The 56,801-nt window shown below is 60.2% G+C and carries 54 protein-coding genes and 2 tRNA genes (1 of these 56 running past the window's edge); 40 read left to right on the top strand and 16 right to left on the bottom strand.

The genetic code is table 11. The annotated features are described in order from the left end of the window. From rplR to prfA, 15 genes are all read left to right on the top strand, one after another. A protein-coding gene (gene rplR, locus FZZ90_RS10540) for a 50S ribosomal protein L18 (RefSeq protein WP_114987264.1) crosses the window boundary here: on the top strand, positions 1-72 show its end. 297 nt of this gene lie to the left of the window's left edge; 72 of the gene's 369 nt are visible here — the last part of the coding sequence; its start codon lies off the left edge, out of view; it ends in the stop codon at positions 70-72. 14 nt (positions 73-86) lie between these two features. Next, positions 87-734 carry a 30S ribosomal protein S5 gene (gene rpsE / locus FZZ90_RS10535; protein ID WP_226425757.1) on the top strand — a complete coding sequence of 216 codons (648 nt, stop codon included), beginning with the start codon at positions 87-89 and terminating at the stop codon, positions 732-734. Between the two features lie 6 nt (positions 735-740). Then, a complete protein-coding gene (gene rplO, locus FZZ90_RS10530; RefSeq protein WP_226425756.1) occupies positions 741-1,196 on the top strand; it encodes a 50S ribosomal protein L15 in 456 nt (151 codons plus the stop codon). A 104-nt stretch (positions 1,197-1,300) separates the two neighbouring features. Continuing rightward, positions 1,301-2,620: a preprotein translocase subunit SecY gene (secY, locus tag FZZ90_RS10525; protein ID WP_226425755.1), complete on the top strand. Its 1,320-nt coding sequence runs from the start codon at positions 1,301-1,303 to the stop codon at positions 2,618-2,620. A 52-nt stretch (positions 2,621-2,672) separates the two neighbouring features. Then, positions 2,673-3,224, top strand: a complete 552-nt coding sequence (locus tag FZZ90_RS10520) for an adenylate kinase (RefSeq protein WP_226425754.1) — start codon at positions 2,673-2,675, stop codon at positions 3,222-3,224. A gap of 47 nt (positions 3,225-3,271) precedes the next feature. Beyond that, positions 3,272-3,385: a 50S ribosomal protein L36 gene (gene rpmJ / locus FZZ90_RS10515; RefSeq protein ID WP_071840122.1), complete on the top strand. Its 114-nt coding sequence runs from the start codon at positions 3,272-3,274 to the stop codon at positions 3,383-3,385. A gap of 71 nt (positions 3,386-3,456) precedes the next feature. Further along, entirely contained in the window at positions 3,457-3,822 is a 366-nt protein-coding gene (rpsM, locus tag FZZ90_RS10510; protein WP_226425752.1) for a 30S ribosomal protein S13, read from the top strand. A 35-nt stretch (positions 3,823-3,857) separates the two neighbouring features. Continuing rightward, on the top strand, positions 3,858-4,250 hold the full coding sequence (gene rpsK / locus FZZ90_RS10505; protein WP_226425751.1) for a 30S ribosomal protein S11: 393 nt from the start codon (positions 3,858-3,860) through the stop codon (positions 4,248-4,250). A gap of 46 nt (positions 4,251-4,296) precedes the next feature. Beyond that, positions 4,297-5,235: a DNA-directed RNA polymerase subunit alpha gene (locus FZZ90_RS10500; protein ID WP_226402223.1), complete on the top strand. Its 939-nt coding sequence runs from the start codon at positions 4,297-4,299 to the stop codon at positions 5,233-5,235. A gap of 49 nt (positions 5,236-5,284) precedes the next feature. Further along, positions 5,285-5,635: a 50S ribosomal protein L17 gene (gene rplQ, locus FZZ90_RS10495; protein ID WP_006851925.1), complete on the top strand. Its 351-nt coding sequence runs from the start codon at positions 5,285-5,287 to the stop codon at positions 5,633-5,635. A 25-nt stretch (positions 5,636-5,660) separates the two neighbouring features. Beyond that, complete coding sequence (gene truA / locus FZZ90_RS10490; protein WP_226425750.1) at positions 5,661-6,542, top strand: tRNA pseudouridine(38-40) synthase TruA; 882 nt, start codon at positions 5,661-5,663, stop codon at positions 6,540-6,542. 156 nt (positions 6,543-6,698) lie between these two features. Beyond that, entirely contained in the window at positions 6,699-7,151 is a 453-nt protein-coding gene (gene rplM / locus FZZ90_RS10485; protein ID WP_038551234.1) for a 50S ribosomal protein L13, read from the top strand. Next, on the top strand, positions 7,148-7,549 hold the full coding sequence (gene rpsI / locus FZZ90_RS10480) for a 30S ribosomal protein S9 (RefSeq protein WP_226425749.1): 402 nt from the start codon (positions 7,148-7,150) through the stop codon (positions 7,547-7,549). The genes rplM and rpsI overlap by 4 nt, the downstream gene beginning before the upstream one ends. Positions 7,550-7,560: 11 nt before the next feature. Continuing rightward, positions 7,561-7,812 (top strand): 50S ribosomal protein L31, encoded by a 252-nt coding sequence (gene rpmE, locus FZZ90_RS10475; RefSeq protein ID WP_006851595.1) that lies wholly within the window; start codon positions 7,561-7,563, stop codon positions 7,810-7,812. Between the two features lie 15 nt (positions 7,813-7,827). Continuing rightward, complete coding sequence (gene prfA, locus FZZ90_RS10470; RefSeq protein WP_226425747.1) at positions 7,828-8,925, top strand: peptide chain release factor 1; 1,098 nt, start codon at positions 7,828-7,830, stop codon at positions 8,923-8,925. Between the two features lie 3 nt (positions 8,926-8,928). Here the strand turns inward: prfA and FZZ90_RS10465 are convergent, their stop codons facing one another. Then, positions 8,929-9,429 (bottom strand): HNH endonuclease, encoded by a 501-nt coding sequence (locus FZZ90_RS10465; RefSeq protein ID WP_226425746.1) that lies wholly within the window; start codon positions 9,427-9,429, stop codon positions 8,929-8,931. A gap of 69 nt (positions 9,430-9,498) precedes the next feature. On the opposite strand from FZZ90_RS10465, the gene alr reads away from it, so the two are divergent. Both alr and FZZ90_RS10455 read left to right on the top strand, forming a co-directional pair. Next, a complete protein-coding gene (gene alr / locus FZZ90_RS10460) occupies positions 9,499-10,629 on the top strand; it encodes an alanine racemase (protein ID WP_226425745.1) in 1,131 nt (376 codons plus the stop codon). A 37-nt stretch (positions 10,630-10,666) separates the two neighbouring features. Then, positions 10,667-10,755 (top strand) — tRNA-Ser (locus tag FZZ90_RS10455). 16 nt (positions 10,756-10,771) lie between these two features. Here FZZ90_RS10455 and FZZ90_RS10450 read toward each other — a convergent pair. Continuing rightward, positions 10,772-11,686: a serine hydrolase gene (locus tag FZZ90_RS10450; RefSeq protein WP_226425744.1), complete on the bottom strand. Its 915-nt coding sequence runs from the start codon at positions 11,684-11,686 to the stop codon at positions 10,772-10,774. A 17-nt stretch (positions 11,687-11,703) separates the two neighbouring features. Here FZZ90_RS10450 and FZZ90_RS10445 point away from each other — a divergent pair, with 17 nt between their 5' ends. Together FZZ90_RS10445 and FZZ90_RS10440 are read left to right on the top strand one after the other, a co-directional pair. Next, positions 11,704-12,432 (top strand): C40 family peptidase, encoded by a 729-nt coding sequence (locus FZZ90_RS10445; RefSeq protein WP_226425743.1) that lies wholly within the window; start codon positions 11,704-11,706, stop codon positions 12,430-12,432. A gap of 60 nt (positions 12,433-12,492) precedes the next feature. Further along, complete coding sequence (locus FZZ90_RS10440) at positions 12,493-13,455, top strand: glycosyltransferase family 2 protein (protein ID WP_226425742.1); 963 nt, start codon at positions 12,493-12,495, stop codon at positions 13,453-13,455. On the opposite strand, the gene FZZ90_RS10435 is transcribed toward FZZ90_RS10440, so the two are convergent. Further along, entirely contained in the window at positions 13,413-13,880 is a 468-nt protein-coding gene (locus tag FZZ90_RS10435; protein WP_226425740.1) for a HEAT repeat domain-containing protein, read from the bottom strand. The two genes, FZZ90_RS10440 and FZZ90_RS10435, sit on opposite strands and share 43 nt — an antisense overlap. 90 nt (positions 13,881-13,970) lie before the next feature. On the opposite strand from FZZ90_RS10435, the gene FZZ90_RS10430 reads away from it, so the two are divergent. The 4 genes from FZZ90_RS10430 (at position 13,971) to FZZ90_RS10415 (ending at position 18,846) form a co-directional block, all read left to right on the top strand. Next, positions 13,971-14,087 carry a photosystem I reaction center subunit VIII gene (locus FZZ90_RS10430; protein ID WP_006851672.1) on the top strand — a complete coding sequence of 39 codons (117 nt, stop codon included), beginning with the start codon at positions 13,971-13,973 and terminating at the stop codon, positions 14,085-14,087. A gap of 43 nt (positions 14,088-14,130) precedes the next feature. Further along, on the top strand, positions 14,131-14,622 hold the full coding sequence (locus FZZ90_RS10425; protein ID WP_186514617.1) for a photosystem I reaction center protein subunit XI: 492 nt from the start codon (positions 14,131-14,133) through the stop codon (positions 14,620-14,622). A gap of 109 nt (positions 14,623-14,731) precedes the next feature. Continuing rightward, complete coding sequence (locus FZZ90_RS10420) at positions 14,732-17,848, top strand: efflux RND transporter permease subunit (protein WP_226425739.1); 3,117 nt, start codon at positions 14,732-14,734, stop codon at positions 17,846-17,848. Between the two features lie 41 nt (positions 17,849-17,889). Then, the gene (locus tag FZZ90_RS10415; RefSeq protein WP_226425737.1) at positions 17,890-18,846 is read left to right on the top strand and encodes a cupin; all 957 of its coding nucleotides are present in this window, start codon (positions 17,890-17,892) and stop codon (positions 18,844-18,846) included. A gap of 11 nt (positions 18,847-18,857) precedes the next feature. Here FZZ90_RS10415 and FZZ90_RS10410 read toward each other — a convergent pair whose 3' ends face one another. From FZZ90_RS10410 to psaA, 4 genes are all read right to left on the bottom strand, one after another. Then, positions 18,858-19,592, bottom strand: a complete 735-nt coding sequence (locus tag FZZ90_RS10410; protein WP_226425736.1) for a DUF3598 family protein — start codon at positions 19,590-19,592, stop codon at positions 18,858-18,860. A gap of 72 nt (positions 19,593-19,664) precedes the next feature. Next, the gene (locus FZZ90_RS10405; protein WP_226425734.1) at positions 19,665-20,477 is read right to left on the bottom strand and encodes an AraC family transcriptional regulator; all 813 of its coding nucleotides are present in this window, start codon (positions 20,475-20,477) and stop codon (positions 19,665-19,667) included. Positions 20,478-20,819: 342 nt separating this feature from the next. Beyond that, positions 20,820-23,033: a photosystem I core protein PsaB gene (psaB, locus tag FZZ90_RS10400; RefSeq protein WP_226425733.1), complete on the bottom strand. Its 2,214-nt coding sequence runs from the start codon at positions 23,031-23,033 to the stop codon at positions 20,820-20,822. A gap of 22 nt (positions 23,034-23,055) precedes the next feature. Continuing rightward, a complete protein-coding gene (gene psaA / locus FZZ90_RS10395; protein ID WP_226425732.1) occupies positions 23,056-25,359 on the bottom strand; it encodes a photosystem I core protein PsaA in 2,304 nt (767 codons plus the stop codon). Positions 25,360-25,763: 404 nt separating this feature from the next. Here psaA and FZZ90_RS10390 point away from each other — a divergent pair, with 404 nt between their 5' ends. Together FZZ90_RS10390 and cobJ are read left to right on the top strand one after the other, a co-directional pair. Further along, positions 25,764-27,077: a hypothetical protein gene (locus tag FZZ90_RS10390; RefSeq protein WP_226425731.1), complete on the top strand. Its 1,314-nt coding sequence runs from the start codon at positions 25,764-25,766 to the stop codon at positions 27,075-27,077. 69 nt (positions 27,078-27,146) lie between these two features. Then, on the top strand, positions 27,147-28,886 hold the full coding sequence (gene cobJ / locus FZZ90_RS10385; RefSeq protein WP_226425730.1) for a precorrin-3B C(17)-methyltransferase: 1,740 nt from the start codon (positions 27,147-27,149) through the stop codon (positions 28,884-28,886). 66 nt (positions 28,887-28,952) lie between these two features. Here the strand turns inward: cobJ and FZZ90_RS10380 are convergent. Next, positions 28,953-29,026, bottom strand: a tRNA-Pro gene (locus FZZ90_RS10380). 89 nt (positions 29,027-29,115) lie between these two features. On the opposite strand from FZZ90_RS10380, the gene lipA reads away from it, so the two are divergent. Next, positions 29,116-29,985 (top strand): lipoyl synthase, encoded by an 870-nt coding sequence (lipA, locus tag FZZ90_RS10375; protein ID WP_226425729.1) that lies wholly within the window; start codon positions 29,116-29,118, stop codon positions 29,983-29,985. On the opposite strand, the gene FZZ90_RS10370 is transcribed toward lipA, so the two are convergent. Together FZZ90_RS10370 and gltB are read right to left on the bottom strand one after the other, a co-directional pair. Continuing rightward, a complete protein-coding gene (locus FZZ90_RS10370; RefSeq protein ID WP_226425728.1) occupies positions 29,963-30,271 on the bottom strand; it encodes a YciI family protein in 309 nt (102 codons plus the stop codon). The genes lipA and FZZ90_RS10370 overlap by 23 nt on opposite strands. A 15-nt stretch (positions 30,272-30,286) precedes the next feature. Continuing rightward, on the bottom strand, positions 30,287-34,888 hold the full coding sequence (gene gltB, locus FZZ90_RS10365; protein WP_226425727.1) for a glutamate synthase large subunit: 4,602 nt from the start codon (positions 34,886-34,888) through the stop codon (positions 30,287-30,289). Positions 34,889-34,990: 102 nt separating this feature from the next. Between gltB and FZZ90_RS10360 the strand changes: the two genes are divergently transcribed. From FZZ90_RS10360 to FZZ90_RS10320, 9 genes are all read left to right on the top strand, one after another. Beyond that, complete coding sequence (locus tag FZZ90_RS10360; RefSeq protein WP_226425726.1) at positions 34,991-36,676, top strand: phosphodiester glycosidase family protein; 1,686 nt, start codon at positions 34,991-34,993, stop codon at positions 36,674-36,676. Between the two features lie 34 nt (positions 36,677-36,710). Further along, complete coding sequence (locus FZZ90_RS10355; RefSeq protein ID WP_226425724.1) at positions 36,711-37,037, top strand: AIR synthase; 327 nt, start codon at positions 36,711-36,713, stop codon at positions 37,035-37,037. Between the two features lie 72 nt (positions 37,038-37,109). Beyond that, positions 37,110-37,484 (top strand): 30S ribosomal protein S12, encoded by a 375-nt coding sequence (rpsL, locus tag FZZ90_RS10350; protein ID WP_006850614.1) that lies wholly within the window; start codon positions 37,110-37,112, stop codon positions 37,482-37,484. A 41-nt stretch (positions 37,485-37,525) separates the two neighbouring features. Then, complete coding sequence (gene rpsG / locus FZZ90_RS10345) at positions 37,526-37,996, top strand: 30S ribosomal protein S7 (protein WP_226402173.1); 471 nt, start codon at positions 37,526-37,528, stop codon at positions 37,994-37,996. 89 nt (positions 37,997-38,085) lie between these two features. Then, positions 38,086-40,161, top strand: a complete 2,076-nt coding sequence (gene fusA / locus FZZ90_RS10340) for an elongation factor G (protein WP_226425723.1) — start codon at positions 38,086-38,088, stop codon at positions 40,159-40,161. A gap of 44 nt (positions 40,162-40,205) precedes the next feature. After that, complete coding sequence (tuf, locus tag FZZ90_RS10335; protein WP_226415366.1) at positions 40,206-41,405, top strand: elongation factor Tu; 1,200 nt, start codon at positions 40,206-40,208, stop codon at positions 41,403-41,405. A gap of 121 nt (positions 41,406-41,526) precedes the next feature. After that, positions 41,527-41,847 carry a 30S ribosomal protein S10 gene (gene rpsJ, locus FZZ90_RS10330; protein ID WP_011363346.1) on the top strand — a complete coding sequence of 107 codons (321 nt, stop codon included), beginning with the start codon at positions 41,527-41,529 and terminating at the stop codon, positions 41,845-41,847. Positions 41,848-41,903: 56 nt separating this feature from the next. Further along, the gene (locus FZZ90_RS10325) at positions 41,904-42,539 is read left to right on the top strand and encodes an LON peptidase substrate-binding domain-containing protein (protein WP_226425722.1); all 636 of its coding nucleotides are present in this window, start codon (positions 41,904-41,906) and stop codon (positions 42,537-42,539) included. Further along, positions 42,539-43,471 carry a methyltransferase domain-containing protein gene (locus FZZ90_RS10320; RefSeq protein WP_226425721.1) on the top strand — a complete coding sequence of 311 codons (933 nt, stop codon included), beginning with the start codon at positions 42,539-42,541 and terminating at the stop codon, positions 43,469-43,471. The genes FZZ90_RS10325 and FZZ90_RS10320 overlap by 1 nt, the downstream gene beginning before the upstream one ends. A 20-nt stretch (positions 43,472-43,491) precedes the next feature. On the opposite strand, the gene pheA is transcribed toward FZZ90_RS10320, so the two are convergent. Further along, entirely contained in the window at positions 43,492-44,334 is an 843-nt protein-coding gene (gene pheA / locus FZZ90_RS10315) for a prephenate dehydratase (RefSeq protein ID WP_226425720.1), read from the bottom strand. Positions 44,335-44,386: 52 nt separating this feature from the next. On the opposite strand from pheA, the gene FZZ90_RS10310 reads away from it, so the two are divergent. Then, entirely contained in the window at positions 44,387-44,962 is a 576-nt protein-coding gene (locus FZZ90_RS10310; RefSeq protein ID WP_226425719.1) for a DUF1997 domain-containing protein, read from the top strand. On the opposite strand, the gene FZZ90_RS10305 is transcribed toward FZZ90_RS10310, so the two are convergent. The 3 genes from FZZ90_RS10305 to FZZ90_RS10295 form a co-directional block, all read right to left on the bottom strand. Next, complete coding sequence (locus FZZ90_RS10305) at positions 44,909-45,508, bottom strand: ribonuclease HII (RefSeq protein ID WP_226425718.1); 600 nt, start codon at positions 45,506-45,508, stop codon at positions 44,909-44,911. The genes FZZ90_RS10310 and FZZ90_RS10305 overlap by 54 nt on opposite strands. Before the next feature lie 5 nt (positions 45,509-45,513). Further along, positions 45,514-47,454 (bottom strand): Rne/Rng family ribonuclease, encoded by a 1,941-nt coding sequence (locus tag FZZ90_RS10300; RefSeq protein ID WP_226425716.1) that lies wholly within the window; start codon positions 47,452-47,454, stop codon positions 45,514-45,516. 258 nt (positions 47,455-47,712) lie between these two features. Beyond that, on the bottom strand, positions 47,713-50,376 hold the full coding sequence (locus FZZ90_RS10295) for a TIGR03960 family B12-binding radical SAM protein (protein WP_226425715.1): 2,664 nt from the start codon (positions 50,374-50,376) through the stop codon (positions 47,713-47,715). A 53-nt stretch (positions 50,377-50,429) separates the two neighbouring features. On the opposite strand from FZZ90_RS10295, the gene FZZ90_RS10290 reads away from it, so the two are divergent. The 4 genes from FZZ90_RS10290 to FZZ90_RS10275 are packed head-to-tail and all read left to right on the top strand — an operon-like array spanning position 50,430 to position 54,346. Further along, complete coding sequence (locus tag FZZ90_RS10290; protein ID WP_226425713.1) at positions 50,430-51,656, top strand: LL-diaminopimelate aminotransferase; 1,227 nt, start codon at positions 50,430-50,432, stop codon at positions 51,654-51,656. 47 nt (positions 51,657-51,703) lie between these two features. Further along, a complete protein-coding gene (gene clpS, locus FZZ90_RS10285; RefSeq protein ID WP_186510477.1) occupies positions 51,704-52,024 on the top strand; it encodes an ATP-dependent Clp protease adapter ClpS in 321 nt (106 codons plus the stop codon). Positions 52,025-52,028: 4 nt separating this feature from the next. Then, positions 52,029-52,913 (top strand): CPBP family intramembrane glutamic endopeptidase, encoded by an 885-nt coding sequence (locus FZZ90_RS10280; RefSeq protein WP_226425712.1) that lies wholly within the window; start codon positions 52,029-52,031, stop codon positions 52,911-52,913. Then, a complete protein-coding gene (locus FZZ90_RS10275; RefSeq protein WP_226425710.1) occupies positions 52,907-54,346 on the top strand; it encodes a sulfatase in 1,440 nt (479 codons plus the stop codon). Before FZZ90_RS10280 ends, FZZ90_RS10275 begins: the two co-directional genes overlap by 7 nt. Here FZZ90_RS10275 and FZZ90_RS10270 read toward each other — a convergent pair. After that, on the bottom strand, positions 54,343-54,990 hold the full coding sequence (locus tag FZZ90_RS10270) for a sulfotransferase family 2 domain-containing protein (protein WP_226425708.1): 648 nt from the start codon (positions 54,988-54,990) through the stop codon (positions 54,343-54,345). The two genes, FZZ90_RS10275 and FZZ90_RS10270, sit on opposite strands and share 4 nt — an antisense overlap. A gap of 18 nt (positions 54,991-55,008) precedes the next feature. Further along, positions 55,009-56,598 (bottom strand): photosystem II high light acclimation radical SAM protein, encoded by a 1,590-nt coding sequence (locus FZZ90_RS10265; RefSeq protein WP_226425707.1) that lies wholly within the window; start codon positions 56,596-56,598, stop codon positions 55,009-55,011. Positions 56,599-56,801: the final 203 nt, after the last annotated feature.

The following is a 56,801-nucleotide window of genomic DNA, read 5'->3' as shown; positions in this document are numbered from 1 at the left end:
GGCGGAAATCTGTACCACGGCCGGATTAAAGCCCTTGCCGATGCCGCCCGGGAAGCGGGCCTTCAGTTCTGATTCCTGCTTAACCCATGACAGATTCCTCCCCCCAATCCAATCCCAACGCCGTACCGGGTGCGGCCGACGTTCCAGCGGCAGCCGAAGGGCAGCAGCAGCAACAGGAACAGCGCCGCGGCCGTGGCGACCGTGACGGTCGTCGTGGCGACCGGCGTGGTGGTCGTCGCGGCCAAGAGCGCGACTCCGAATGGCAAGAGCGCGTGGTTCAAATCCGCCGCGTCTCCAAAACCGTCAAAGGCGGTAAAAAGATGAGCTTCCGGGCCATCGTGGTTGTCGGCAACGAGAAGGGTCAGGTCGGCGTTGGCGTCGGCAAGGCCGGTGATGTGATCGGTGCCGTCCGCAAGGGCGTTGCCGATGGCAAGAAGCACCTCGTCAAGGTGCCGCTGACCCGTCACAACTCCATCCCGACCCTATCCAATGGTCGGGATGGTGCTGCGAGCGTGCTCATCCGCCCGGCAGCCCCTGGTACCGGTGTGATCGCTGGCGGTTCCATCCGCACAGTGCTCGAACTTGCCGGCATCAAGAATGTCCTGGCAAAGCGCCTGGGCAGCAAGACCCCCCTGAACAATGCACGGGCTGCCATGGTGGCCCTGTCGCTTCTCCGCACCCACAAGGAGACGGCCAAGGAACGGGGAATCTCCCTCGAACAGATCTATTCCTGATTCGCGATGACTCTCCGACTCGATTCCCTCAAATCCAACAAAGGCGCTCGTCGCCGCAAACTGCGCAAGGGCCGCGGCATCGCCGCCGGCCAGGGCGCCAGTTGCGGCTTCGGTATGCGTGGCCAGAAATCCCGCTCGGGTCGCCCCACGCGCCCCGGCTTCGAGGGTGGCCAAATGCCTCTCTACCGCCGGGTGCCGAAGCTGAAGCACTTCCCCCTGGTCAATCCCAAGCACTTCACCGTGCTCAACGTCTCGGCGTTGAACGACCTGAAGGACGGCAGCACCGTCAACTTGGATTCCCTGGTCAAGGACGGCATCGTGACCAGCCCCAAGCATCCGCTGAAGATGCTCGGCAACGGCGAACTGAAAGCCAAAACGCTGACAGTGCAAGCCGCGGCATTCACAGCCTCCGCCCGCACCAAGATCGAAGCCGCAGGTGGCACCTGCGAAATCCTCGACTAATCAAGGGCTCGCCCCCAAGTCAGCCCTAGGGTCTGAGCCGTCCGCTGGATTTCGATCCACGGGCGGCTTCTTGGCTTTTCGCCCAACTTCACTTTCTTCCGGACATGCTCGTCAGTCGGGGTCGCAACCCCAACGCCTCCGAAGTGATCGGCCAGCTGATCACCAACCCTGGGCTCCGCAGTCGTGTGCTCACCACACTTGGTCTGCTGTTGTTGGTGCGTCTTGGGATCTACATCCCGATGCCAGGAATCGATCGAGAAGCGTTTAAGCAGTTCATCGATCAGGGTGGACAGCTGATCGGTTTCCTCGACATTTTCACCGGCGGTGGCATCTCCACCCTGGGCATCTTTGCCCTTGGGATCCTGCCGTTCATCAATGCCTCGATCATTCTCCAGCTGCTGACCGCAGCGCTGCCGCAGCTGGAAGACCTCCAGAAGAATGAGGGCGAGGCCGGCCGACGCAAGATCGCCCAGATCACCCGCTATGTGGCGCTGGGATGGGGTCTCGTCCAGAGCGTGGTCTTCGCAATGATCCTGCGCCAATACGCCATAGAAGGCCTCAGCGAAGTGACCTTTGTGGTGCAGACGGCACTGGCCCTGGTCACCGGATCGATGGTGGTGATGTGGCTGAGTGAAGTGATCACGGAGCGGGGCATCGGCCAGGGAGCCTCACTGGTGATTTTTCTGAACATCGTCGCCACCCTGCCGCGCACCCTCGGCGCCACGATCGAAGCCGCTCAAACCGGTGACCGCGACACCGTGCTGGGCATCATTGTTCTTGTGCTGGTGTTCCTGGCCACGATCGTTGGAATCATCTTCGTGCAGGAGGGTGCTCGCCGTATCCCCATCGTCAGTGCCAAGCGCCAGGTGGGTGGAGCAGGCGTTCTCCCAACCCGTCAGAGCTATCTGCCGCTCAAGCTGAATGCCGGCGGTGTGATGCCGATCATCTTTGCCTCAGCCCTGATTTTCCTGCCGGTCACCATCGCCAACCTCACCAAGAGCGAGTGGTTGATCCGTGCTGCCAGTGCCCTGAATCCCGGAGCAGCGAACCCCTGGCCGTACGCGCTCACCTTTTTTGGGTTGATCCTGGGCTTCTCCTACTTCTACGCCTCACTCACGGTGAATCCCGCTGACATCGCCACCAACCTGAAACGGGGTGGTGTGGCGATTCCAGGCGTCCGCCCCGGCAGCGCCACGGCCAACTATCTCTCGGGAGTCCAGAACCGCCTCACCTTGCTGGGTGGTCTGTTCCTCGGCGCCGTCGCCATCATTCCTGCGGCCGTGGAACGCGCCACAAATGTGCAGACCTTCCAAGGTCTTGGCGCCACTTCACTGCTGATCCTGGTCGGTGTGGCCATCGACACGGCCAAGCAGGTTCAGACCTATGTGATCTCACAACGCTACGAAGGCCTCGTTCGCCAGTGAGCGCTGCTGGGCAGTGCACCTTCCGTTCACTTCACCTCACGATTACGCAACCATGAAAAATCGCTTGCTCTTTCTTGGCCCTCCCGGAGCCGGCAAAGGCACCCAGGCCGCCCGACTGTGCGATGCCATCAGCATGAAGCATCTATCCACGGGCGATCTGCTGCGCTCTGAAGTAGCAGCCGGCAGCGAACTAGGCAAAGAAGCTGAAGCGGTGATGAACCGCGGCGAACTGGTAAGCGACGCCCTCGTGCTGGCGATTGTGGAAAGCCAGATGAAGGCACTAACCACAGATGGCTGGCTGCTGGATGGGTTTCCCCGCACAGTGCCCCAAGCGGAAGCCCTCGAACCCCTGCTGGCCGAATTACAGCAACCCATTCAGGCCGTGGTTCTGCTGGAGCTGGATGACGCCGTTTTAATTGAACGGCTGCTGGCCCGCGGTCGCGCCGATGACAACGAAGCGGTGATCCGCAATCGCCTTGAGGTCTACCGCGAGAAAACGGCACCTCTGATTCGCTTTTACAGCGATAAAGGTCTCCTGGTTTCCGTCCCTGCCCAGGGCTCTGTCGAGGAGATCACCAAGCGGATCGAGTCAGTGCTTGGTTGACCCCGCATGGTAACGTTGCCGTTTGGAAATTTGGAGAGCCACGCCTCATGAAGGTGCGCAGCTCAGTGAAAAAAATGTGTGACAAGTGCCGGGTGATCCGTCGCCACGGCAAGGTCATGGTCATTTGCACTAACCCCAAGCACAAACAGCGTCAGGGCTGATCCCCAGCTGTTCTGAAACATTCCTCGCCTCCAGGACCTCGGAGGTACCTGTCCTTTTCAACTAAACGAACGTGGCACGGATCGCCGGCGTTGACATTCCCCGCGACAAGCGGATTGAAGTGTCCCTCACCTACATCTACGGAGTTGGTCTCACCCGCTCACAGGCCATCCTGGCCAAAACCGGCGTGAACCCCGACATCCGGGTGAAAGATTTAGAGGACGGAGATCTTCAGAAACTCCGCGGTGCTCTAGAGGAGTACACCGTCGAAGGAGATCTACGCCGACAGGAGGGCATGGCCCTCAAGCGCCTGCAGGACATCGGCTGCCTCCGTGGACGTCGCCACCGCATGAGCCTTCCGGTTCGTGGCCAACGCACCCGCACCAACGCCCGTACCCGCCGCGGTGCGCGGAAAACTGTGGCTGGCAAGAAGAAGTAAGTCCTCTACATCCTTATCCCTGACTGCATACGGCCATGGCTAAATCCGTCAAAAAATCCGGGCCCAAAAAGGCCAAGCGCAACGTTCCCAACGGTGTTGCTCACATCCAGAGCACCTTCAACAACACCATCGTGTCCATCACCGATACGGCTGGTGAGGTGATTTCCTGGTCGTCCGCAGGCGCCAGTGGCTTCAAGGGTGCTCGCAAAGGCACCCCCTTCGCCGCTCAAACTGCTGCAGAGGCAGCCGCACGTCGTGCCCTCGACCAAGGCATGCGTCAGATTGAAGTGCTTGTGAGAGGTCCTGGCTCAGGCCGTGAGACCGCCATCCGCGCCCTCCAAGTTGCTGGCCTCGAAATCACCCTGATTCGCGACGTCACCCCCCTGCCCCATAACGGTTGCCGCCGGCCCAAGCGCCGCCGCGTCTGAACCGAGCTGATTTCCACCGGTTTCTCCATTTACCCCGATTCAGATCGTGTTGCAGTACCAGATTGATCGCATTGAGCATCAGGTGGCCGAGGATCGCGCCCAGTCCGGCGTCTTCCTGATCGGTCCCCTCGAGCGTGGCCAGGCCACGACCCTGGGCAACGCGTTGCGTCGCGTGCTGATGGGTGGTCTCGAAGGCAGTGCCGTCACCGCCATCCGCATTGCCGGTGTCAATCACGAATACGCCACGGTTCCTGGGGTCCGTGAAGACGTTCTCGACATCCTGCTGAACTGCAAGGAACTCACAGTCAGCAGCCGTTCAGCCGAACTCGAGATCGGCCGTCTTGTGGTGGCTGGTCCCGCTGAAGTTAAGGCCGGAGATCTGCAGTTCTCCTCTCAGGTTCAAGTTGTGGATGCCGATCGTCCGATCGCCACCGTGGCCGATGGTCACAGCCTCGAGCTGGAAGTTCACGTTGAACGTGGCGTCGGCTATCGCCCGGTGGATCGCTACAACGAAGAAACCAGTGCCATCGATCTGCTCCAGATCGATGCGGTGTTCATGCCTGTGACCCGGGTCAATTTCACCATTGACGAAACCGCCGTTGCCGAAGGCGGTTCGGCCCGCGAGCGCCTTCGGATGGAGATCATCACTGACGGCTCCATTACTCCCGACGACGCCCTAGCTCAGTCGGCCAATCAATTGATTGAGCTGTTCCAGCCACTGGCCACCGTCACTCTCGTGGAGGAAGTTCCTGCTGAACCCGAGCCCTCGGCGGAAGCACAGATTCCTCTAGAGGAATTGAACCTTTCGGTTCGGGCCTACAACTGCCTCAAGCGCGCTCAGGTCAACTCCGTGTCTGACCTGATGGGCTTCAGCTACGAGGATCTACTCGAGATCAAGAACTTCGGTTCCAAATCCGCTGATGAAGTGATCGAAGCCCTCGAGCGCATCGGCATCTCCATCCCCCAGAGCCGCACTTCTGCATAACCGCAGAACGGCCTGAACGTCCTTTTTCGTCTTCGTCACCGACAGAACCATGCGTCATCAATGCCGAGTTCCTCAGCTGGGACGTCCAGCTGACCAGCGCAAGGCAATGCTGCGCGCCCTGACCACCCAGCTGATTCGCGAAGGTCGGGTCACCACCACCAAGGCAAGGGCCAAGGCGCTTCGCGACGAAGCCGAGCGCATGATCACCCTGGCCAAGGACGGCAGCCTCGCCTCCCGTCGCCGGGCCATGGGCTACATCTACGACAAGCAGCTGGTGCATGCCTTGTTCGACAAGGCCCCCAACCGCTACAGCGATCGCAAGGGCGGCTATACCCGCATCACGCGTACCGTTCCCCGTCGTGGCGACAATGCCGAGATGGCCATCATTGAACTGGTCTGATCAGACCTCACGTCAGTGCTGACGTTTGAATACCGAACCCTCGTCTGCAGGTCCTGAGCCAGCGTCCCTTCAGCGGATCGCACTCAGCCTTCAGTACGAGGGTTCTTCATTTTGTGGCTGGCAGCGCCAACGCAACGGTCGCAGTGTTCAGGCCGTGCTGGAGGAAGCCATCGCCCAGCTCGATCCGCACCGGCCGGTACAGACCTTTGCCGCCGGTCGCACCGATGCCGGGGTTCATGCCGCCGGTCAGGTGGTGCACTTCGACTGCAGTGGCCCGATCCCGGCTCGCAAATGGGCACCGGCCTTGAACGGACGCCTGCCGAGCACCATTCGTGTGCGCGAATCCGTCGCCCGTCCCCTCGATTGGCATGCCTGTTACTCCGCCATCTACCGGCGGTACCGGTACACGATTCACAACGGCCGGCGTCCCAATCTGTTTCTCAGCCCTTGGAGCTGGCACCGCTACCAACACAGGCTGGATGCGTCCCGCATGCGGGACGCTTTGAACACCATGCTTGGTCTGCACGACTTCAGCGCCTTCATGAAGGCAGGCAGCCGTCGCGCCCATGCCAGAACCACCGTGCAGGAGGTGCTCGTAGAGCGCCAAGGTGATCTTCTGCGGGTTGAGATCCAGGCCAGTGGTTTTCTGTACGGCATGGTTCGCTTGCTGATGGCCCAGTTGGTGGCCGTTGGCGAGCACCGTCTCAGTGTTGCCGCCTTTGAACATCGCTGGCGGGAACGACGACGCCACGAGGTGAAGGAGGCAGCGCCAGCCACAGGCCTCTGCCTGCTTCGGGCTGGCTATGCGGAGCCCATCTTCACCAAAGCCGGCTGGTACGATTGTCAGCCGTGGTTTTTTCTGGCCGAGAGCGATCCTCCTCCGGATCCACCCTCAACGCCGGAATAAACGGGCCTCTACTTGGAATGCTGCCCAACTCACAGGAGCTGGAGGGCTGAAGAGTAAGCTCGATCTTTAGCCCCGTCAGGTCCAGCTCTGGACCGACCCCCTTTGCCCAGTTCCGCTGCATTAGGCGGGACATACCCGAACCGGCATGCCGGCGCGATGAACAAGACCTCTCTCCCCCCGATTGATTCGATCGACCGCCAGTGGTACGTGGTGGACGCTGAGAATCAAACCCTCGGCCGTTTGGCCACTGAAGTGGCAGCCGTGCTCCGCGGCAAGAACAACCCCAGCTTCACCCCCCATCTGGACACCGGTGATTTTGTCGTCGTTGTGAACGCCGAGAAGATCAAGGTCTCCGGACGTAAGCCCCAGCAGAAGCTGTACCGCCGTCACTCCGGTCGTCCCGGGGGAATGAAGGTGGAAACCTTCGAGGCTCTGCAGGAACGGATTCCCGAGCGGATCGTGGAGAAGGCCATCAAAGGCATGCTTCCCCACAACGCCCTGGGCCGCCAGATGTTCCGCAAGCTCAAGGTCTACAAGGGCACCGAGCATCCCCACGCCGCTCAGAAGCCCCAGCCTCTTCAGCTCAACCCCTCCGCATCCGCCAAATGAGCAACAATTCCGTCGTCTACTGGGGTACCGGTCGTCGCAAGACTTCTGTCGCCCGTGTTCGCCTCGTCCCCGGCAATGGAACGATCACCATCAACGGTCGTCCCGGTGACAACTATCTGAACTACAACCCCTCGTACATCGCAGCGGTGAAGGCTCCCCTGGAGACCCTCGGCCTTACCAGCGAGTACGACATCCTTGTCAACGTTCACGGTGGTGGACTCACCGGTCAGTCCGGCGCCATCAAGCAAGGTGCTGCCCGCGCCCTGTGTGAACTGTCTGCCGACAACCGCAAGCCGCTGAAGACGGAAGGTCACCTGAGCCGGGACCCCCGTGCCAAGGAACGCCGCAAGTACGGCCTCAAGAAAGCCCGTAAGGCTCCTCAGTTCTCCAAGCGCTGATTTTTTTACCGATGCCAAAGCCCGACATTCATCCCACCTGGTATCCCGACGCCAAGGTGATCTGCAACGGCGAAGTGGTCATGACCACAGGCGCCACCCAGCCGGAGATCCACGTCGACGTCTGGAGCGGCAACCATCCCTTCTTCACTGGCACCCAAAAGATCCTCGACACCGAGGGGCGTGTGGACCGCTTCATGAAGAAGTACGGCATGGGTACCAAGAAAAAAGGTGCCGACTCCGCCAAGGCCGAGTCCAAAGCCTGAGGGTGAGAACGGGGCATGGACGCCTCGACCTTGTTCACACGGCTGGAAACAGCCACAGCCAGCTTCCGCAACCTCGAGCGGCAGCTGGCTGACCCTGATGTGGCCGCTGATCCGAAGCGGCTTGAATTGATCGCGCGGGAGCGATCAAGGCTTGAGCCTCTCGTGCTCGACTTCGAGGAACTCCAGAAGCTCGAATCCGAGCGAGACTCCGCACGTCAACTGCTCAAAGACAGTCGCGGTGACGCTGCGATGGAGGAACTCGCGCAGGATGAGTTAATCAGCCTCCAGGAACAGCATTCAACGCTGACGGAACGGCTCACCTTGGCGCTGCTGCCGCGAGATCCCCGCGATGAGCGCAGCGTGATGCTGGAAATTCGCGCCGGCGCAGGGGGCGACGAGGCCTGTCTCTGGGCCGGTGATCTGGCACGGATGTATGAGCGCTACAGCCAGAAAGTGGGCTGGGCCGTGCAATCCATCAGCTGCACCGAGGCCGACCTGGGAGGGTTTCGGGAGCTGATCCTTTCGGTGCGTGGCGACAGCGTCTACAGCCAACTGAAATTTGAAGCGGGAGTGCATCGGGTGCAACGCGTCCCTGCCACAGAATCCCAGGGTCGGGTCCACACCTCTACAGCCACGGTGGCCGTGATGCCGGAAGCCGATGCCGTGGAAGTTCAGCTCGATCCGAAGGATCTCGACATCAGCACCGCACGTTCAGGCGGTGCTGGGGGCCAGAACGTCAACAAGGTGGAAACAGCCGTGGACCTCCTCCACAAACCCACGGGCATCCGTGTGTTCTGCACCCAGGAACGCTCCCAGCTGCAGAACCGTGAACGGGCCCTGGAGATCCTGCGCGCCAAATTGTTGGAGCGGGAGCAGGCTGCTGCTGCGGAACGGGAAAGCAGCGACCGACGCGCCCAGGTGGGCAGTGGTGACCGCTCCGAAAAAATCCGCACCTACAACTACAAAGACAACCGAACCACCGATCACCGGCTGGGCCGAAACTTCACCCTGGAGCCTGTGCTGGAGGGCCAATTGGAGGACATGATCGGTGCCTGCATTGCCGAAGAGCAACGTCAGAAACTCGAAGCACTGAGCGATCAGGCCGAGACCTGATGGTCAAGCACCGATGACATATTTCGCCCATTCCTGATGATGCCCAGAATGGATCTGGCGCCGGGCCTCAAAACTGAGGCTGCTGGCTGGCCGCCGCGGGGCATGACGCAGAGGCATGGAGGCTTCCCTCGGAGTTCGATTGGCCTTTCGCACATTGCAGCTGAGGCAGGCCGTGGTCACGTTCTCCCAGGTGTCACCACCTCCCCGACTGCGGGGCATCACATGGTCGATTGACAACTGATTTTCACGACTGCCGCAGTACTGGCAGGTGTGGTTGTCCCGCTGGAAGAGGTTGCGACGCGTCAGGGGCAGCTGACGGAAGGGAACGCGGACGTACTGCCGCAGGCGAATCACCGTCGGCAGGTTGGTGCCCTGACGCAGTTGCCGACAGGGGTCGTGTTCCAGGCTCTCGGCCTTGCCCTTCAGCATCATCACCACAGCCCTTCTCCAGGTGGTGATATTGAGCGGCTCGTAGGACGCATTGAGAACGAGAACCTGGCCCATGCCAGCTCACTCAATAAGCTTCATGCTATCGGCGATGTGAAGCCGTCTCGGTAGCGCCGAGCACTGCCTGTGATTCCGGAGCTGAATCCACGTCAGCGCGCCTGGGTGGAAGTTTCACCTGCAGCGATTCGGGCCAACGCCAGGGCTCTCTGCCAGCACCTCGGCCCTCGCACCCAACTGATGGCGGTGGTGAAGGCCGATGGTTACGGCCACGGCGCCGAGACAGTGGCACGGGCTGCTCTAAAGGGAGGAGCCACCAGCCTTGGCGTGGCCACGCTGCAGGAGGGTCTTGAACTGAGGCGGGCCGGCCTGGAGGCACCGGTGCTGTTGCTCAGCAACCTCTGTGAACCAGACGACCTGCGCACCTGCCTGCACTGGCGGTTGATGCCCACCCTGAGCAGCCTCAGGGATGCCCAGCTCTGCAATGAGCTCGCTGCCGACAGCGGTCGATGTTTCGACGTGCAGCTGAAGATCGACACCGGCATGGCACGGCTGGGCTGCCCCCTCAGCGACGGCTATCAGACCGCAGCGGAGCTGCAGAGCTTGGAAAACCTCAATCTGGAGGGCATTTACAGCCATCTGGCCTGTGCTGATGAGCCGGACGATGCCTTGACCAGCCTCCAGCAGGATCGCTTCGTGAGCATGCTCTCGGCCCTGCCCCAAGTGGGCGGCAGCATCACCCGCCATCTAGCCAACTCCGCGGGGACCCTGCTCAACCGAGAGCTGCACCACGACCTCGTGCGCGTTGGGTTAGCCCTGTACGGCCATGCTCCCGCTGCACATCTGAGCAATGTCATTCCCTTGCAACCCGCGCTGGCGGTTCGCGCCCGGGTCAGCCTGATCCGCGAGGTCCCCGCAGGAACAGGAGTCAGCTACGGCCACCGCTTCATCACCCAGCGCCCCACTCGGCTGGCGGTAGTGGGCATCGGCTATGCCGATGGTGTTCTGCGGTCCCTGAGCGGGCACATTCATGCCCTGCATCGCAATCGCCAGCTGCCTCAGGTGGGATCCATCACCATGGACCAGCTCCTGCTGGATGCCACCGATGCAGGAGAACTGGAGGAAGGCGACATCGTCACCCTGCTGGGCCAGGACGGTGACCTGGAGTTAAGCCCGCAGAGCTGGAGCGACCACTGCGATTCAATTCCCTGGGAGATCCTCTGCGGTTTCAAACGACGCCTGCCCCGCGTTGAAGTCTGACCAACTGCCCAGCACTTGGTACTCTGGGTGCGCCGCTGGAGAGGTGGCTGAGTGGTTGAAAGCGGCTCCCTGCTAAGGAGTTACAGGAGGCAACTTCTGTCGAGGGTTCGAATCCCTCCCTCTCCGTTCCAAGTTCACTGACTCAATTCGCCGGCTCCTCGGAACTGGTGAACAGATTGAGTTGCCGTGCCAGCTCCGGCAAAAGGGATGCGTCCCTGGCGCGATCAGGCCCCGTAGTGAAGACCACCAGCAAGCTGGGTGGTTGCTGTGCGGAGGTCTGAAACCACGCTGCGTCATGACGGGCCTGACTCATCCAACCGGCCTTGCTCCAGAGGAGCGCTTCCTCAGGTAGGCCCTCACCGAGAAACCCATCCACCTGGTTTTCAGGATCGGCACGACGCTGCTGCTGATCGAGCGAGCGCCGCAACAGACCCTGCAGCCGGCGACAGGCCGGCGGTGAAACCACCGCACCGGTCATCACAGCCTCCAACATCCGGGCTGTCGCAGCGGTGGACAAGCCATTGCGGTTGCTGTTGTCGGCCCCGTAGAACCTTTTCTCCCGGCCATAGGGACCATCACCCCAGGTCTTCTGGCAGCAATTCACCGCCTCGAGTTCCGGCCAGGCCAAGGTCTGCAACCAACCATTGATCAAGCGACGCTGCTCCGTCCAAAGCTCCCAGCGTTCACCATGAAGTGCAGGGCCACTGGTGGTGCCTGTGAGCAAATCAACCACAAGCCCAGTGGCATCGTTGCTGGAATCGGCGATCATGTCGCGCACCGCGCGCTGCAGTTCGTCGCTTTCAGGGATCAGATCACGTTGCAGCCACTGCTCAACGGCGACGGCATAGAACAGCTTCACCACGCTGGCCGGATAGAGGATCCGGTCTTGATTCCAGGAAGCACCACTGCCCTGACCAGCCTCCGGTGCAGCTTCGTCGTACCGCACCCAGGTGATCGCCAGACTATTGCGCAGCCCTGGGCGGCCGTCGGCATCGAGCCCATCGAGGGCCGCCTCAAGCCGAGCCGCCATCGCGGGATCGGGACGGTAGAACGCCATAGCGATTCGATTGGGCCATGGCGACGTTAGGCACCCTGCTGGCCCCAGACCTGATTCAGACAGGCTCCTGTTGGCAGCTGTGCGCTGACGTCAATGGCTATTCGAGATCTGACGGCGAGAGTCTGACCACCCAGGCCTGTTCTGGACGCCGCTTTCGCATCCTGGAGAGGCAGCGCACGAGGATCGCTGTTCAGCTGCTGGAGGATGGTTACCGCTGCTGGCTCGCACTCGAGGCAGTTCTGGGGCGAGCTGAGCAATGCGCACCCTGGCGACCGTCGCCGCTCAGCGCAGCGGACATTGAACGACGTCTACCCGGCGTGCTCGCCTGGAGCGAAACCGCCCAGAAACGTCCCAACGTCTATCTCTGGGGGGGAACCACTGAACCAGACATGGATTGTTCCGGTCTGATGCAGATGGCCTTCGCCAGCCAGGGCATTTGGATTCCGCGAGATGCCTATCAGCAGGAGCGGTTCTGCCAACCGGTTGCCGCTCTCCCCGACGATCACAGCCTGCTGCTCCCAGGAGATCTGCTGTTTTTTGGCACACGCAGGCGTTGCACCCATGTGGGGCTCCATCTCGGCGATGGCCGCTACCGCCATAGCTCAGGCAAGGACCATGGGCGCAATGGAATCGGCATTGACAACCTCCACAGCAGCGATCAACACCCGGTGGCTTGCCACTACAGGGCTGAATTCCGCGGCGCAGGTCGTGTGGTGCGTTGCCATGACGGATCGCATCTCTCCTGACGTTGTCAGACGGATCAACCGGGCCCCTGCTTAAGTTGAGCGACTCGCAGCGCGACCGGCATGAGTGCACCCCTGAATCTCTCGGTGGTGGTGCCGCTGTACAACGAAGAGGAAAGCCTGCCCCACCTGGTTGAGCAGCTCCTTTCAGCACTGCGTCCAACCGACGAGACATTTGAGCTGGTCCTGGTCGACGACGGGTCCAGCGACCGCACCGCCAATGTGCTGGCCGAGATCAGCGCAGAGGTGCCCGAAGTGGTGGCCGTGCTGCTGCGCAAGAACTATGGCCAGACCGCAGCCATGGCGGCTGGTTTTGATGTGGCTGGCGGAGAGGTCATCGTCAGCCTGGATGGGGATCTTCAAAACGATCCAGCCGACATCCCCATGCTGCTGGTCAAATTGCGGGAGGGGTATGACCTCGTGAGCGGCTGGCGCCATCAGCGCCAGGATGCTGCCCTCCAGCGCAAACTTCCCTCCCGGATCGCCAACCGCTTGATCGGCCGGGTGACCGGGGTGCGGCTGCATGACTACGGCTGCTCCCTCAAGGCCTATCGACGGGAGGTACTGGCAGACATGCGGCTCTATGGAGAGCTGCATCGCTTTCTTCCCGCCCTGGCCTTCATCGAAGGTGCACGGATCACCGAAGTGAAAGTGAACCACCGGGCGCGTCAGTTCGGCAGCAGCAAGTACGGGATCGATCGCACCTTCCGTGTGCTGATGGATCTGCTCACCGTCTGGTTCATGAAGCGTTTTCTGACCCGACCGATGTACGTGTTCGGCTTCGGGGGACTGCTGGCCATCGCCGCCAGCCTTGTCACCAGCACCTATCTCTTCGTGATCAAGGTGATGGGAGGCGACATTGCCAATCGCCCACTGCTCACCCTGGCGGTGGTGCTTGGTTTGGCGGGGATTCAACTGTTCTGCTTCGGGCTTCTCGGCGAACTGCTCATCCGTACGTACCACGAAAGCCAGGATCGACCGATTTATCGCATCCGAGAAACGTTGCGCGGCGGCCGAGCCGGCTGAGGGGTCTTGGCAGCGGCTGGCGCACCGCGAAACGGTTCGATCGCAGCTGCTGCTTCTTCCACCACACGCGCATCGCTGTCCCTCAGCGCTTGGCGCAACAGGGGTAAAACCGAGCGGTGCCCCCATCGGGCGGCCACACGAACGGCGCGCAAACGCTCCTCGGGGCCAGCCTCCATGTCGGCCTTGAGGCGACGCTCCAGGGCAAGACGCTCGAGGGGAGTATTCGGTGACGTCCAGGACGCCAGGGAAGCATCAGCGGATTCCCCATCAGCGGCAGACTCAATCACCAGTTCCAACTGGGCACGGTTGATCTGTGCGACACGGCTGGCATCCGTGCTGGAGAGCATCGGCTTCACCGGCTTCCTGCGCAACCAGAGCACCACCGTGAGCAGCACGACGGCACCAGGGAGGAGAACGTTCTGCATGCGGATTGAACTTTTATGTCGCCGTCGGGGCCTAAAGCAGGCCGTCAGAACGGTCCTACTTACAGTAGCTGCGAAGCTTTTGGCCTCGACATGACTGGAGATTTCGCTGCTGCCTGGCTGCCTGCGATTTTCGTGCCCATCACCGGAATCGTTTTTCCCGCAGTGTTCATCGTCCTTGTTGGTCGAGTGATCACCGCTGCCGAGTGACCGCGACCTGCGGACCGTTTCAACCCCTCAGCACTCGTATTTCATGACCGTCACTCCTGCTGCTGATCCCTGCGTCGGCAACCTTGCGACACCCGTCAACAGCGGCTATTTCATCAAGGGCCTGATCAACAACCTGCCCCTATACCGCCCCGGGATTTCCCCGAACTTCCGTGGCCTGGAAACCGGTGCAGCCTTCGGTTATCTGCTTTACGGCCCCTTCACCATCTGCGGCCCCCTGCGTGCCACGGAGTACCAGCAAACCGCTGGACTGCTGGCAGCCATTGGCGCCGTGCACATCCTCAGCCTGCTGTTCCTGCTCTACAACCAGCCCGGCAAGCAACCCAACATCCCCCCTGCAGATGTGACGGTTGAGAATCCCCCCGCCGACCTGTTCACCCGAACCGGTTGGGCTGACTTCACCAGTGGGTTCTGGCTCGGTGGTTGCGGCGGTGCCGTTTTCGCCTGGTTCCTCTGCAACACCGTTCACGTTCAGGACCTGTTCAAGATCGCTGCTGGTGTCTGGAGCGTCGGCTGAAGACGTTCACCGAAACTTCTAAACCAAAATCACTAAACCCCCTGTTGCCTGGGATCGGGCAGCCGGGGGTTTTTTCCTGGCAGGATTCATTCACGTTTGAGACGTCCCGGTGCGGTCGATCTCCCAGCCGTTTCTTCGGCGGCCGGTTCTTACGGTCGTCTGCAGCCTGCTGATCCTTTTGGCCGGCTGCACGGCGCTGTTCGACCTGGGGCTGGAGGATCTACCGCCCCTCGCTCCCACCCGCGTGAGTGTGAGCGCCAGCTTCCCGGCGGCTTCACCGGAGGTGGTGGAGCAAAGCGTGACCCGGGTGTTGGAACAACAGCTGAATGGCCTTGAAGGAGTCGAAAGCATTAGCTCAACCAGCAGGCAGGGCGGCGCCAGCATCTCGTTGCGCTTCAACGCGGGTGATCCCGAGCTGAATGCGATCAAGGTTCAGAACGAAGTGAACCTGGCCAGCCGCCGGCTGCCCCAGGCCGTGACGCGCCAGGGGCTCCAAGTGCGGCGCTCCTCGGAAGACCTGTTGATGATCTTGGGGTTCAGCCACCCACCGGATCAGTACGTCCCCACCTTTCTCACGGGCTGGCTGGACCAGACCCTGCGGGACGCACTGCTCACCACACCAGGCATCGGCGATGTTCAGGTGTTCGGCAGCAGTGAACTCTCCTTTCGCCTTTGGTTGGATCCGCAACGCCTCGAACAGACCAACCTCACTCTTGGCGACGTCAGCCGTGCCCTGGCTGAACAGAACGTTTTGGCTGCAGTTGGCAGCATCGGGGCTGCCCCAGTTCCATCGGGCCAATTGCTGAGCCTTCCGGTGGAGGCGGAAGGGCGACTCCGCAGCCAATCGGATTTCGAGAATCTCGTCTTGCGCCGGCTGGACAACGGCGGACTGCTGCGCCTGAAGGATGTGGGACGTGTTGCACTCGGACAGCGCAATTACGGACGCGAGGCCATGAATTTGGCCGGCGAGCGTTCCGTGGCCGTGGGTGTCTACCAGCGCGATGGGGCCAACGCCCTGGAGGCGAGCAGGGCGATTAAACGCAAGCTGCAGCAGTTGGAAGCGAGCTTTCCCCCGGGCATCGAGCTCTCCATGATCGTGGATGTGGCCGACACGGTTCAGGCCAACCTTGATCGCACCTTCATCACCTTGCGCGATGCCGTGCTGCTGGTGCTGCTGGTGCTGGTGCTGTTTCTGGGCCGATGGCGCCTCGCCCTGATCCCTGGCCTTGCCGTTCCGGTGGCGCTGGTGGGAAGCCTCAGCCTGGTGAAATTAAGCGGTTCCAATCTCAACAGCCTGATCCTGTTTGGGCTGGTGCTGGCCACCGGGATCGTTGTGGATGACGCCATCGTCGTGAGCGAAGACATCGCCGGACGCATCGAACGGGGCACACCCCCCGAACAGGCGGCCGAAGACGCCATGGCTGAGCTGGCGACCGCCGTTGTGGCCACCTCATTGGTGCTGGCAGCCGTGTTCCTGCCCGTGCTGCTCATTCCTGGATCGATCGGACGCCTCTATCAACCGATCGCCCTGGCCATCAGCGGAGCGATTCTGTTCTCCACCTTGAATGCGCTCAGCTTCACCCCAATGGCCTGCGCCCGGGTGTTGGGCCCAGGTGGCGGCCGTCTTCCTGGGGCCATTGGGAAGCTCAGCCGCTGGCTTCGGCAGGGAATGCAAACCCTGGAAGGCCTATACGCGAAACAGCTCGAGCACTGGCTGCAGCGCAAACGACTCATCGCCCTTCTGCTGCTGAGCGGCCTTGTCATTACGGCCTCCGGATTGGCGGTGATGCCGACAGCGTTCATCCCCAATGACGACCAAGGCCAGATCCGCGGCTACTTCACCCTTCCCGACGGCGCCAGCCTCGAGCGCAGCGTGGCCGTGATGGACGACATCCGACGCGTCGTCAGCGAAGAGCCGCTGGTGCGCACCGGCAACTTTTATGCCGGCAGCTCCTTCGGCCAGAGCGGAGAAGACCGTGGATCGTTTTACCTGCGCCTTCAGCCACTCAAGGATCGACCTGGCAAAGAGCAGAGCAGCAACGCCATCAAACGCCGTCTTAGCCGAGAGGTTCAACAACGGGTTGGTGATGCCAGGGTCGTGCTGATCACCCCGCCAGCCGTGCGGGGCTTCAGCAGTGAATCAGGACTCTCGCTGGAACTGCTTGACCGCAGCGGAGGGCAACTAAGCCTTGAGCAATTCGGCCAAGTCGCCCAGGACTTCATCCAGACGGCCAAGGCGACAGACCGATTTGAACGGGTAAGCACCCGCTTTGATGCCAGTTTTCCCCGCTGGCGGCTTGAGCTCGACCGCGACCAACTGGCCGCTCTCGACCTCGACTACGGCGCAACGCTGCGAGAAATCGGCACTGCCTTCGGCGGCCGCTACATCGATGACACCTACGACGACGGTCGAATCCGCTCCATTGTTCTGCAGCTGGATGGCAGCGAGCGACGTCGGCCGGAAGATCTCACGGGTCTGATGGTGCGCAACCGCAGCGGTGAGCTGGTGTCCGTAGCAAGCGTGGCCAGCTTGACCCGCGAGGAGGGCGTCAACAATATTCGCCACTTCGGACTCAACCGGGCGATTCGGATCACAGCCATCCCCGCGCCAACGGTCAGCAGCGGTGAAGCCATAGAAGCCCTGACCCAGGCCGGTGATCGCATCGGAGGCAGCAACATCAGCCTGGCCTTCACGGGCCTGGCGTTGGAAGAACAACGGGCTGGGCAGGTGACCTGGGTGCTGTTCGCCCTCGGAGTGACGGTGGTCTATCTGCTGCTGGCCGCTCTCTACGAGAGTTTCGTTGACCCGTTGATCATCCTGCTCACGGTGCCGATGGCCCTGCTCGGAGCTCTGATTGGCTTGAAATTGCGGGGCCTTCCACTGGATGTTTACGGCCAGATGGGACTTCTGGTGCTGGTGAGCCTGGCGGCCAAGAACGGAATTTTGATCGTGGAATTCGCCAACCAACGGATTGCGGCAGGCCTGGCCCTGCGCGAAGCCGTTGTGGACGCGGCCGTGAACCGGATGCGCCCGATCCTGCTGACAGCTGTCACATCCTTGGCGGGTTTCCTGCCCCTTCTGTTCGCTCAGGGCACGGGAGCCGCCAGCAGAATCAGCATTGGCACCGTGGTCTTCAGCGGACTGTTGATGGCCTCGTTGCTGTCCCTGTTTGCCGTCCCTGCCGTTTATTTGATGCTGAAACGCGATCGAATGCCCACCGCGTAGGGTGCGATCTCGATCCAATGGTTCTGCTGCTGGAGGGAACGATGACCATCACCCCACGAGCGACGACGGCAACCAGTTCCCAGGCGCAGTTCTTCGACTACGCCTCAGCGGCCAATCCTCTGCAGCAGGGGCTGATCAGCACGATCCCCTACCGCAGTTTTTCGGCCAATTTTTTTGATGAAGCCGGAACGGCCCTGCAAACTCTCGATTTGAGTGCCGACTTGCATTGCGAAGGCCCGGCCACGGGCCCATCCCTCTGCGGCAATTTCATTCGGCTGGATCAGGGGTCCCTACGCACCCATGCGGATGCGACCAGTCAGCTGTTCTTCGTGGCCCGAGGCCATGGGCAAACCGAAGCCTGTGGTCAGATTTTTCACTGGAGCGAAGGAGATACGTTCGTGCTTCCGGCTGGCGGGGAAGCCATCCACAGCAGCGAGGCCTGCGCCGGCCTCTACTGGGTGCACGATGCCCCCCTGCTTCGTTATCTGGGCGTGAGCACCGTGAAACCAGTGTTCGAACCCTGCTTCTACAGCCATCAGGATGCTCGCGCACAGCTGGATGCCATCGCCAGCAATCCGCGCGGAGCCAACGCCAACCGCGTGAGTGTGCTGTTGGGAAACAACGCGTTCCCTCAGACGCGCACCGTCACCCACACTCTCTGGGCCATGTTGGGAATTCTCCCCGCAGGCCAGGTGCAGCGCCCCCACCGACACCAGTCGATCGCCCTTGATTTTGCGGTGGCCTGCCAACCGGGTTGCTACACGATGATCGGCACCGAGCTGGACGAGAACGGGATGATCCGCAATGGGCACCGGGAAGACTGGGTGGCCGGTGCAGCCTTCGTGACCCCACCGGGCTACTGGCACTCGCACCACAACGAATCCGGCGCCGACGCCTACGTGCTGCCGATTCAGGATGCCGGACTGCACACCTACCTGCGCACGCTCGACATTGCTTTCAGCAACAGGGGCCGGGCTGACTTGAGCAACACCCCGTAGGGCACAAAGCCTCAACGGGTGAGCAGTTGATGGTCTAGCGATGTCAGGGCGCCGTGTTCTGAATAACGACGTGAAATGCGCTCAAGGCGCGTCGAACTCGACAACCAAAGCGCTTCGATGTTGAAGGGCTGGTGAGGATCAATCTGCACAGGCGCCAGGAAGGCTCCTCCATCCGGCAAAAAAATCCAGCGATCAAGATCGCCTGCTGCGAAACGCATGTTCTCTCCAAGCGAAGGGAGGTCGCAACGCCAGTCGCCGATCAGCTGATCCGCCTCCAAGGGTGGACATTCCACTGCAGAGGTTCCGGCAAGGAACTCACGGATCAACACGATCCGATCCAATTGCCCCGCACCATCCCAGAGCAGAACCAGGCGGTGACGGCGTTCGCCGTGCAGGAACCCGAACTCGGCATAAAGCTTGGTCCAATTGGAGCGATAAAGCGTTCCCCTCGAAAAGCTGCCGGTGCCGAAGACCCCCATATCGGGATCCAGGCGCATAAAACTTTGAACGATGCGTTTTACAGGCTCGCCGGCGGGCGGCTGGTGGGAAGCGCTCGATTCCTCTCCTTCAGGCCAGAGCAGCAGCGTCAGATGAAGGGGAATGCCGGAAGGAGCAGGCTGGAGCGTCAACAGAGAGTACTGACGTTTGGTGCGTTGCAGCGTCGAATCCATGCTGTCGAACCAGCCGCGCCATTCACCAACGTTGCGCAGCAGAAGCTCCCACTCATCCACGACAGCTCGATCCAATCCAGCGGCTGAGGCTAAACAGCACGAAGGCCGAGGAGACGTGAATGACTCAACACAAGTTCGCGTGAGCGTTCAATGGGAAGCCAACAAAGTGGTGCGCGGTGCCTCACCAAACAGCTCTCGATAGGCACTGGCGAAGTGATTTCGACTCACAAAGCCAAAATGAACGGCTACCTGCTGAACGGTATGACACCCCAGTTGTTGCCTCAGGTCAGGGTTAGCCAGAACGTCGCGCACTTGCTGCAAACGAATACGACGCATCAAGGCCATCGGTCCAAAACCAAACATTTCACGACAACTCACTGTGAGTGTTGTCTTGGTGGTGAACAGCGTCTGACACACCGCACTCAAAGAGATGGGAGTCGTACTCGATCGAAAGGAATAACGAACCAACTCCTGCACAAGATCACTGTGATGGGTTTTCACCACAGGCCGCAGAAGAGTCGAATTCTTCGACGAAAGAGACTCGATCAGCTGCGCCTCCAGTAGATCAGCTTGGAAAGGATGTGCCACATCCACACCCTGCCATTCGGGAAGCACCATCAACTGCCGCAACTTGCGATGAGCCGCAGGGGAAAGAATGGCCGTGTTGTTGCGCTCCATTCGCTCAAAGATCTCAGCCGCACCCATTAGCTCAGACCAGTCATCAATACGACTGCGATCGACAAGGACAGCTCCAATGCGATTGCCACCTGCAGAGGTTTTAAAGAAGGACTCCTTCATTTTGATGTTAAAACCCGACAAAGCATTCGGAGCCAATGCCTCACCGAAATGGCAGTGATCGCCGTAGTTATCAGTATGTTCAACCGTGAATGACAACCAGCGAGGGTGGCGTGTTCCCTCAATCAATAACGCTTGGTTGGCCTGCATCGAAACAAGCAACATTCCATTCTGATGATCAACCCTCAGACGCCCATGAAGGGGCCCCTGAGAGGCCTGAACAACGTTGTAATCACAGCCAAACCGTCTCCACAAATGCGCACACTCTTCGGCACTGTTGAACAAACGGTCGCAACAGGTCAACAAAGCAGGTGAGGGCGCTTTTTGAAGAGTCAGCTTCAAGCAAAAAACGATTTGGCACAACTTAGCCAACAACAACTAAGCAGACTTAATAAATAACCAGATCCCAACCGAATGACATCCACACAACAAAAATCCCCACCCGGCGAACCGAGTGGGGACATTTGGAACGAGGAACGACTCGTCGCGGGTTAATTCAGGAAGGAATTAACCGAATTTCCCTGAAGTCGAGGCAATCAGGAAGGCGGCATACGTCAAGACATAGCCAACCGTGAAGTGAGCCAAGCCAACGACACGGGCCTGAACGATGGACAGCGCCACGGGCTTGTCGCGGTAACCCATCATGTTGGCGATGGGGCTGCGCTGGTGAGCCCAGACAATGGTCTCGATAAGTTCCTGCCAGTAACCCCGCCAGGAGATCAAGAACATGAAGCCGGTGGCCCAAACCAGGTGTCCGAAGAGGAACATCCAAGCCCAGACGGCAAGGTTGTTGCTGCCGAACGGGTTATAGCCGTTGATCAACTGGGAGGAGTTGAGCCACAGGTAGTCGCGGAACCAGCCCATCAGGTAGGTGCTGGATTCGTTGAACTGGGCCACGTTGCCGGACCAGATGGCCAGGTGCTTCCAGTGCCAGTAGAAGGTCAGCCAACCCACGGTGTTCAAAGCCCAGAAGACAGCCAGATAGAAGGCGTCCCAGGCTGAGATGTCGCAGGTGCCGCCACGGCCGGGGCCGTCGCAGGGGAAGGAGTAACCGAAATCCTTCTTGTCTGGCATCAGCTTGGAGCCGCGGGCATCCAGAGCACCCTTCACAAGGATCAAGGTGGTGGTGTGCAGACCCAGAGCAATGGCGTGGTGAACCAGGAAGTCACCAGGTCCGATGGGCAGGAACACATCGGTATTGCCATTGATGGCATCCAGCCAGTAGTGGTCGCCAGGAATGTTCTGGGACGCAAGGCTGGCGGAGCTGGAAGCGTTGGAAAGCAGCACGTCCATTCCGTACATGGCCTTACCAGAGGCGGCCTGAACGAACTGGGCGAACACGGGCTCAACCAGGATCTGCTTCTCGGGAGTACCGAAGGCAACGACCACATCGTTGTGGACGTAGAGGCCGAGGGTGTGGAAACCGAGGAACAGGGAGACCCAACTCAGGTGGCTGATGATCGCTTCCTTGTGCTCGAGCATCCGAGCCAGGACGTTGTCCTTATTGGCTTCGGGGTCGTAGTCACGGATGAAGAAGATCGCACCGTGGGCAAAGGCACCACACATCAGCGCGATGGCGATGTACTGGTGGTGGGTGTACAGGGCTGCCTGGGTTGTGTAGTCCTTCGCGATGAAGGCATACGACGGCATCGAGTACATGTGCTGCGCCACGAGGCTGGTAACCACGCCGAGGGAGGCGAGAGCCAGACCAAGCTGGAAGTGCAGGCTGTTGTTGATGGTGTCGTAGAGACCCTTGTGGCCAGCGCCGAGGTCACCAGGGGTGCCCTTCGGGGGGTTGTGGGTTTCGAGGATCTCCTTGATGGAGTGACCGATACCGAAGTTGGTCCGGTACATGTGGCCGGCGATCACGAAGAGGCAACCGATGGCCAGGTGGTGGTGGGCGATGTCCGTCAGCCAGAGAGCTTCTGTCTGAGGGTGGAAGCCACCAAGGAAGGTGAGGATGGCGGTGCCTGCACCTTCAGAGCTACCGAAGACCTGATTCAGAGAATCGGGGTTTTCGGCATACACACCCCAGTTGCCGGTGAAGAAGGGTCCAAGACCGGCGGGGTGAGGCAGAACGTTGAGGAAGTTGTCCCAACCAACGTGCTGACCGCGAGCTTCGGGGATCGCAACGTGAACCAGGTGACCGGTCCAAGCGATGGAGCTGAAGCCGAAGAGAACAGCGAGGTGGTGGTTCAGACGCGATTCAGCGTTTTTGAACCAGGCCAGGGAAGGACGGAACTTGGGCTGCAGGTGCAACCAGCCGGCGAAGAGGGCCCAAGCCGACAGGATCATCATGAAGATGGAACCCTGGTACAGCTCGGCATTCGTCGTCATGCCGATTGTGTAGAACCAGTGATACAGGCCTGAGTAGGCGATGTTCACAGGGGAGGAAGCACCCGCTTGGGTGAAGGCGTCAATGGCGCCTTGACCGAAGTGGGGATCCCAAATTGCGTGAGCGATGGGGCGCACGTGCAGGGGGTCGGCGACCCACTGCTCGAAGTTGCCCTGCCAGGCGATGTGGAACAGGTTTCCCGAAACCCACAGGCCGATGATCGCAAGGTGACCGAAATGGGTGGAGAAGAGCTTCTGATAGAGGCGCTCCTCCGTCATTCCGTCATGGCTCTCGAAGTCGTGAGCCGTGGCGATCCCGTACCAAATACGGCGGGTTGTCGGGTCCTGGGCCAGACCCTGGCTGAACGAAGGGAATTTCGTTGCCATTAGAGGGAGAGGTCAGGTGAGGTCAGCCGACCACAAGAATGTGGGCGTGGAAGAAGGCCCACGTGGTCGCAATTCCGCCCAAGAGGTAATGGGCAACACCCACGGCACGGCCTTGGATGATGGAAAGGGCACGGGGCTGGATGGCGGGAGCCACCTTCAGCTTGTTGTGAGCCCACACGATGGACTCGATCAGCTCCTGCCAGTAGCCGCGGCCACTGAAGAGGAACATCAGACTGAAGGCGAACACGAAGTGAGCGCCGAGGAACATGATTCCGTAGGCAGCTGTATTCGAGCCATAGCTGTTGATCACCTGAACGGCCTGAGCCCACAGGAAGTCACGCAGCCAGCCATTGATGGTGATGGCACTTTGGGCAAAGTTGCCATTGGTGATGTGCGCGACGGAACCGTCGGCATTCACCGTTCCCCAGATGTCGCTCTGCATCTTCCAGGAGAAGTGGAAGATCACGATTGACAGGGAGTTGTACATCCAGAACAAGCCCAGGAACACGTGGTCCCAAGCGGAGACCTGGCAGGTGCCACCACGACCAGGACCGTCGCAGGAGAAGCGGAAGCCCAGGTTGGCCTTATCAGGGATGAGGCGGGAGCTACGGGCGTACAAGACACCTTTCAGCAGGATCAGCACCGTCACGTGAATCGTGAAAGCGTGAATGTGGTGAACCATGAAGTCGGCGGTGCCGAGCGGCATGGGAGCAGCGGCAACCTTGCCGCCAACGGCGACAACGGAACCGTTGAACACTTCACTCACACCCGCGAGGGCGTTTGGAGCCGTGCTGCCTGCAGCTGCGGCGTGCACGTTCTGAATCCACTGAGCAAAGATCGGCTGAATGGAAATCGCCGAATCGCTGAACATGTCCTGGGGACGACCCAGGGCACGCATGGTGTCGTTGTGGACGTAGAGGCCGAAGCTGTGGGCTCCGAGCCAGATGCAGACCCAGTTGAGGTGGCTGATGATTGCGTCGCGAGCCTTGAGCACCCGATCCAGCACGTTGTCGATGTGCTTGGCGGGGTCGTAATCGCGAACCATGGCGATGGCGGCGTGAGCACCTGCACCAACAATCAGGAAACCACCGATCCAGATGTGATGGGTGAAGAGCCCGATCTGGGTGGGGTAGTCGATCGCTTGGTACGGATACGGAGGCATCGCGTACATGTGCTGAGCAACGATGATGCTCACCGAACCGCCAATAGCCAGGTTGACCGCCAGCTGCGCATGCCAGGAGGTGGTCATGAAGTCATAGAGACCGTCGTGACCATTGGTGGCAGGGAACAGCAGGGGATCGCCCTTCTGACCTTCGTGGATCTCCTTGATGGAGTGGCCGATGCCCCAGTTGGTCCGGTACATGTGACCGGCAACGATGAACATCACGGCGATCGCCACATGGTGGTGGGCGATGTCGGTCATCCAGAGGCTTCCTGTCACAGGATTCAAGCCACCTTTAAAGGTGAGGAAATCGCTGTAAGCAGCCCAGTTGCCGGAGAAAAAGGCACCGACACCAGCGCTGAAGCCGGGATACAGCTGAGCCAGCAGGTCCTGATTGAAGAACTCGTGGGGCAGCGGAATGTCTGCAGCCGAAGCGATGGTCTTGCCATTCAGAACCAGCGGTTGGCCGGCATCGATGGCATCCATCAACTTGGTGACGGGAGCCGACACATGGATGACGTGACCAGCCCAGGACAGTGAACCGAGACCCAGCAGGCCTGCCAGGTGGTGGTTCAGCATCGACTCAACGTTCTGGAACCACTCCAACTTCGGCGCAGCCTTGTGGTAGTGGAAAACACCGGCGTTGAGCATGAGGCCGGCCATCACCAGGGCACCGATGGCCAGAGCCATGAGCTGGGTTTCACTGGTGATGCCCCAGGCCCGCCACATCTGGAAGAGGCCTGAAGTGATTTGGATGCCTTGGAAACCGGCACCCATGTCTCCGTTGAGGATTTCTTGGCCAAAGATGGCCCAGACCTGCTGGGCGCTTGGCTTCACATGGGTGGGGTCAGCAAGCCAACCGGAATAGTTGGAGAAGCGGGCGCCATGAAAGAAGGCACCGCTGAGCCAGATGAAGATGACGGCCAAGTGGCCGAAGTGGGCGGAAAAGATCCGCCGAGAGACCTCTTGAAGGTCGCTCGTGTGAGCGTCGAAGTCGTGAGCGTTGGCGTGAAGGTTCCAAACCCAAGTGGTGGTTTTGGGACCTTTCGCGAGGGCGCGGTCGAAATGTCCGGGTTTGCCGAACAGCTCGAAGGTTGCTGGATTGTCAACCTTCTCGACCTGGCTCTTCGCGTCACTCCCACGCTCAGGTGGGCTGATGGTCATCGAGTCGTTCCTCGAGGGACGGGTTTCGAGGTGGTGGGCCACCCCTCCGACGGGCCGAAGCCAATCGGGGCCCCGAATACGGATCCACAGGGAATCAGAGTTCGGGCGTCAGTACGGCAAAGGAGTCGAAACCCCTTGTCTGCACTGAAGCTGGGGCCCCAAAGAGGGGACCGCTGGCGGAAGCATAGGGGCGGAGCAGGGGGTTAAAGGGCCCTGAGTTACAAAGGTTCAATCCCGTGGCGAGCCAGTCAGCGACAGGCGTCTGCAGAAGGCTGAGAATCAGCAAAACAACAAAGATCTCAAGCAGTAAACAACACAATTTCACACATATTTCCTTCCTAAATAACTAAAACTCTGACAGTGAAGGTCGGATTGTTCAGAATGATCAGATCTGTTGATGCCCGATGCGTCGCCCTGGCTTGAAGTCGATATGGGCTGTTCTGCTGGCAGCAGTGCTGCTTCTCGGTGCCGGCTTACCTGTTCATGCGCGCCCTGGATTCTTCAATCGCGACACAGGGTCCGCCGCCAAACCGCTGCCGAGTTCAGCTCCCAGCGGGAAGCTCCAGGAAGTGGCTCCTCCAGGGGCAGTGCAACAGCTGCGCCAGAACCTGCAAAGGCACCATCCCTCTCTACGGCTGAGCGATCCAAGCAATGACAGCATCGTTTCCTCTGACGCTCTTGAGCTCCGTTTCGAAATCGAGGACTGGCCCCTCAGCAGCGACCCCGAATTGGGTCTGGGGCCCCATGTCGTGCTCCAAATCGACAACCGCGCTCCTCTACGGCTGAGCGAAAGCAATGGGAACCTCCTGAAGGTCCGCATCGACGGCCTGGAAGCGGGCAGCCACCGGTTCAGCGCCTGGGCCGCTTACCCCTGGGGAGAAGCCGTGCAATCACCAGGAGCCTCAATCCAGGGGCGCCTGCACCTTTGGCAAAAACTGCAGGGCACGCAACCCGAACGCGATGCCCCCTGGCTGGTTCCTGTCTCACCAGCCGGAGAACAGGGCCTGCAACCCCTTTTGGTGGATTGGCTGATTTGGAATGCTCCGCTCCAAAACCTGCGGGAGGGAGATGGACGCTGGCGACTCCGCATCAGCATTGATGGAGACAGCTTTTTGGTCGATCACCAGGAAGCCCTGTGGCTCAAAGGATCGAATGGCTCCAACAGGCACGACATTCAAATGGAACTGCTGAATGGACTGGGCGAGCCGATCACACCGGTCTTCAACAATCAGCTGATTCATTTGAAAGCCCCAGCCGGTCCCAAGCCTGGCTGGATGCGCCCACACCTCACTGAAAGCCAGCTCGCGCGCCTGAGCGGCTCCCCTGAGCCTGAAGCTCTGGAGGTGGTCGAATCCCCGCCAGAGCCCCCTCAAAAAGCAGAGGAGAAACAACAGGAGAAGACAGAACTGCCCCGAGAGCTTCCCCAGGTCGAGATCAAAATCGAGAAAGAGGTCGAGGACGAGATCAAAACCCAACCCGAGGCAGACCCCAAGCCCACGGCACCAGAGGAAAGCGAAGAACAGAAGCCTGAGCCGCCCCTTGCTGAAGAGCCATCCAAAGCAGAAGTTGCTCTGCCCACTCCTCCCACTCCCGCCCAGGAGAAGCCTGCGGAGCCTCAGCAGCCAGCCGAGCAGGAACCCAAGTTGATGCCGAGCAGCAGCCTGGGAGGATCAGCCCGTGAGTTGCTCAACAGCGATGGGCGCTTACGCAAGCCCTGATCCGGATTCCCTGCCCTGAACCCCACATCTGCCGTTCCCGCTCTGGGCCTAGGACTCAGCCCCAGCGCCATGCCGCTGTTGGAGCGGTTGCTGATACGCGGCCACATCGACCGGATCAAGGCAGACGATCAAGACATCAACACCGCCCTTGATGGGCATTGGACGGCAGAGAACGTCGTGTTGTTCGTGGGCGCCGTGGGAGCTGTGACACGTCTGATTGCAACTCGGATCCAAGGCAAGGGGAAGGATCCAGCCGTTCTGGTGCTCGACCCCAAAGGAGAGTTCGTCATCCCGTTACTGGGAGGCCATTCCGCAGGCGCCGAACAACGCGCCCTGGAGATCGCGATGGATCTCGGCGGGCAGGCGGTGATCACAGGCGCCTGCGCCCATGAAGGACGTCTCCCCCTGGATGCCTTTGGGGACGGCTGGGGCTGGAGACGCAGGGGGACGGTGGCCAGTTGGCGCGATCTGATGGTGCGGCAGTCCCAGGGATCCCGCATCAGCGTTCACCAGAGCAGTGGATCCACCGCCTGGCAAGGCCCTGAAGGCCATCCCTTGCTGCACAACGTTGAAGCCAACGTTGTGCCTGAGCCCGCTGATCTTGTGATTGGAGCGCGCCTCCAAGGCGATTGCCAGTGGCATCCAGCAACGGTCTGGATCGGCATCGGCTGTGAACGCAACACCAGTCTTTCTCTGGTGGAGAAGGCCATTGCCGAGGCCTTGGCAACAGCAGGGCTGGCGGAAGAGGCTGTCGCCGGAATGGCCAGCGCAGCGAGGAAATCCGACGAACCGGCCTTACAGCATCTGAGCCAAACCCGGGCATGGGCGTTCCGAACCTTTGCGGAGCACGCTCTTGCGTCCATCGAGGTGCCGAACCCCTCCGAAGTGGTGCGCAAGGAAATGGGGACCGCTTCGGTGGCGGAAGCAGCGGCATTGCTGGCTGCGGGCGACAAAGGTCATCTGATCCAGCACAAGCAAATCAGCCGTCCGGCAACAGGGGAACAGGGTGCCGTGACAGTGGCCATTGCCGAGGCTGCCATCCCCTACGCGCCGGAACGGGGCGAACTGCACTTGGTGGGGAGTGGCCCAGGGGATCTGTCCCTGCTCAGCGGAGACGCCAAAGCGGCCCTCTCCCGTTGTTCCGCCTGGATTGGCTACAGCCTCTACCTCGATCTTCTGGAGCCTTTGCGCCGCCCGGATCAGGTTCGATTCGATGGCCAGCTCACCCGGGAATGGGACCGCTGTGCCGAAGCACTGCGCTTGGCCCAACAAGGGGCAAAAGTTGCTCTGATCTCCTCCGGCGACAGCGGGATCTACGGCATGGCGGGATTGGCCCTGGAGCTGCTTCTCCAGCAACCCGAGCAGGACCGACCCAGCTTCTCGGTGCATCCCGGAATTTCAGCCTTCCAGCTGGCCGCCGCCCGGGCCGGAGCGCCACTAATGCATGACTTCTGCTGCGTCAGCCTCAGCGATCGCCTCACGCCGTGGACCGTGATCGAAAAGCGACTGGAGGCCGCTGCAACTGGAGATTTTGTCCTCGCCCTCTACAACCCAAGGTCCAAGGGTCGTGATTGGCAGCTGGGGCAAGCCAAGGAGATCCTGCTGAAACACCGCCCCCCCACAACCCCGGTGATGCTGGCGCGTCAGCTGGGCCGCGCGGAGGAATCCCATCAGCTCACGTGTCTTGAGCGCTTGGAGCCAGAAGCAGTGGACATGCTCACGCTGGTTCTGATCGGGAACAGCAGCAGCCGTGCCGAGGATGACTGGATGGTGACGCCGCGGGGATATCCCGGGGCCAGTCTCCAATGAGGACTGAGTTTTTGCTGGTCTAGCTCAGGTCTCCATCAAGACCAGGCAGTGCCACGAAACAATCAATCGGGATGACAGGATTCGAACCTGCGGCCCCTTCGTCCCGAACGAAGTGCGCTACCAAACTGCGCCACATCCCGGCCTATCAATCCTAAAAGATCGATGCTTCCGAGATTGAAGCAAGAGCACTAGGGCACGGATTAGGGTCATGGATTGAAGAAGCTTCGCCGTGCTCAAGCCGGAGTGGTTGCGCGTAAAGGCTCCGCAGCGCGAACGGATCGGTGCCGTGGCCGACCTGCTGCTGGACTTGAACCTGAACACGGTCTGCCAGGAGGCGAGCTGCCCCAACATCGGCGAATGCTTTGCAGGCGGCACGGCAACGTTTTTGATCATGGGTCCCGGCTGCACCCGCGCCTGCCCCTACTGCGACATCGACTTCGACAAGAGCGTGCGCGAGCTCGATCCCACCGAGCCCCAACGGCTTGGGGAAGCCGTGGCCCGTCTGGGCCTGAAGCACGTGGTGATCACCTCGGTAAACCGCGACGATCTCGCCGATGGTGGAGCCTCCCAGTTCGTGGCCTGCATTGAACAGGTGAAGCAACGCTCACCGCTCACCACGATCGAACTACTGATTCCCGACTTCTGCGGCAACTGGGATGCCCTGGCAACGGTGATGGCCGCCGCCCCCCACGTGCTGAACCACAACATTGAAACGGTGCCGCGGATGTACCGCCTGGCACGGCCCCAGGGCATCTATGAACGCTCCCTCGAGCTGCTGCAGCGGGTGCGGAACCAATGGCCCAAGGCCTACAGCAAGTCGGGGCTGATGGTGGGGCTCGGAGAAACCGATGAAGAGGTGATCGAGACGCTCCGGGATCTGCGCAAACACAGGGTCGACATCGTCACCATCGGTCAGTACCTCTCACCTGGCCCCAAACACCTGGCCGTTGACCGCTTTGTGACCCCGGCTCAATTCGAGACCTACAGGACTGTGGGCGAAGAGGAGCTGGGCTTCCTCCAAGTGGTCAGCACACCACTCACCCGCAGCAGCTATCACGCCGGTGAGGTGCAACGGCTCATGGCCAGCCATCCCCGCTGACGGGGATCCATTCCTGCACCTGCCAGTCCACCAGGCCGGCGCGGATCATTGGGTCGTTCTCCACCCATGCCAGCGCATCGGCGTAGGACGACGCCTCAAAAATCAACAAACCCCCGCCGCCAGGCCGCCGGTCACCATCCACCAAGTAACCGCTGCGTAGACGGCGGCCCGCTGCTGCTTCCCCTACAACCCAATGGCGGTGAGCTGCCAAGGTGAGTCGCCGCTGCTCCACGGGCAGAGAGGCTGCGACGGCCGTGAAAGTTTCAGTCTTGACGAACCAGGCCACGGGCTAGCGACGGCGCTAGGCAGCCACAGCCTGCTTGTCGGCCAATCCCATCGCCACCCTCTCACTGGGGGGGACCAACACCTTGAAGCGATTCTTCGCCGCAGTCCAGTCGGCCAAGAGAGCAGCAGCCTTCTCGCTTCCCGTGAGCGCCACATGCTGTTCCAGCAGCCCCTTCAGCAGCGACTCCTGCTCATCGGTGGTGATGGCGCAGACCTCAACGATCTCCGGATTCACCCGAGGAGCGACACGCCCCTCCTCATCCAGCAGGAAGGTCACACCACCGGTCATGCCAGCGCCGACATTGCGGCCGGTGCTGCCGAGAACGACAACGACACCGCCGGTCATGTACTCACAGCAATGGTCACCAGCTCCCTCCACAACCGTGCGGGCACCGCTGTTGCGAACACCGAAACGCTCGCCAGCCCGTCCATGGGCAAACAACTCACCGCCGGTGGCCCCGTAGAGGCAGGTGTTGCCGAGGATCACCTGTTCTCCTGGAGATGCACATCCGTCTGATGGGACGAGGGTGATGGAACCACTGTTCATTCCCTTACCCACGTAATCGTTGGCCTCACCTTCAAGACGAACCTGCATGCCCTGCACCAGGAAGGCCCCGAAGCTCTGGCCTGCTGCACCCAGGAAGGTGAGATCGAGCTGTCCTTTGAAGCCGCGGTTGCCGTGGCGCTGGGCAATTTCACCAGCCAAACGAGCACAGACACTGCGGTCGGTGTTGATGATCTCGATGCTGCGGCTCACGGAACCATGGTTTTCCAGAGCAACCATTAGGTCAGCGTCGGCAAGGAGCTGATCTTCAAGGATCAGTCCATTGCCGTGGGCCTGGTCGCTGTGGCGAAGCCAGGAGCGTTCTTCGGCACCGCTGATCGGAGCCAGCAGGCTAGAGAGATCCACGCCCTTGGTCTTGGCCAGATCAACCGAGCGGGCCTTGAGCAAATCGGTGCGGCCAATCAGCTCTTCAAGGCGGGTAACGCCGAGCAGACTCATCAGCTGACGCACTTCCTCGGCGACGTACCAGAAGAAGTTGACGACGTGTTCGGGAATGCCGGTGAAACGCTTGCGCAGGTTCTCCTTCTGCGTGGCCACACCCACAGGGCAATTGTTGGTGTGGCAAACGCGTGCCATGACGCAGCCCTCGGCGATCATCGCGATCGAGCCGAACCCGTACTCCTCGGCACCTAAAAGGGCAGCGATCACCACGTCCCAGCCGGTTTTCAGACCTCCATCAGCACGCAACAGAACCCGATCGCGCAGTCCGTTCTCCACCAGAGAGCGATGCACCTCAGTGAGACCCAGTTCCCAGGGACTGCCGGCGTGCTTGATCGAACTCAGGGGAGATGCACCCGTGCCACCGTCGTGACCGGAGATCTGAATCACATCAGCGTTGGCCTTGGCCACACCCGCAGCGATGGTGCCAATGCCAATCTCAGCCACCAGCTTCACGCTCACGGGAGCAGCGGGGTGCACCTGGTGCAGGTCATGGATCAACTGCGCCAGGTCTTCGATCGAATAGATGTCGTGGTGTGGCGGCGGTGAAATCAAGGCCACACCTGGCTTGCTATTGCGTAACCAGGCGATGTACTTGTCGACCTTGGGCCCTGGCAGCTGACCGCCTTCACCAGGCTTAGCGCCCTGGGCCACCTTGATCTCCAGCTGCTTGCCGCTGCGCAGGTATTCCGCAGTCACGCCGAAACGACCTGAAGCCACCTGTTTGATGGCCGAGCAGGCGGTATCGCCATTGCGCAGGCCACCAATGCTCGGGAATGAGGCTGAACGGCCCTCCCCATCCACATCCTTGAGAAGCTGGAAGCGCGCAGGGTCTTCACCGCCTTCACCACTGTTGCTCTTGCCACCGATGCGATTCATCGCCACGGCCAACACTTCATGGGCTTCGCGAGACAACGCACCGAGGCTCATTCCGCCTGTGCAGAAGCGGGTGCAGATGCTCTCGACGCTCTCCACCTGATCGAGAGGCACTGGGGTGGGAGCCAACTTGAACTCCAACAGGTCCCGCAGGGCCATCACCGGACGGTTCTCCAGCAAAGCCTGATAGGTGGAAAAGTGGTCGTAACCAGGGCCTTGGGCCACCGCCTTGTGCAGTGCCTTCGAAAGCTCGGGATTGTTGCGGTGGTACTCAGCACCACTGCGGTACTGAACGAACCCCATGAATTCGAGCTTGCTGCGGTTGAGCTCAGGGAACGCCTTGGCATGCATCGAGAGCGTTTCGTTCGCCAGCTCAGCCAGCGTCATGCCGGCAACACGGCTGGTCGTTCCGGTGAAGGCGGTCTCCACCACATCCGCACCCAGACCGATCGCTTCAAAGATCTGAGCGCCGTGATAGCTGGCCAGCAATGAAATTCCGATCTTGGAGAGGATCTTGCGCAGACCGTTCTCCAGCGACTCGCGAACGTTGGCCTGGGCCTGATCGGCATCGAGAGCGGGCAACTTGCCCTGCTCAATCCGCTTCTTGGTCTTGGGGTGATCCAGCCAGTGGCGGGTGGTCTCCCAGGTGAGCCAAGGACACACAGCACTGGCGCCGTAACCAATCAGGCACGCCATGTGGTGGGTGCTCCAGCACTGGGCGGTGTCCACCACCAGAGAGCACTGCAGCCGCAGCTTCTGGCGCAGCAGATGGTGATGAACAGCACCAACAGCCAGCAAAGCCGGCATGGCCACAGTCGTGGGGGTCAGCTGTAACGCCTCCCCAGCGTCGTCGACCCGATCGGACAGCACCAGCACCTGCGCACCGTCGCGCACGGCCTGTTCCGCAACGCTGCACAGCGCGGCAATGGCCTGTTGCAGGCCTCCCGCACACGACTCCACAGCCACCTGAGTGGACACGGTCTTGACGGGCAATCCCTGCTCACTGATCGCCGCCAGTTCCGCCTCGTTCAAAACGGGCGTGTCCAGATGAATAACGGAGGCAGCTTCCGGCTGGGGCTTCAGGGCGGGACGGCGTTCACCCAGATGCATCTCCAGGCTCATCACCAGCTTTTCCCTCAGGGGATCGATCGGAGGGTTGGTGACCTGAGCGAAGCGCTGTTTGAAGTAGTCGTAAAGCAGGTGGGGCTTCTCGGAGAGCACCGCCAGGGGGATGTCATCACCCATGCAGTAGGTGGGCTCCTTCCCGAGGGCCGCCATGTCTTCGATGATCAGATCGAAGTCTTCAGCGGTGAAGCCCATGGCGGTTTGCAACCGCAGCAGGTCGAGTTCACCCACCTTTCGATCTTGAGTCCAGGGCTGTGGCGCCACGCCGCGACGATGCTGCTTCAGCCAATCGGCATAAGGGAAGCGCCGTGCCGCGTCTTCCTTCACCGACCAGTTGTCGAGCAACTCCCCGCGTTCCAGATCGACGGCCACCATCTGGCCGGGGCCAAGACGCCCCTTCTGAACAATCGTCTTGTCGCTGAGATCCACCACGCCGGTCTCCGATCCCATGATCACGAAACCGTCTGCCGTGGTGCACCAACGTGCCGGGCGCAGCCCGTTGCGATCGAGCGTGGCACCCACCCGCTTGCCGTCGGCAAAGACCAACAGAGCTGGGCCATCCCAGGGTTCCTGAATTCCCGCGTTGAATTCGTACATCGCCGTCACATCAGGACGGCTGTCGAGATCGGGCTGATTGCGAAACGCTTCGGGGACCAGCGTGATCAGGCTGTCGGTGATCGACCGCCCGCTGCGCACCATCAATTCCAAGGTGGCATCCAGGTTGGCGGAATCGCTGAAGGCAGGGTTCACCACCGGGATCAGGTCATCAGCAGCCTCACCCCAGACGTTCTCGAGGCTGGCTTCTGAAGCCTTGGCCCAGTTGAGGTTGCCCAGCAATGTATTGATTTCACCGTTGTGACCCAGCAGCCGCATCGGCTGCGCCAGGGGCCAGCGCGGCAGGGTGTTGGTGCTGAAGCGACGGTGATAAACGGCAAAGCTCACCTCAAATCGAGGGTCCTGCAGGTCGGCATAGAACTGCGCCAGCACCTCGGATCGCACCATCCCCTTGTAGACAACCGTCCGGCTGCTCAGTGAAGCGACATAAACCTCTTGGGCCACCTCAGCACCCAGAGCTGCTCGCACACGGGCACCGATGCGCCGCCGCAACCGCAGCAGCTGACCATCAAACATTGCGTTGTCCGCATCACCATTCAGCACCCACTGCTCAATCACAGGAGCTGTGGCACGGGCCAAGGGGCCGAGAACCGCAGGGTCGACAGGCACCGTTCGCCACCCCAGAGGCTGCATGCCGAGGGCTTTGGCCTCTTCATCACAAAGGTCTCGCACCTCAGCACGACGGCTGGCATCCGTTGGCATGAACATCATTCCGAGGCCCCGTGCTGCAGCCGCCTCGGGCCACACCGCTTTCAGATACGACCAGGGGATCTCACACAACACCCCTGCGCCGTCGCCGGAGTCGCCATCCCCCCCGCAACCACCACGGTGCTCCATGCATCCCAGACCACGCAGGGCCTGCTCCAAAACCCAATGGCTGGCCTGCCCCTGGAGCTGCGCCAGGAAACCAACGCCACACGCATCCTTCTCGCCCGCAACAACCTCAGGTGCAGGGCTGTCGCAGTAAGGCCAGACAGCGGAACGGATGGCGTCAGACATAGAGAACTCAATCGGACGATCGCATGGGTCTGCAGCTTCGAGCTCTGCAGAAACCATCTCGAGGGAGGATCCTAGGCAGGCGCCTCTCCGCCAAGGCATTTCATGCTGGCCTTTGCTCCACTTCCAGCGCCACCACCTGAGCTTCGGCCTGTACCGAACCAGAGCGGGGAGGAGGTGCTGATCGGGCGAGAGCGCAGCAAAGCGGTTTGGCTCTGGAGGGGCAGCGACGCAGCCCCAGAGGAGCTGTGGCTGCCCCTGGAGGTTCTGGAATCCCGACTGGGTTTCAGGCGAGTGTCCCGCCTCGATGGAGAGGCACTGGAATGGTTTGGTCGAACGGTTCCCTTGACCTCAATGACGACCCGATCGCTCGGGGACGAAGTCGGCCTTGAAGTGAGCGACTGGTTGGCCGCAACAGGCGTCCGCTCCCAAGTGAGAGGAAACACCTTGGAGCTTCGGCTGCCCCCTCCAACGGTGAACAACCTGCGCCGCGGCAAGGGTTCTACAGCTGATCGCTTGGTGCTGGACCTGAACGGGCCCGCCCTGGTGCAGCGGTTGAACGGCGACCTGTTGCTGGAGCTCAAGCTGTCGCGGACCCAGCGACGTCAACTCAAGGCGTGGGGGCTCACCCCAGAGCAGCATCGCCACGGCGGCCTCGTGCTGAAGGGACAAGCCACCAAGCTGAGGAGCTTGAGCCTGGCGTCCCCCTGGCGGGTGGTGCTGGATGGCGTACAGGTCGGCGGTCGCCGCCCAGCCCAGAGCGCACGTCTGCCCCTTAGCGATCCAGCTGTGGCCGAAATGCTGAGGAGGGGCTTCGTCTTGGAGCGACGCACCATCAAGGTGGGGGTGAAACCTATTCAGGTATTCCGTGCCGGCGGCGACCTGAGCCGTCTCGGCATCACCCTCCAGCCCCTGGTCAAGACCGAGCAGCAACAGGGCCTACGTTTTCTGCCTCAGCTCTCCCAACCAGCAGGAGCGCTGGTCGCAGTCAACGGAGGCTTTTTCAACCGGATCAATCAACTCCCCCTGGGGGCCTTGCGGCATCAGGGGGTCTGGCTTTCAGGTCCGATCCTGAACCGCGGCGTGATCGCTTGGGGGGCCTCAGGAGATCTGCAGTTCGGCCGGCTGCGGCTGAACCAGACCCTGCAGGTGAACAACGGTCGCCGTTGGAGCCTCATGGCACTCAACAGTGGTTACGTCCAGAAGGGGCTGAGCCTCTACACATCTGCATGGGGGCCCCGCTACCGGGCCCTGAGCGGCGAGGAGGAAGCTCTGTTGATTCGCGGCGGCCGCGTCGAGACAACATTCGACCAGCGCAGCCTGCAACGTGGCATCGCCATTCCCAAAAACGCTGCGTTGGTGATCGCCCGCGGGCGCACGCCACTGCCCGCTCGGCCTGGTGATCGGATCCAGGTGACAGCGCGATCCAGCTCTCCCCTGGCCCAACATCCCAATGTTCTGGGCGGCGGTCCGCTGCTGATGCAAAACGGCCAAGTGGTGCTCAATGGACGCCGGGAAGGATTTAGTCCGGCCTTCATGAGCTTGGCGGCACCAAGAACGGTGGTAGCTCAGGGGCCGAGCGGCCAATGGCTGATGACCTTGCGTGGTGCCGCTGGCGGTGATCCCACCCTTGTGGAAACAGCCCTGGCAGCCCAGCAACTGGGCCTGAGCGATGCCTTGAACATGGATGGCGGCAGTTCCACCACCCTCGTGGTGGCCGGACGAACCGTGATGAACGGCCGAGGCAGCACCCCGAGAGTCCATAACGGTCTGGGGCTCATCCCCCTCTGAGACCTGCAAAACTGGGGGCCCCGAGGAACTGAGCATGGCTGCCAATCTGCGGCTGACCGCTGCCGCTGCTGCCGAGCTAGGGCGACAGGCGGCCGTGGCGGGAACACCGGGGCAGATGCATCTCGATCTCACTCCCGGAGAGTGCGCACAACATGTGCTGCGCATCCGGGCAGGACATTTGGCCGGCGTCGCAATCGCAAGGGCCGATGGCGTGACTCTGCACGCCCCTGCAGAACAACTCAAAATGCTTGAAGGCCTTTGCCTGGACTACCGCGGCGACCTCAGTGGTGGTGGTTTTCTGATCCGCAACAGTGATGGTGTTGAGCCCTGTGCCTGCGGCAGTGCCTTCAGCCGCGTTTGAGGGGGGACCGTCACCCGGTATCGTGGTCGATTGTCGAATCAGGTCGGGAGTCCGACCGCTCACCGACCATCGATGCCAACCATCCAACAGCTGATCCGCACTGAGCGCTCACGCCTCAAGGCCAAGACCAAGTCCCCCGCCCTGAAGTCGTGTCCTGAGCGTCGCGGTGTTTGCACCCGCGTTTACACCTCAACGCCCAAAAAGCCCAACTCGGCTCTGCGCAAGGTGGCTCGTGTGCGCCTGACCTCCGGCTTTGAAGTCACGGCTTATATCGGCGGTGTCGGTCACAACCTGCAGGAACACTCGGTGGTGTTGATCCGCGGCGGTCGTGTCAAAGACCTCCCTGGCGTCCGCTACCACATCATCCGCGGAACCCTGGATACCGCTGGCGTGAAAGACCGGCGTCAGTCCCGCTCCAAGTACGGCGCCAAGGCTCCGAAGGAGTGATCACCGGTTTTCTTTCCATCCCCATAACGTTCTGATCTCTAATGTCACGCCGCAACGCCGCTGAGAAGCGCCCGATTCTTCCCGACCCGCAGTTCAACAGCCGTCTCGCCACGATGATGGTTGTGCGTCTGATGCAGCACGGCAAGAAGTCGACAGCGCAACGGATCCTGTCCGACGCGTTCGGCCTGATCAACGAGCGCACCGGCGGAGATCCACTCGAACTCTTCGAGACTGCCGTCAAGAACGCCACGCCCCTGGTGGAAGTACGCGCTCGCCGCGTTGGTGGTGCCACTTATCAGGTGCCTATGGAAGTGCGCCAGGAGCGCGGCACCGCCATGGCCCTGCGCTGGCTCGTGAGCTTCTCTCGCTCCCGGAATGGCCGGAGCATGGCCCAGAAGCTGGCTGGAGAACTGATGGATGCCGCCAATGAGGCTGGCAACGCCGTTCGCAAGCGCGAAGAAACCCACAAGATGGCCGAAGCCAACAAGGCTTTCGCCCACTACCGCTACTGAGCCTCGCCGGCCAGCCATTAACACAGATGTTCATGGCTGGCCTGTAGAGTCTCTCCGCCTTTTCACGCCCCACCCCCGGAGAATTTCCTGTGGCCCGCGACTTCCCCCTGGAACGCGTCAGAAATATTGGTATCGCTGCTCACATCGATGCCGGCAAAACCACCACGACTGAACGGATCCTGTTCTATTCCGGTGTGGTTCACAAAATCGGCGAGGTGCACGACGGCGCCGCAGTGACCGACTGGATGGCCCAGGAACGTGAGCGTGGCATCACGATCACCGCAGCTGCCATTTCGACGTCCTGGCAGGACCATCGCGTCAACATCATTGACACGCCTGGCCACGTGGACTTCACCATTGAGGTGGAGCGCTCCATGCGCGTGCTGGATGGTGTGATCGCCGTCTTCTGCGCCGTTGGTGGTGTGCAGCCCCAATCCGAAACCGTCTGGCGTCAGGCCGATCGCTATTCCGTTCCCCGGATGGTGTTCGTGAACAAGATGGACCGCACCGGTGCGGACTTCCTCAAGGTTCACGGCCAGATCAGGGATCGCCTCAAAGCCAACGCGGTTCCGATTCAGCTTCCGATTGGTGCTGAGGGTGAGCTCAGCGGCATCATCGACCTTGTTGCCAACAAGGCATACATCTATAAAAACGACCTCGGCACCGATATCGAAGAAGCCGATGTGCCGGCTGACATGGCCGACGAGGTGGCCGAATGGCGGAACACCCTGATGGAAACCGTCGCCGAAACCGACGAAGCGCTGATCGAGAAGTTCCTCGAAACCGGTGAACTCAGCGTTGACGAGCTCAAGAAGGGCATTCGTGAGGGCGTGCTGAAGCACGGTCTGGTGCCCATGCTCTGCGGCTCAGCCTTCAAAAACAAAGGTGTTCAGCTGGTTCTGGACGCAGTAATCGACTACCTGCCTGCTCCAGTCGACGTTCCCCCCATCCAGGGTGTGCTTCCCGACGGCAGCGAAGCGGTGCGTCCGTCCGACGACAACGCCCCCTTCAGTGCCCTCGCCTTCAAGGTGATGGCCGATCCATACGGCAAACTCACTTTCGTCCGGATGTACTCCGGCATCCTCGAGAAAGGCAGCTACGTTCTCAACTCCACCAAAGGAGAGAAGGAGCGCATCTCCCGTCTTGTGGTGCTCAAGGCTGATGACCGTGAGGAAGTTGACGCACTGCGTGCCGGCGACCTCGGTGCGGTGCTCGGACTGAAGAACACCACAACAGGTGACACCCTTTGCACCCAAGACGATCCGATCGTCCTCGAGACCCTGTTCATCCCCGAACCGGTGATCTCAGTGGCTGTTGAGCCGAAGACCAAAGGCGACATGGAGAAGCTCTCCAAGGCTTTGGTTTCTCTGGCTGAGGAGGATCCCACCTTCCGCGTCAACACCGACTCTGAGACAGGTCAGACCGTGATTGCCGGCATGGGCGAACTCCACCTGGAAATTCTGGTGGACCGCATGCTGCGCGAGTTCAAGGTGGAAGCCAACATCGGCGCACCTCAGGTGTCCTATCGCGAAACCATCCGTGGTTCTGCAGGTGGCGAAGGCAAGTTCTCCCGTCAGACCGGTGGTAAGGGTCAGTACGGCCACGTTGTGATCGAAATGGAACCGGGTGAGCCCGGCTCCGGTTTCGAATTCGTCAACAAAATCGTGGGCGGTGTCGTTCCGAAGGAATACATCAAGCCCGCCGAGCAGGGCATGAAGGAGACCTGCGAATCCGGTGTGATTGCCGGATACCCCCTCATCGATGTGAGATGCACCTTGGTGCATGGCTCTTATCACGACGTCGACTCTTCGGAGATGGCGTTCAAGATCGCCGGATCCATGGCCTTCAAGGACGGCGTCAAGAAGTGCAATCCTGTGCTGCTTGAGCCGATGATGAAGGTCGAGGTCGAAGTCCCCGAGGATTTCCTCGGTTCGATCATCGGCGACCTGTCCTCCCGTCGAGGTCAGGTTGAGGGCCAATCCGTCGATGACGGCACGTCCAAAATCTCGGCCAAGGTGCCCCTTGCCGAGATGTTCGGTTACGCCACCCAGCTCCGCTCCATGACCCAGGGCCGGGGCATTTTCTCGATGGAATTCGACAATTACGCCGAAGTTCCTCGCAATGTGGCTGAGGCCATCATTTCCAAGAATCAGGGCAATTCCTGATCTCTAAACTCCTCCCAATCCAACCCTCGATTCTTTAAACACCCATGGCACGCGAGAAGTTCGAAAGGAACAAGCCCCACGTCAACATCGGCACCATCGGCCACGTTGACCACGGCAAGACCACCCTCACCGCTGCGATCACCAACGTGCTCGCCAAGAAGGGTCAGGCGGAAGTTCAGAACTATGCCGACATCGACGGCGCCCCCGAAGAGCGTGAGCGCGGCATCACCATCAACACCGCTCACGTTGAGTACGAAACCGAGACACGTCACTACGCTCACGTGGACTGCCCTGGCCACGCGGACTATGTGAAGAACATGATCACCGGTGCCGCTCAGATGGACGGCGCCATCCTGGTGTGCGCTGCCACCGACGGCCCCATGGCCCAGACCAAGGAGCACATCCTTCTGGCAAAGCAGGTGGGCGTTCCCGCTCTGGTGGTTGCACTGAACAAGTGCGACATGGTCGATGACGAGGAGATCATCGAACTGGTGGAAATGGAGATCCGTGAACTGCTCTCCAGCTACGACTTCCCCGGCGATGACATCCCTGTCGTTCAGGTGTCTGGCCTGAAGGCCATCGAAGGAGAGGCTGAGTGGGAAGCCAAGATCGAGGAACTGATGGCGGCTGTTGACGCCAGCATTCCTGAGCCTGAGCGGGAAGTGGACAAGCCCTTCCTGATGGCTGTGGAAGACGTCTTCTCCATCACTGGTCGTGGCACTGTGGCCACCGGCCGTATTGAGCGCGGCATCGTCAAAGTCGGCGAAGAAATCGAGATCGTCGGCATTCGCGAGCCTCGCAAGACAACCGTCACCGGTGTTGAGATGTTCCGCAAGCTGCTCGACGAGGGCATGGCTGGCGACAACGTTGGTCTGCTGCTGCGCGGCATCCAGAAGGAAGACATCGAACGCGGCATGGTGCTGGTGAAGCCTGGCTCCATCACCCCTCACACCAAGTTCGAGGGTCAGGTGTACGTGCTGAAGAAGGAAGAAGGCGGCCGCCACACTCCTTTCTTCGCTGGCTACCGCCCGCAGTTCTACATCCGTACAACGGACGTGACCGGCCAGATCACCGCCTTCACCGCTGAAGACGGCAGCAATGTCGAAATGGTGATGCCTGGTGACAACATCCAGATGACTGGTGAGCTGATCTGTCCTGTTGCGATGGAAACCGGCATGCGTTTCGCTATCCGCGAAGGCGGGCGCACCATCGGTGCTGGCGTGGTCTCCAAGATCATCGAGTGATCAGCGCAAGCTGAACCACACGGCAGGAGATGGAGGGGCCCAGCCCCCCATCTCCTACATTTCTAAGAACCTCGACAACTGAAGTCCTGCTTCGACCTCGAAGCTTTTTCGCCCCCCTCCTATGTCCACTGCCATCGCTCAGCAGAAGATCCGCATCCGCCTGAAGGCGTTTGACCGCCGCATGCTGGATCTCTCATGCGAGAAAATCATTGAAACGGCCGATAACACCGCTGCGACCGCGATCGGTCCGATCCCCTTGCCCACGAAACGCAAGATCTACTGCGTTCTGCGCTCTCCCCATGTGGACAAGGACTCCCGCGAGCACTTCGAAACCCGCACCCACCGTCGGATCATTGACATTTACAGCCCGTCTGCCAAGACAATCGACGCGCTGATGAAGCTTGATCTCCCCAGTGGTGTGGACATCGAAGTGAAGCTCTGATCCGTTCGATCAGAACTTCATTTTCCTAGGATTCAGTTGCCTACAACACGGCGTTCGTGTCCGATTTTTCTGTGAGGGAGCTTCCCCTGTTCCCCCTGCCGGACGTCGTGTTGTTCCCGCAGCAGCTCCTGCCGCTGCACATTTTTGAATCGCGTTATCGGATGCTTCTCCAGACGGTTCTGGAGACCGACAAGCGGTTCGGCATTGTTCGCATCAACCCTGAGAACGGCGAAATGGCCGAGATCGGTTGCTGCGCTGAGGTGCTTCAGCATCAAACAACCGAAGACGGTCGCAGCTACATCGTTTCGTTGGGCCAACAGCGGTTCCGGCTGCTGAACATCACGCGGGAAACGCCCTACCGAACAGCGATGGTGAGCTGGCTTGAGGATGAGCCCGTGGCCGACACCGACCAGCTCAACAGCCTGCGGGACGAGGTCAGCGAAGCCTTGAAAGACGTCGTTCAGCTGACCAGCAAACTGCAGAACCGAGAGGTGGAACTGCCTGATGATCTGCCTGATCTACCGCGGGAACTCTCCTTCTGGATCAGTGCCCATCTGGATCAGGCCGCCTCGGAGCAACAGAGTCTTCTGGAACTGACCGACACCCACGAACGGTTAAGTCAGCAGTTTGAAATGTTGGATCACACCCGACGCCAGTTGGCGGCCCGCACTGTGTTGATGGATCTGAAGTGATGTTGGGATCTCTGCTGGTGGTGGCCGGAGCCGTTGGAGCCACCGGAGTTGCGCTGTGGCTTCGCCGCGACCGGCCCTACGAATCGTCGGAGAGTGTCGCCTCCGCCTACGACGCCTGGACGGAAGACCGTTTGTTGGAGCAGCTCTGGGGGGAGCATGTCCATCTTGGCCATTACGGGACCCCGCCGGGATCCTGTGACTTCCGTGAAGCCAAGGAGGCCTTCGTCCACGAGCTGGTGCGATGGAGCGGTCTGGACCAACTTCCTGCCGGCAGCCGGGTGCTGGATGTGGGATGCGGCATCGGTGGCAGTGCCCGAATCCTGGCGCGGGATTACGGGTTGGACGTTCTCGGCATCAGCATCAGCCCAGCCCAGGTGAAACGAGCAACACAACTCACCCCATCAGGCCTGACCTGCCGCTTCCAGGTGATGGACGCCTTGGATCTTCAAGTGCCCGATCAGAGCTTTGATGCGGTCTGGAGTGTGGAGGCCGGTCCACACATGCCTAATAAACAGCGCTATGCCGATGAACTGCTGCGGGTACTGCGCCCTGGGGGTCTGCTTGCTGTCGCCGACTGGAACCGCCGCGACCCATCCGATGGCGGCATGACGCGAACCGAACGCTGGGTGATGCGTCAGCTGCTCAACCAGTGGGCCCACCCTGAATTCGCCAGCATCAAGGGGTTCTGCCAGAACCTCGACAACAGCGTCCACAACCGTGGCGAGATCGTCACCGGTGACTGGACCCAGGCCACGCTTCCCTCATGGATTGACTCCATCGTCGAGGGCATCCGACGTCCCTGGGCTGTGCTCAACCTGGGACCGAAAGCGGTACTGCAGGGCCTGAGAGAAACACCGACGTTGTTGCTGATGCACTGGGCCTTCGCCACTGGGCTGATGCAATTCGGTGTCTTTCGAATCAGAAAAGACTGATCTTTAACAACCGTTGATGTTCAACAGCCACTGAGATCGCTGCTGGGGTAGGCACCGAAATGGGCGAGATGCTCGCAAAGAGGCTGCAACTGAGCAATCAAATCCGCCAGAGCCGTGGATGGATCCGGAGGAAGATCCACATCCACAAAAAAGACGTATTCCCCCAACTCCCGTTTGGACGGTCGTGATTCAATCCGACTCATGTTCAGGCCCCGCTCAGCCAAACAGGCCAGAGCCTCCAGCAAGGCCCCCGGCGCATTGCGATGCAGCGAGAACGCCAGGCTGGCCACATCGCCATGCTCACTGCGCTGCCCACGACGCAACAGGAGAAAACGGGTGCGATTGCCCGCAACATCATTCACAGGGAATGCCAGCTCATCCAACCCGTGTTCCCGGGCAGCGGCCTGGGAGGCAATCGCAGCACGGAATGAACTGCCCGCCACCATGCGAGCTGCTTCAGCCGTGGAGGAGGTGGGAAGTTGCAATGCATCGGGCAGATGCTGGGCCAGCCAGCCACTGCACTGGGCCAGAGCCTGCGGGTGGGAGAGCACTTCCGTGACTCTGCTGAGCGGCCCACTCCCCAGCAGAGCGTGCTGAATCGGAAGCACCAAAGCCCTGCGAATACAAAGCTCGGGATGGGACCACAGCGCATCGAGGGTCGCCGTCACCCCCCCCTCCACTGAGTTCTCAATCGGGACAACGGCTCCATCACACTCCCCCCCCGCCAACTGTTCCACAACCGATCGAAGACCCACGCAGGGCACCAGCTGGACATCCTCGAGGGCGTCCTGTTCGATCAACACCCGGGCGGCCTGCTCGCCATAGGTCCCGGCTGGGCCAAGGAATGCGAGACGTGTAGGCATCGAAGCCGCACTGCATGGACTCGATAAGATCATGCCGCGTCAGGTGAAGTCCATGCCCCTGGCCTTCGAAGCCAGTCAAAAGCTTGATCTGCCTGTCAAAACAGGAGCAGAGCGGCTGCCCACTTACCTACTGGAGGAGGAGCGCGTCCTTGGGGCGTTGCTTGACGCCAAACAGCTCAACTGCCTGCAGCCAGGACGTTACCGGTATGTGGTGACCAGCCTGCAGGTCTTTCAGCTCCATGTAAAACCCGTGGTGTCCCTCCAGATCCAAATGGAAGGCGACACACTGGTGATGCAGGCCCTCGACTGCGAACTGGAGGGTCTGGGGATCGTTGACCACTTCGCCCTGAACCTGGAAGCACGGCTGACTTCCACACCCGGCGGGCTTCAGGGGCATGCCCATCTGTCGGTGAGCGTGAGCCAGCCGTCGCTACTCAAGCTGATCCCCAAACGGGTGCTGGAATCAACGGGTGAATCAATTTTGAGTGGCATCCTCATTGGCATCAAAGCCCGAGTTGGCCAGCAGCTGATCGACGACTACCGCAGCTGGTGCCGGGAAACCGACGAGCAAGGCTCAACCGAGCAAACGCTTCAAGAACGTGTGCCGATGCAAGGGCGTGGGACCTGAGGCCATCAGGCTCTGACGATGCTGCGCCGTGCCATAGCCCGCATGGCGCTCGAGCCCGTAACCAGGGAAGCGAGCCGACAAGCGCCGGATGAGTGCATCCCTCGCCTCCTTGGCCAGAACACTGGCCGCAGCAATGGCGGCTGATCGGCTGTCTCCCGCGATCACAGTGTGCTGCGGTCCCTGCCACAGGCGAAGGGGAAGATTGCCATCCACCAGCACAAGCCCAGGGCTCTGGGGCAGTCGCTGCAGAGCCCGCAACATGGCGCGTTCAGTGGCAACGCGGATGCCGCAAGCGTCAATTTCTCGCGCTGAGGCCTGGCCCAAACCTGACGCTACACACAGCGACTGAATCAAGGGAACCAGAGCCGCCCGACGCTTGGCCGACAGTTTTTTGCTGTCGGTCAGCCCCGCCTTCAACAGGCATTCGGCTGCTGAGCCCTCGAGCACCACAGCGGCCGCAAAAACAGGACCAAACAAACAACCACGACCGACTTCGTCCACACCAGCCACGTCCCTCCCGAGAGGGAGGGACTCCTGCGCGATCATCCGGCTCAGACCGTGGCGACTGCAGAGGAGCGACGACGGCGACGACGGGGCTCCTCAGGCTCAGCTGTTTCAGCCACCGCCACAGGCTCGGGCTCAGCCGGTTCGCTGCTGGGGGCCGGTTCTGGTTCGGGGATTGTCAGATTGGTCACCGCCTCCAAGGGGGTGATCTCCACCATCAGGGGAACCGACTCATCCGGAGCAGACGAGGTGACGACAACGGGCGTCTCAGCGGCTGGGGCTTCAGTGGGCTGACTCGCCCCATTGCGTGACCCGGAACGACCTCCCCGTCCGCCGCGACGACGGCGCCGTCCGGAACTGGCCGCCAATTGCTGACGCGCCGCCTCCAGCACCTCCTGCTCGTCCTCGCCAGGACGCACAACCCTGACCACGACGTTGTCGGATTCAGGGGGCTCCTCCAACAACAGGGCTGGGTTCAACCCCAGCCAACCAAACAACTGCTGTTGCTCGTCCGTCATCGGGACGGCAACCAATTCAGGGTCCTGACGACGGGCGATCGCGGGCTCCTGAGCCTCTTGAGTCGACACCTCAGGGGCAGTGGTATCGGACGTCTCAACTGGAAGGACAACATCCTGACTGCCGCGCCCTCGACCACCGCGCCGCCGCCGACCATTGCCACCGTTCTCTCCAGGCGAAACAACTTCGGCGCGGGCTGAGGCCGCTGATCGCACCAATCCCGTGGCCGTCGCCAGAGGTTGAAGCAAGTCTTTGCCAGGGAGAACTGCCACATGGCCGAGACCACCACAGCTGGGGCATGCCCGTCCGAACAGTTCATAGATGTTCTGCCCTTGACGCTTGCGGGTGAGCTCCAACAGTCCCAGTTCACTGAGCTGCGCGATCTGAGGACGAGCTGAGTCGTCACGGACGGCTGTCGTGAAATGCTCCAGCAGCTGGAGCTGATCACGACGGGAATCCATATCGATGAAGTCGATGATGATCACCCCACCGATGTTGCGCAGCTTGAGCTGTCGAGCGATTTCAATCGCCGCCTCACAGTTGGTCCACAGAACGGTTTCGCGGGCATTGGCCGACCGTGTGAACGAGCCCGAGTTCACGTCAATCACCGTGAGCGCTTCGGTGGGCTCGATGATCACGTAGCCACCGGACGGCAGATCAACCCGCGGCTTCAGCGCATCGCGGATGGCGGCATTGACCTTGTAGTGCTCCAGCAACTCGCTGGATTCACTGTGCGCTTCCACCAGCACATTGCTGGCATCAGCGCCAAGGAAGCTGATCACACGGCTCACAGCGGCGGCATCGTCCACCACAACCCGGGCCAAATCGGGACCCATGTGGTCCCGCAGAATCCGATGGATGAAGTCTTCATCGCGATTGAGCAGCACAGGGGGTGCAGCTGTCTCAGCTGCTTGCTGAATCGCCTCCCACTGGCGCAACAAGGATTCCAGATCCTCAATCAGCAGGTCTTCACTAATACCGTCGGCTTCCGTGCGGATCAGCAGACCAGCTCCAGGTGGCTTGATCAGAACACCCAGGGCACGGAGTCGGTTCCGTTCTGCATCGGAACTGATGCGCCGGGAGATGTTGACCCCCTGGCCATGGGGCTGAAGCACCAGGTAGCGACCTGGCAAAGCAAGGTTCCCCGTCAATCGTGGGCCCTTGGTGCCGGTCGGTTCTTTCATCACCTGAACCAGAACCTTTTGGCGGGGCTCGAGCAGTTCAGTGATCCCAGCCGAACCTTTCTTCAGACGCAGCGGGCCAAGATCGGTGACATGAATGAACCCGTTTTTCTCACTCTCACCGATATTGACGAAGGCAGCATCAATGCCTGGGAGAACATTTTCAACTGTTCCTAAATAGACATCTCCGATCTGATAACGACCCTGCGCGACGATCAGTTCATCAACACGTTCATCGGTTAGCACTGCTGCGATACGCAGCTGCTCCGCGATGACAATTTGCTGGGGCATAAGAGGACTGGTTGAGCCCGATTGAGGGCCAAAATCCGTTGAGGAACCTGCCGGTTCTCGCTCACGGGGTGATTAAAAGATCTGAGCTGGTCAGCAAGACCAAAAGGTTGCGGAGCACGAACTCCTATGAATCAGGCTTGGGGGTTCCAAAAAAGACCGCCATGCAAGCCGTGATGTGGACCTCGATATCCGTGTGGGATCAGACAAGACCGAAACAAGGTTGGTCCCGACGGACGAAACACCTGCTCTGTAACCAAATTAGCACTGCGCACTAAGGAGCAGGGCTTCTCTCACCAAGCGTTGCACCTGCAAGGGCTGGCCGACGGTGTCAGCAAGCCAGTGCTGAATCTGAGCAGGGCGCAGGCTTCGACCCATCTCATCCACCGCTGCTTCCAAGCGAAGCCTGACGGACCCATTGGTGTTCTTATCCGTCACGTGCAGCGCCTTCAACCCGGGGCGGCAATCCCGCTCCCGGGGGCGGCCCTTCTTATCGGTGTCGTGCCATACCAAGGTTGCGGCTTGCAGGAGCTGATCCACCGCCGCATTCCAATCCAATGGCATCGGGGCTTGCTCCTCCGGCACGAGATCAAAACACCAAACGGCGCCGGTCAGTTCTTGAGAGAGGCTTTTGCCACTGACGGGAACCTCGGCTGCCGCCAGCAGCTGAATGCCCTCAGGCAGCAACGGCTGGAGCGTTTTGCAGAAGTGATTGGGATCCAGGGCCTCGGTGAATTCCAGGTCCATCCACTCGCTCTGGGCCTCAGCGCCGAGGGGCAGGGCCAAAGCAATCTGAACCCTCGGCAGGGGATGAAACCCACCGGTGAAGCTGATCGGAAGAGCACTGCGACGCAGGGCACGTTCCAGCATGCGCATCAGATCAAGATGGCTGAGCAGCGCCATCGATCCCGTTTTGGCGAATTGCACCCGGATCCGGCACACCCGTTCACTGGGCGGCGCCTGGGTCGGCACCTGGGTTGGCACCTCTGGAGCAGGAACAACCACGTTGTGGCCGAGATCCGGGCCGCAGACCCCGCAACTGCTGCAGCCATCAAAGGAGCAGTCGGGCACAACCGCCGCTGCTAGAGCCCGTTGTAGATCGTCCGCCAGCCAGGCCTTGTCGATGCCGGTGTCGATGTGATCCCAAGGAAGCGGCTGAGCGCAGAACGCCTCAAGGTCCTCACGATCCAGGGCGGCCACGGCACTCCAGCCCCCCACCTCCATCTCCCGGTAACGCCCCTCCAGGCCAGCATCCGCGATGGCTCCGGTCCAGGCGGCGTACGTGCGATCCAGCGACTCGAACCAGGCATCCATGCCCGCACCAGCCCGCCAGGCTGCCTCGATCACCGGAGCAAGGCGCCGATCGCTGCGGCCCACAAAATCCTCCATTGCCGACAGCCGCACATCGGTGAAGTTCACCTTCACGCCGCGCAAACGCCTGAAGGCCTCCTTAAGCAGGGCCTGACGCCGCTCAAACTCGGCCGTGGAGACGCTGTGCCACTGGAACGGGGTGTGCGGCTTGGGAGTGAAATTGCTGATCGTGATGTTCAGGTTCAGCCGCCCTAGCTCACGGCAGCGCTGCTGGAGCATCACGCAGGTCTCGGCAATGCCGAGAACATCGGCGTCCGTCTCACCAGGGAGGCCGATCATGAAGTACAGCTTCACCTTGCGGTAGCCGTTCTGCATGGCCGTGCGGATGCCATGGAGCAGGTCGTCATCGGTTAGGCCCTTGTTGACGATGTCGCGAAGGCGCTGCGTTCCGGCCTCGGGGGCGAAGGTGAGACCCGCTTTCCTTGTGCCGCCCAGAATGTGGGCAATGTCTTCATCAAAGCGATCCACCCGCTGACTGGGCAGCTGAAGCGTGACGTTCTGATCCGCAAGGCGGTTGCGCAACTCAACTCCCACCGCCGGCAGCGCCAGATAGTCGCTGCAGCTCAGGGAGAGCAGCGAGAAATCGCTGTAACCGGTTTGTTTCATGCCGGTCTCCACGGCTTCGATCACGGCCTCCGGTTCCACATCACGAGCCGGACGCGTCAACATTCCGGGCTGGCAGAAGCGACAACCCCGGGTGCAACCGCGACGAATCTCCACTGTGAGACGGTCATGGACTGTTTCCACATGGGGCACAAGACCCATGGAGTAGTGGGGCATTGGCGTCGCCACACGGCGAAGAACCCGCGCTGGAACATCAGGGTGAAGCGGCTCAAGGGTCACCCCATCGGCGCCGGTTCCATAGAGCGCAGGCACGTAAACGCCGGGAACCTGGGCCAGATCGCGCAGCAATTGCGATCGAGTCAATCGATCCGCTTTGGCTTGTGCCACCACCAGACCGATTTCGGGCAACAGCTCTTCACCGTCACCCAGGGCGATGAAGTCGAAGAACGGGGCATAGGGCTCTGGATTGCTGGTGGCGGTGGGACCGCCAGCGAAGATCAGAGGAGGTGCTGCAGGATCACTCAGCGGCAAATCGCCCCGCTCAGCGGCGCGAATGGGCACCTGCGCCAGGTTCAGCATCTCAAGGATGTTGGTGGCGCCGAGTTCGTAACTGAGGCTGAAGCCCAGGATGTCGAAGGCTGGCAAGGGGCGACGGCTTTCCACCGCAAACAACGCCTGTGAGCGCTCCCGCAAGCGGCCAGCCAGATCGGCCGCCGGGAGATAGGCGCGATCACACAACTGCCCGGGAACGGCATTGAGGATCGAATAAAGAATGATGTGCCCAAGGTTGCTGGAGCCGACCTCATAGATCTCGGGGTAGGTGAGCGCCCAGCGAACCGACGCTGCCTGCCAATCCCGTGGTTCAACCCCTAACTCGTGCCCCATGTAGCGGGCCGGTTTGTTGATGCCGCTGTCCACCAGGGCATGGAAATCAACCGGGCAATCCAGGGATGAGACGACCACGTCGGATGTCCAGACTCCTGAGCTCATCGTATGGAGCTGCCGACACGGCAGGATGCCCCTCAGACATAGGTTCCGGTTCCGTGGTTCAGGTCAACGGCAATTACCTCAAGCTCAAGGCGGGCTACCTGTTCCCTGAGATCGGTCGGCGCGTCAAAGCGTTCAGCACTGCCAATCCCGACGCAGCGCTGATTCGCCTGGGCATCGGTGATGTCACGGAGCCCCTGCCGCTGGCCTGCCGTGAAGCGATGAAAACCGCCATCGATGCGATGGGAACCGCCGAAGGCTTCCACGGCTATGGCCCCGAACAGGGCTACGGCTGGCTGCGGGAGGCCATCGCCAAAAACGACTTCCAATCCCGAGGCTGCGACATCAGTGCCGAGGAAATTTTTGTTTCCGACGGCTCCAAGTGCGACAGCAGCAACATCCTCGACATCCTCGGCGAGGGCAACAAGGTGGCCGTCACGGACCCCGTCTATCCGGTGTACGTGGATAGCAATGTGATGGCTGGTCGCACCGGTGAAGCCGGAGAGATTGGTCGATATGCGGGACTGACCTACCTGCCGATCAGCGCGGACAACGGTTTTGCAGCGCAGATTCCCAGTGAACCGGTCGACCTGATCTACCTCTGCTTCCCCAACAACCCCACCGGTGCCGTCGCCACCCGGGAACAACTTCAAGCCTGGGTGAACTACGCCCGTGCCAATGGCGCGCTGATCCTCTTCGATGCTGCCTATGAGGCCTTCATCCAGGACCAGGAACTCCCCCACTCCATCTTCGAGATCGAAGGAGCCCGGGACTGCGCCATCGAATTCCGTTCCTTCTCAAAAAACGCTGGGTTCACCGGCACGCGCTGTGCGTTCACCGTGGTTCCCAAGGGGCTGAAAGGCAAAGCAGCCAACGGCGAAGCGGTGGAACTCTGGGGGCTCTGGAACCGACGTCAGAGCACCAAGTTCAACGGTGTGAGCTACATCATTCAGCGCGGAGCCGAGGCTGTTTACTCCGAAGCCGGTCAGGCGGAGGTGAAGGCCCTGGTGAACTTCTACATGGAGAACGCCGCGATCATTCGCCGCGAACTCAGTGCGGCAGGCCTCACCATCTATGGAGGCGAACATGCTCCCTACGTCTGGATCAAGACCCCTGAGGGCATGGACTCCTGGGGCTTCTTCGACCATCTGCTCAACAAAGCCAACGTGGTGGGTACACCCGGGAGCGGTTTCGGAGCCGCTGGCGAGGGGTATTTCCGCTTGTCCGCCTTCAACAGCCGCGCCAATGTGGACGAAGCCATGGCTCGCATCAAGGCACTGTGAGCCGCTACTTCTCCCTATTGGCTTTAGATTTCAAAGGCTTCGAATCAATGGTCATGGCGGTGGACTCTCCCAGCCAAAAACCAGGAGGTGCAGCTGTTCTGGACAAAGCGCCAGAGCGGGTTCGCAAGCGATCACCTCGCTACAAGGTGCTGCTGCACAACGATCCGGTGAATTCCATGGAATACGTGGTGGCCACCCTGCAGCAAGTTGTGCCTCAACTCAGCGAGCAGGACTGCATGGCCGTGATGCTGGAGGCCCACAACACCGGAGTGGGCTTGGTGATTGTGTGTGACATCGAGCCAGCTGAATTCTATTGCGAGACGCTGAAGTCCAAAGGGCTGACCAGCTCCATCGAGCCTGAAAACTAAAGCGATGCAGCAACCGCTGAACAGGTTCCTCCTGCTTCAGCCAGCCTGGCTGTGCACGGTTCTGTTCATTCCTCTGCTTTACGCACTGGGATGGCTCGCTGCCGTCCCGCTGACGCTGCTTGGCCTGCCAGCAGCTCAGGTCTCCCTGACCGGAACGCTGCTGAGTTTTGTGCTGTTCCTCTTGGTGATGCCCCGATGGGCAGCCCTGCGGTGGTCCGAACCTCGGCCTTGGAGACGGCTAGGGCTGATCGCTCGCAAGCCAAGGGCTCGCATCGATCACGTCATCTCACTTGGCATCGGATTGTTGATGTCCATTGCCCTCATCGGCTTGATTGTGAGCTTGCTTGTCTTCACTGGAAACGGTTCCTGGCGAGGGAATCTCGAGATCCAGGCCATCCTCAATTGCCTCCTCCTGGCCCTCGGCGTTGGCTTTGCTGAGGAACTCATCTTTCGTGCCTGGCTCTGGGAGGAACTCACGAGGATGCTCGGTCCCAGAGGAGGACTTCTCGGCCAGGCGGCGCTCTTCAGCCTGGTTCACACACGCTTCAACCTCGGCTTTGGGCCGATGCTGGGCTTGTTAACGGGACTCTTGCTCTTGGGGCTGATCCTTGCTCTGCTCCGGCTCCGTGATCAAGGCTCCCTATGGGGATGCATCGGACTGCATGGAGGTCTTGTGGGCGGCTGGTTCCTCGCTCACCAAAACCTTTTGATGATTGATCCAAATGCACCGATTTGGCTGGTGGGACCAGGGGGCCAGAACGCCAATCCTCTAGGCGGGATGGTTGCCCTACTGAGCCTAACGGCCATTGGCAGCCGCCTGATTCAAACAACAAAGCCAACTCACCCGCGCCAGTCGAAAAATTCAGCCCACGACGAACAACGATGCTGAAGCAAAAACTGCAACTGATTCGTCAAAGGCTGACCCATCGGCAGCCTCAGAACGTTGTGATTGTTTTTGCCGATCAGTGGCGAGGAACAGCGGATGTTGATCAGTGCCACACACCCACGCTGGACCGCTTCAAAAACCAGGGAATTAACTTTCCAAATGCGATTTCTGGCTGTTCACAATGCTCCCCGTACCGGGGATCATTACTGACCGGCCTCTACCCGCTCCAGCATGGCGTCCTGGTAAATGACGCTTGCCTGGACCCCCAACACAAGTCAATCGCCTCAGCCTTCAAGCGAAATGGCTATCAAACGGCATACATCGGCAAATGGCACGTTTATGGATCACCGACCGGAGGATTTGACCGAAGAAACTCACCAATCCCCCAGCAATATCGAGCAGGCTTTGATCATTGGCAAGGGAACGAATGCAACCACAGCTACAACCAATCACCATTCTTTTTGAATGATGATCAAGAACAGAAATTCTGGAAAGGATATGACGCCATAGCTCAAAGCCATTGTGCAGCAAAACTCATCAAAAAATTCGCACAAAATGAGCAACCATTTTTCCTCACCGTTTCATGGGGACCACCCCATGATCCGTACCATTCAGCGCCCCAGGAATACCAAGACTTATACACAAAATCAAACATCAAGATCCCTGAAAATGTTCCAAAGGAACATCACAACAAAGCGAGAGACCAATTGCACGGTTACTACTCCCATATTTCAGCCCTCGACGATTGCCTGAAAACAATCCTGCGGAGCCTCAAAAAAAATGATCTCGACAAAAATACCGTTGTTGTCTTCACATCAGATCATGGCGATATGATTTTCAGCCATGGCTTAACTAGAAAGTTATTTCCATTTGAAGAGTCTGTGCGTGTCCCGCTCGTCATCAGAGACCCAGGCAGCAAACATCGCGCAGGGCAACAATGCAAGGTACCGATCGATGCACCAGACCTGATGCCGACCCTGCTTGGATTGGCAAACCTGAAACAGGAAGATCATGTTCAAGGCCAGGACTGGAGTACGAGCATCCGAAACGAAAAACCTGAAAAAAACTCAGACGCGGGGCTCCTCAGCGCACCAGTGCAAGCAGGGCCACTTCAGCTGTACGGAGTACAGGCTTATCGCGGCGTGCGCACAAGCCAACACACCTATGTTCGCAACGAAGGCGGAGCCTGGCTTTTATTCGACAACATCAATGACCCCTTCCAGATGAATAACTTAATTCAAAACAAAGCAGCGAAGGGAATCAAGGACGACCTGGAGCAATTGCTTGAAATCAGGCTCAATAAACTAAACGACAACTTCGAGAGCAGCGATCAAATCATCGCGAAGCATCATCTCCAGCAGCATGTCGCCAAGACAGGCTTGGGTGGCCAAATACCATGGTCGTACCCCTGGGGAACACCAGAGCAGGTCAGCTAGACAGAAGGATCAACGAATTTATATCCCAAAAAACCAATATCTTCGGAGAAGATATCGGCAACAGCTTCAATCGCTTCGTCGTCAGGATAATACGCTTGAAAGGGCTGCCTTTTAGATCGGTTGGCATGGCCTGGCAACCGATCTTGAGTCAAACCAAGATCAGCAAAAATCTGCGCACAATCCTGGTTGAAAGCCTCCAATCGCCCAATTCGATCAACAAGAACAGATCCATCATGATCAAGTAAAAACCGCACCTGGGGCATCCACTGCACATGCTCTTTATGGCGAATCAATTCGAGGTAAGACTTAAATTCAGTCTCTGGAGTCATCCCCAAATAGTCCATCAAATCTGGCCTTTGCTGCATGTAGGCAAATTGAGAAACAGAGCGATCCCAGGGATTCCTCACAAAAGCAAACTTGTAATAGGCACTGAAAACATTAGGGCCCACCTCTTCACGAACCTGCCAAGCCAAGAGATGCTGCAGGCCGCCAGTCTGATATTTATTTTCAAACCGATTAACAAACCCCATCCAAAGGTCTTCCTCCGTACGACCTTTCTCTTTCGGCCAAATCACATCCTCAACAGATGTCCCACCACACTTAGGGATGTGAATAAAAATACATTTTTGCTCGTGAGAAATCACAACAACAGAATTGAGGAATCAGCGCACGGCCGTTGCCAAGGCAGCTCGGCCTGCCACAGGGGCTCGCAATGCTTCATGAAGCGCAGCCACTCCGTAATCCCTTTCGAGGAGTGACATCACTGTGCGACCGAAATCCGCAGGATTGCGATCAAAAGCCTCGAGACACACCCGGCCAAAGGTGCTCCCCATGGGCTCAGGGTTCCAGAGAAGCTTGCGCGCCGTCCACGGCATCATGCTCATCGGGTTGTAGCCCGGCTTGATCAAACCCTGATCAAACCCGTACTGCTCAAGGTGGGTGTGGGGCTGCAAGCCAATGAAAAAGATCGCTGGCTCGACCAAATCAGCGCCGAAAATGGCCTCCAGCTCACGGTGATAAGCCACGGTCTGACGGATCGTCTCCGGCCGCTCATCAATCACGTTGAAGGAGTAATTCACCGACACGTGATCGCGGAAGCCCGCATCCGCCAGCATCCGGCAACTCTCTAGAACGGTGCGAAGGTTGTAACCCATGCGCATCTTGCGAACGAGCTCTTGAGAGCCGGACGTAATGCCGATCTCGAAATAGCTCATGCCCGTCTCCACCATGAGCTGAGCCAATTCGGGGTCCAGATTGTCGGCGCGGATGTAGGCCGCCCAACGGATGCCGGTCAGTCCTTCAGCCTTGATCGCCCGCAGGAGTTCCTTGGCGTCTTCGATGTAGCGCCGCGCGGGAATGAACTGAGCATCAGTGAACCAGAAACCACGCACCCCGCGGTCGTAAAGCTGGCGCATCTCTTTCACCACCTCATCCACTGGGTTAAGGCGCACCTGCTTGCCTTCAACCACCGTGTAGACGCAATAACAACAGTTGTGAGGACAGCCGCGCTTGGTCTGAACTCCCACATAGAAGTCGCCACCTTCGAGGTACCAATCGAGCTGGGGCCAGATCGAAGCGATGTAGTCGTAATCACAGGCGGTTTTGGGCCGACTTTCCGGCTGCTCATGGATCAGGCCTGAACGTGGCTGCTCGCCAACGACGAAGCAACGCTCACCTTCAAGGGAATGACCTTGCAGCAACTTTTCCAACAGCGGCTCCCCCTCGCCAATTGAGACAACTGTTCCCTTGGGAAGCGACTTGCCGAGTTGCTCGTAAAAAACACTGACGGCACCACCGCCAAGAACAGCTCTCGCAGCGGGGTGATGGCATCTCGCACGCTTCAAGCCCTGACGCACCAAACGCTGATTTCGACGAAGTTCGCCGTAATGGCTGCTCATCAGTTGAAGCCCGCCCAAGGCTCCATGCAGACGCTTCAGTGGATTGCGTGCATAGAACACCTCGAACGAATTCTGGAGAGGGTTGCCTCCTCGCCCGTCGACTGGGGCATAGATCTGGATGTCTCTCCAGGAAAAGACGAGAAGCGTGGGCTTGAACTGGTCAACAGTGGCGTCCAGCACGCGATGGACATCCAGCACCGGCAGAGCCGCGAGGTCCAGAATGCGTTGGGGCGTCTCCGGAAAACACTTGTGCAGATGGTCAGCGAGATAAATCGGTCCGATCGGAAAGATCGGATTGCAGGGCAGCCTCACCAGCAACACCCGTTCTTGTTGTGGTGCCACGGCGGCTGCCATAGGGGTTTCGGGACGCTAACAAGCGCTGCAGCCAAGGGCGCTGAGACCCTCTTAACAACTGCTTCATAAAGCGAGCGACACACAGCGCAAACTTCCTTTACACTCCCGAGCAGGCAGGGCTTTCCTGCCCTTCCTTAAACCGTTCCTTCGGGAACATTTCTTTCCGTTCTCATGACCACCACCCTCCAGCAGCGCTCCGGCGC

The sequence above is a fragment of the Synechococcus sp. MU1617 genome (assembly GCF_020514235.1).
Taxonomy (GTDB): Bacteria; Cyanobacteriota; Cyanobacteriia; order PCC-6307; family Cyanobiaceae; genus Parasynechococcus.
This window is presented reverse-complemented; position numbering and strand designations above follow the sequence as displayed.

What these genes read in the sequence shown, in the direction of transcription:
- rpsE (WP_226425757.1), top strand. Translation starts at nt 87, where the DNA reads ATGACAGATTCCTCCCCCCAATCCAATCCCAACGCCGTACCGGGTGCG.
- rplO (WP_226425756.1), top strand. Translation starts at nt 741, where the DNA reads ATGACTCTCCGACTCGATTCCCTCAAATCCAACAAAGGCGCTCGTCGC.
- secY (WP_226425755.1), top strand. Translation starts at nt 1,301, where the DNA reads ATGCTCGTCAGTCGGGGTCGCAACCCCAACGCCTCCGAAGTGATCGGC.
- FZZ90_RS10520 (WP_226425754.1), top strand. Translation starts at nt 2,673, where the DNA reads ATGAAAAATCGCTTGCTCTTTCTTGGCCCTCCCGGAGCCGGCAAAGGC.
- rpmJ (WP_071840122.1), top strand. Translation starts at nt 3,272, where the DNA reads ATGAAGGTGCGCAGCTCAGTGAAAAAAATGTGTGACAAGTGCCGGGTG.
- rpsK (WP_226425751.1), top strand. Translation starts at nt 3,858, where the DNA reads ATGGCTAAATCCGTCAAAAAATCCGGGCCCAAAAAGGCCAAGCGCAAC.
- rplQ (WP_006851925.1), top strand. Translation starts at nt 5,285, where the DNA reads ATGCGTCATCAATGCCGAGTTCCTCAGCTGGGACGTCCAGCTGACCAG.
- rplM (WP_038551234.1), top strand. Translation starts at nt 6,699, where the DNA reads ATGAACAAGACCTCTCTCCCCCCGATTGATTCGATCGACCGCCAGTGG.
- rpsI (WP_226425749.1), top strand. Translation starts at nt 7,148, where the DNA reads ATGAGCAACAATTCCGTCGTCTACTGGGGTACCGGTCGTCGCAAGACT.
- rpmE (WP_006851595.1), top strand. Translation starts at nt 7,561, where the DNA reads ATGCCAAAGCCCGACATTCATCCCACCTGGTATCCCGACGCCAAGGTG.
- prfA (WP_226425747.1), top strand. Translation starts at nt 7,828, where the DNA reads ATGGACGCCTCGACCTTGTTCACACGGCTGGAAACAGCCACAGCCAGC.
- FZZ90_RS10465 (WP_226425746.1), bottom strand. Translation starts at nt 9,429, where the DNA reads ATGGGCCAGGTTCTCGTTCTCAATGCGTCCTACGAGCCGCTCAATATC.
- FZZ90_RS10450 (WP_226425744.1), bottom strand. Translation starts at nt 11,686, where the DNA reads ATGGCGTTCTACCGTCCCGATCCCGCGATGGCGGCTCGGCTTGAGGCG.
- FZZ90_RS10445 (WP_226425743.1), top strand. Translation starts at nt 11,704, where the DNA reads ATGGCGACGTTAGGCACCCTGCTGGCCCCAGACCTGATTCAGACAGGC.
- FZZ90_RS10440 (WP_226425742.1), top strand. Translation starts at nt 12,493, where the DNA reads ATGAGTGCACCCCTGAATCTCTCGGTGGTGGTGCCGCTGTACAACGAA.
- FZZ90_RS10435 (WP_226425740.1), bottom strand. Translation starts at nt 13,880, where the DNA reads ATGCAGAACGTTCTCCTCCCTGGTGCCGTCGTGCTGCTCACGGTGGTG.
- FZZ90_RS10430 (WP_006851672.1), top strand. Translation starts at nt 13,971, where the DNA reads ATGACTGGAGATTTCGCTGCTGCCTGGCTGCCTGCGATTTTCGTGCCC.
- FZZ90_RS10425 (WP_186514617.1), top strand. Translation starts at nt 14,131, where the DNA reads ATGACCGTCACTCCTGCTGCTGATCCCTGCGTCGGCAACCTTGCGACA.
- FZZ90_RS10415 (WP_226425737.1), top strand. Translation starts at nt 17,890, where the DNA reads ATGACCATCACCCCACGAGCGACGACGGCAACCAGTTCCCAGGCGCAG.
- FZZ90_RS10405 (WP_226425734.1), bottom strand. Translation starts at nt 20,477, where the DNA reads ATGTTGCTTGTTTCGATGCAGGCCAACCAAGCGTTATTGATTGAGGGA.
- psaB (WP_226425733.1), bottom strand. Translation starts at nt 23,033, where the DNA reads ATGGCAACGAAATTCCCTTCGTTCAGCCAGGGTCTGGCCCAGGACCCG.
- psaA (WP_226425732.1), bottom strand. Translation starts at nt 25,359, where the DNA reads ATGACCATCAGCCCACCTGAGCGTGGGAGTGACGCGAAGAGCCAGGTC.
- FZZ90_RS10390 (WP_226425731.1), top strand. Translation starts at nt 25,764, where the DNA reads ATGCGTCGCCCTGGCTTGAAGTCGATATGGGCTGTTCTGCTGGCAGCA.
- cobJ (WP_226425730.1), top strand. Translation starts at nt 27,147, where the DNA reads ATGCCGCTGTTGGAGCGGTTGCTGATACGCGGCCACATCGACCGGATC.
- gltB (WP_226425727.1), bottom strand. Translation starts at nt 34,888, where the DNA reads ATGTCTGACGCCATCCGTTCCGCTGTCTGGCCTTACTGCGACAGCCCT.
- FZZ90_RS10360 (WP_226425726.1), top strand. Translation starts at nt 34,991, where the DNA reads ATGCTGGCCTTTGCTCCACTTCCAGCGCCACCACCTGAGCTTCGGCCT.
- FZZ90_RS10355 (WP_226425724.1), top strand. Translation starts at nt 36,711, where the DNA reads ATGGCTGCCAATCTGCGGCTGACCGCTGCCGCTGCTGCCGAGCTAGGG.
- rpsL (WP_006850614.1), top strand. Translation starts at nt 37,110, where the DNA reads ATGCCAACCATCCAACAGCTGATCCGCACTGAGCGCTCACGCCTCAAG.
- rpsG (WP_226402173.1), top strand. Translation starts at nt 37,526, where the DNA reads ATGTCACGCCGCAACGCCGCTGAGAAGCGCCCGATTCTTCCCGACCCG.
- tuf (WP_226415366.1), top strand. Translation starts at nt 40,206, where the DNA reads ATGGCACGCGAGAAGTTCGAAAGGAACAAGCCCCACGTCAACATCGGC.
- rpsJ (WP_011363346.1), top strand. Translation starts at nt 41,527, where the DNA reads ATGTCCACTGCCATCGCTCAGCAGAAGATCCGCATCCGCCTGAAGGCG.
- FZZ90_RS10320 (WP_226425721.1), top strand. Translation starts at nt 42,539, where the DNA reads ATGTTGGGATCTCTGCTGGTGGTGGCCGGAGCCGTTGGAGCCACCGGA.
- pheA (WP_226425720.1), bottom strand. Translation starts at nt 44,334, where the DNA reads ATGCCTACACGTCTCGCATTCCTTGGCCCAGCCGGGACCTATGGCGAG.
- FZZ90_RS10310 (WP_226425719.1), top strand. Translation starts at nt 44,387, where the DNA reads ATGCCCCTGGCCTTCGAAGCCAGTCAAAAGCTTGATCTGCCTGTCAAA.
- FZZ90_RS10305 (WP_226425718.1), bottom strand. Translation starts at nt 45,508, where the DNA reads ATGATCGCGCAGGAGTCCCTCCCTCTCGGGAGGGACGTGGCTGGTGTG.
- FZZ90_RS10300 (WP_226425716.1), bottom strand. Translation starts at nt 47,454, where the DNA reads ATGCCCCAGCAAATTGTCATCGCGGAGCAGCTGCGTATCGCAGCAGTG.
- FZZ90_RS10295 (WP_226425715.1), bottom strand. Translation starts at nt 50,376, where the DNA reads ATGAGCTCAGGAGTCTGGACATCCGACGTGGTCGTCTCATCCCTGGAT.
- clpS (WP_186510477.1), top strand. Translation starts at nt 51,704, where the DNA reads ATGGTCATGGCGGTGGACTCTCCCAGCCAAAAACCAGGAGGTGCAGCT.
- FZZ90_RS10280 (WP_226425712.1), top strand. Translation starts at nt 52,029, where the DNA reads ATGCAGCAACCGCTGAACAGGTTCCTCCTGCTTCAGCCAGCCTGGCTG.
- FZZ90_RS10275 (WP_226425710.1), top strand. Translation starts at nt 52,907, where the DNA reads ATGCTGAAGCAAAAACTGCAACTGATTCGTCAAAGGCTGACCCATCGG.
- FZZ90_RS10265 (WP_226425707.1), bottom strand. Translation starts at nt 56,598, where the DNA reads ATGGCAGCCGCCGTGGCACCACAACAAGAACGGGTGTTGCTGGTGAGG.